Source organism: Ruegeria sp. CDSC085 (assembly GCF_059610465.1).
Genome location: NZ_JBXWNR010000020.1, coordinates 1 through 57,535, shown reverse-complemented (window position 1 = coordinate 57,535; position 57,535 = coordinate 1). Strand labels below are relative to the sequence as shown.

Below are 57,535 nucleotides of genomic sequence, written 5' to 3'. Positions count from 1 at the left end.
GCGTTCCCATTCCGAGGTGAACGTCGCGGTTGTTTCTCAGAGGGCGCGAACTGCAAAATTGTCCGGGCCTTGACCAGTTCATTACTGGAATCGGCTACGGGGCGGCCCCCGGCACCGAGATGACGCGCGTATAGGGGGAGTCGTCCCGAGTGTCAACAGCTGTACACCAACGCCCCCGCGCTCGCGTTGTGTCGGGTGTATCGGATTGCCTTATAACGCGCCACCGTCCCTGTTGCGGCTGAACCGTAGCACGGGCATAGTCGTGTGGAATACCTGCTGATGGATTACAGATGCAAGTGATTGGCCTTTGCCGATTTTCCTATCCCGCAACGGGCGGCTTTCGGTTAAATCGGGATACAATCGAAGAGCAGCGGCAGTTTCTGTATGCCCCTGACCGGCTGGAAGAGCGCTTTCACCTGTTTGAGACCATCACTCTGCCCAGCTTTCACACCCAGACAGATGCGGCGTTTGAGCTGTTGGTGTTAACGGGGACTTGCCTCCCTCAGATTTATGCGGACCGGCTGCGCGATCTGACCGCCGGGATCAAACAGATCCGTGTCATTGAAAAGGAACCTGGCGATCATAAGCAGATTATGCGTGAGGTACTGAACACCGCGCGAGCGAATCCGCATCAGCCTTGCGTGCAGTTTCGACATGACGACGATGACGCCGTTTCCGTTGATTTCATAGAATGCCTCCGCGCCGCTGTTCATGAGAATGCGGGACTGATGCAGCAGAGCGAGTCTGTCGGCATAGATTTCAATCAAGGTTTCATCGCCCGGCGCGAGGCTCGAGGGTTTCAGGCCGCTCGGGTCTATCGGTCGTTGCTGGGTGTTGGCCTGGGTATGTGTGTTCAGGCCAGCAGCAGTCGGACAATCTTTGACCGGTTGCACAACAGGCTGGCCCGGTTCATGCCTGTGGTCAGCTATCCGGACACGCCCATGTGGGTAAGGATGCTTCACGCGTACAACGACTCGGACCACGCACGCAAAGATACCAGTGAGTTATCATCCTTCACGCCACAGCAGGCAGAAGACCTGCGGGCACGGTTCTTGATCGACCCGGACGCGTTCGACGTCAAATATGCAGCGCGCTGAGAAAATGCAGGTTATCGGTCTTTGCAGGTTTTCCTATCCCGCAATTGGCGGTTTTCAGACAACGCACGAGAGTGTCGAAGACAGACGGCGATTTCTGTACCAGCACGACAGGTTGGAAGAGCGGTTTCGCCTGTTTGAGACGGTCGCCCTGCCCGGTTTCAAAAAACAGTCTGACGACGATTTCCAGTTGATAATCGTGGTCGGCGATTGCTTGCCCAAATTGGCATATGACCGCCTCAACGATCTGACAGGGGGTTTTAAGCAGGTGCGCATAGTCGCGAAACCTCCGGGGCGGCACAGGAAAGTCATGCAGGATGTCCTGAATTCGGCGCGGAACAATCCCGATCAACCCTGCCTTCAGTTTCGTCACGACGACGATGATGCAGTGGCCGTGGATTTTGTCGAACGGCTCCGAGGTTGTGTCAGGGACTGCGTCGGCTTGTTTGAAAAGCGCGCTATGGTCGCTATTGATTTCAATTGCGGTTATCTGGCCCGTGCCACTGCTGAGGGTATACAAGCCGCTCGCGTACACCGCCCGTTGATAACAGCCGGACTTGGAATGTACGTGCGGGGTGGGCAGCAGAAATCGATCATGAATTTTGCCCATAACAGGATCAACCGAGCGATGCCCGTTGTGACGCGACCGGATACTCCGATGTGGGTACGGGGATTGAACCGGTTCAATGACTCACCACGAACCAGAAAGATCGATGTCGGGCTTACACCTCTTACCCGGCAGCAGGAGCTCGAGTTTCAAACCCGTTTCGCCATTGATCAGGACATGGTCAGACGGAGTCACGCCAAGCCCTGACGCGCACGTGCCCGGAACAACGTAAACAACCCGGCACCCACGATCAGGGCGGCACCCAGCATCGTCAGATTGTCGGGCCATTCGTCAAACACAACCCAACCCAACCCGAGCGCCCAGATCAGGCTGGAATATCTGAACGGCGCAATAAATCCGACATCCCCCTGACGCATGACCATGACGCTGAACAAATAGCCAAGCAACACAAATACGGCCGCCGCCGCGACCAGGGAACCCGCTGTTGCCGAAACCGGAACCCATCCTTCGAAAACTGAGGCTATTGCTGCGGCCCCTGCAATGGAAACCGAAGTGGCCAACGTAACCAGCATCGATGGCACGTCGGCTGACATACGTCGCGTGACAAGGTCCCGAACTGTAATCGAAGCCACTGCAACCAGCGCATAGATGGAATACACACTGAATCCCTCTGGCCCGGGTCTTACGATCAGAAGCATTCCGACGAAACCCACGGCGATAGCCAGTGAGCGTCGCCAACCAACCTGTTCGGAAAAAACCAAAGCCGCACCCAAGGTTACCGTAAGAGGCAATGCCTGAAGAATGGCCGTAACATTGGCAAGGGGCATGTTCTTCAGCGACGTCAGGAAAAAGAAAGTCGCGGCCAGCTCTGCAAGGCAGCGCAGTGCAACCAGCCACTTGTCATGGCGCGAAAAATTCAGATGCAACGTGCCCAAAGACCGGGCAAGTACATAGATCAGAAAAACCGCCAAGAACCCGCGCAGGGCCACCAACTGAAACAAAGGCAGATCCTGCAAGGTAACCTTCACCAGCGTGTCGTTCAGGGTAAATGCAGCCATGCTGCCCATCATTAGCAAGGCGCCTTTTGTGTTTGGAGTCATGCTGTTTCAAGCTCCGGGGCTATTGATCGCCCCGCATTGGCCAAGGACTTGAGCCGGATGTCAATATCGCACCATGCGACAGCGTGATCATCAACCGAATGGGAGGATGGTCCCAAACAGGTTCAGGCTGGAAGGCTCTGTCGTGTCTTTGACAAAATCCACCCAGTCCTCTCCGTATGCACGTTCGAAAAACACCGGGTATTGCCACACAAGGTTGTGAAAAGTAAATGTCGTCACCAACGCGCCAACCGTCAGCGCCCCGGCAAACTCTCGTAGTTTACCTTTCAGAAAAAGCATCACCATAATACAGGCCCCTCCTGCGAGGCCGAGGCTGACGAAGTCCTGCGTACCAACCTGACCGGGCACCGGAATACCAACCGATTGATATTGAATGAAGCGAGACAGGAAGACCGCAAGAATACCCAGCAAAAAAGCCCCCAGAAACGCCGCGGGATAACTCAGGCGCTGCCAGACACTTTCGGTACCAGGCGAAGGTGACTTGCTTGTGTTTTCTTCCGAGCGCTGTTTGATCCGCGCCACCCGGTCCTCGAAGGAATTGTTTTTGATGTCCATGGGTCAGCTCAAAACTATCTGAAAACACATTACAGCGCTAATCCACTGATTGCAGAACCACAAGCATGGCGCAATTGGGTCAATAGACGTGTTCTGACACTTCGGTTCACATTTCCGTACTTTGGTACGGCAAGAAAAAAAGCCCCGCGATTTCGCGGGGCCTTTTTAGTTCTGAATGGCGCTGCTTACTCGCGGCTTTCCGGTGTTTCGATCAGAACGTCCAGTTCATCCCCGACCATATCATCATCCATGATCGGAGCGGCCAGGGCAGCGGCGGCCTCGGCCTCTTCCCGTCGTGCTTCGATGACTACGTTGTCACGCGACTGCGCGATGTGACGAACGGCCTGAGTTGCACCACCAGTACCGGCAGGGATCAAACGGCCGACGATGACGTTCTCTTTCAGGCCAACCAGCTTGTCTTTCTTGCCCTGCACTGACGCTTCGGTCAGCACGCGGGTGGTTTCCTGGAACGACGCCGCCGAGATGAACGAACGTGTCTGCAGCGAGGCTTTGGTGATCCCCAAGAGGATCGGTTCGCCCTGAGCCGGACGGCCACCACGCGAGAGTGTCTTCTCGTTGGCCGCATCAAACTCCTGCTTGTCGACATGCTCGCCTTTCAGCAGGGTGGTGTCGCCTGAATCCAGGATCTCCCACTTCTGCAGCATCTGACGCACGATGACTTCGATGTGCTTGTCGTTGATCTTCACGCCCTGCAGACGATACACGTCCTGCACCTCGTCAATCATGTAATCCGCCAGCGCTTCGACACCCATGATAGACAGGATGTCATGCGGAGCCGGGTTGCCGTCCATCAGGTATTCACCCTTCTGGATGAAGTCGCCCTCCGCGACCGGGATATGTTTACCCTTGGGTACCATATACTCGATCGTTTCCATCGACTCGTCTGCCGGCTCGATACTGATGCGGCGCTTGTTCTTGTAGTCACGGCCAAAGCGCACGTAACCATCGGCCTCGGCGATGATCGCGTGATCTTTCGGGCGACGGGCTTCGAACAGTTCAGCCACACGCGGCAGACCACCGGTGATGTCCTTGGTCTTGGCACCTTCACGCGGGATACGCGCAACAACGTCACCTGCTTCGATCTGCTGACCATCTTCGATCGACAGGATCGCGTCCACCGACATCGGATAGTGAACCGGGTTGCCCGCATCGTTGCGGACCGGCTCGCCATCTTCGCCAACCAGAATGATCTCAGGCTTCAGCTCGCTGCCTTTCGGGGCCGCGCGCCAGTCGATCACGATCTTCTGGGTCATACCGGTTGCTTCATCGGTCTCGTCGCGGACAGCAAGGCCCGAAACCAGATCGACATATTTCGCGGTACCAGCTTTCTCGGCGATGATCGGCAGGGTGTAGGGATCCCATTCGAACAGCTTGTCACCACGGGCTACCTTGGTGCCATCCTTCACGAACAGCTTCGAGCCGTAGGTCAGCTTGTGGCTGGCACGCTCTTCGCCATGTTCGTCTTTGATCACCAGCTTCATGTTCCGGCCCATGACCAGGCTTTCGCCTGCGGCATTGGCCAGGATCTGCGGGTTCTCGAACGAAACGACACCGTCTTGGCTGGCTTCCTGGAACGACTGCTGGCCACCTTGCGCAACACCACCAATGTGGAAGGTCCGCATCGTCAGCTGCGTACCGGGTTCACCGATAGACTGGGCGGCGATGATGCCGACAGCCTCACCTGTGTTCACCATGGTACCGCGTGCAAGGTCGCGACCGTAGCATGTCGCACAGACGCCTTCCTCGGACTCACAGGTCAGAGGCGACCGGATACGCATCGAAGCAACACCGGCCTCATCGATCATGTCGGCCATACGTTCGTCGATCAACTGACCTGCAGCGACCAGAACCTCATCCGTACCCGGACGCAGAACGTCGTCGGCAGAGACACGGCCCAGAACACGTTCGGCAAGCGAGGCGACAACCTCACCGTCATTCACCGCAGCTTCGGCAGTGATCGCACGCTCGGTGCCGCAGTCGATCTCACGAACGATGCAGTCCTGAGCGACATCCACCAGACGACGGGTCAGGTAACCCGAGTTCGCCGTCTTCAGAGCGGTATCCGAAAGACCCTTACGGGCACCGTGAGTCGAGTTGAAGTACTCGAGAACGGTCAGACCTTCTTTAAAGTTCGAGATGATTGGCGTCTCGATGATGTCGCCGTTCGGCTTGGCCATCAGGCCGCGCATACCGCCCAGCTGTTTCATCTGAGTAACCGAGCCACGCGCACCGGAGTGAGCCATCATGTAGACCGAGTTCGGCTCCATGTCCGACCCGTCTTCGGCCTTGGCAACGTCCGAGATCGTGCTCATCATTGCCTCAGTCACACGGTCGTTACACTTCGACCAGGCATCGACCACTTTGTTGTACTTTTCGCCCTGAGTGATCAGACCATCCATGTACTGCTGTTCAAAGTCTTTCACCTGACTGCGCGTTTCGTCGACGATGCTCCACTTGCCGTTCGGGATGACCATGTCGTCCTTACCAAACGAAATGCCCGCCTTGAACGCTTCTTTGAAGCCCATCGACATGATCTGGTCACAGAAGATAACCGACTCTTTCTGACCGCAATAGCGGTAGACGGTGTCGATCACCTGCTGCACTTCTTTTTTCCGCAGCAGACGGTTGACCAGCTCGAAAGGTGCCTTGTTGTTCATCGGCAGCAGAGCACCCAGACGCAGACGGCCCGGAGTGGTTTCATAACGCTTCTGAATTTCGTTGCCTTCGTCGTCGATCTGCTTGATCCGAGCGGTGATTTTCGAGTGCAAGTGCACCTCACCCGCGTCCAGCGCGTGCTGGACTTCGTCGATCGAGCCAAAGACCTTGCCTTCGCCCGGCATGCCTTCGCGTTCCAGGGTCACATAGTACAGACCCAGGATCATATCCTGTGACGGAACGATGATCGGCGCACCGTTTGCGGGCGACAGAACGTTGTTCGTCGACATCATCAGAACACGCGCTTCCAGCTGCGCCTCAAGGCTCAGCGGGACGTGAACGGCCATCTGGTCACCGTCGAAGTCGGCGTTAAAGGCCGAACAGACCAGCGGGTGCAGCTGGATCGCCTTGCCTTCGATCAGAACCGGCTCGAACGCCTGAATGCCAAGACGGTGCAGCGTCGGCGCACGGTTCAGCATGACAGGGTGTTCGCGGATCACCTCATCGAGGATATCCCATACTTCGGGACGCTCTTTCTCGACCAGTTTCTTCGCCTGTTTGACGGTCGAAGACAGACCTTTGGCTTCAAGACGCGAGTAGATGAACGGCTTGAACAGCTCGAGCGCCATCTTCTTGGGCAGACCACACTGGTGCAGCTTGAGTTCCGGGCCGGTCACAATGACCGAACGGCCCGAGAAGTCGACGCGTTTCCCCAGAAGGTTCTGACGGAAGCGGCCCTGCTTGCCTTTCAGCATGTCCGACAGCGATTTCAGCGGGCGCTTGTTGGCGCCGGTGATCACACGGCCACGACGGCCGTTGTCGAACAGAGCGTCAACGGATTCCTGCAGCATCCGCTTTTCGTTGCGGACGATGATATCAGGCGCGCGCAGTTCGATCAGACGCTTCAGACGGTTGTTCCGGTTGATGACGCGGCGATACAGATCGTTCAGATCCGAAGTCGCGAACCGGCCACCGTCCAGCGGAACCAGCGGACGCAGTTCCGGCGGAATGACCGGAATTACGGTCATCACCATCCACTCGGGCCGGTTGCCCGACTCGAGGAAGCTCTCGACAACCTTCAGACGCTTGATGATCTTCTTGGGCTTCAGTTCGCCGGTTGCTTCGGCCAAATCAGCGCGCAGCTGCTCGGCTTCGGCTTCCAGATCGATCTGGGCCAGCATCTCACGGATGGCTTCGGCACCAATGTTCGCGGTGAACGCGTCCATGCCATAGGCATCCTGAGCGTCCATGAACTCTTCTTCGGTCAGCATCTGGCCGTAAGACAAGTCGGTCAGACCGGGCTCGATAACGACATAGTTTTCAAAGTACAGAACGCGTTCCAGATCGCGCAGCGTCATGTCCAGCATCAGACCGATGCGGGACGGCAGCGACTTCAGGAACCAGATATGTGCTACGGGTGCTGCCAGTTCGATATGGCCCATACGCTCGCGGCGGACTTTCTGCAGGGTGACTTCCACACCGCATTTCTCGCAGACAACGCCGCGATACTTCATCCGCTTATATTTGCCGCACAGACATTCATAATCTTTGATTGGGCCAAAGATACGCGCGCAGAACAGACCGTCACGTTCAGGCTTGAACGTCCGGTAGTTGATGGTTTCGGGTTTCTTGATCTCGCCATAGGACCAAGACAGGATCCGCTCGGGCGACGCCAACGAGACCTTGATCTCGTCAAAGACCTTCGGGGGCGTCAGCGGGTTAAACGGGTTGTTGGTGATTTCCTGGTTCATTTTGCGTCCTTACAAATTGGGATGGGATGAGTGTGGGGCGTTGCCGCCCCTACTCTTCCTCCGCATCCAGGAGTTCCATATTCAGGCCGAGGCCACGGACTTCTTTCACCAGAACGTTGAACGATTCCGGTACGCCCGCTTCAAAGTTATCCTCGCCCTTGACGATCGACTCATAGACCTTGGTCCGGCCGGCGACGTCATCCGATTTCACGGTGAGCATCTCCTGCAGGGTGTAGGCGGCGCCGTAGGCTTCCAGAGCCCAGACTTCCATCTCACCAAAGCGCTGACCACCGAACTGCGCCTTACCACCCAGCGGCTGCTGGGTAACCAGGCTGTACGGCCCGGTCGAACGCGCGTGGATTTTGTCATCCACAAGGTGGTGCAGTTTCAGCAGGTACTTGATGCCCACGGTCACCGGACGTGCGAATTGCTCACCGGTACGACCGTCGAACAGGATTGACTGACCGCTCTGCGAGAAGCCGGCACGCACCAGCGCGTCATTGACGTCAGCCTCTTTGGCACCGTCAAAGACCGGGGTTGCGATCGGAACACCACGGGTTACATTGCCCGCTGCTTCGACAAGCGTTTCCTCGTCCATGCCAGTGATGCCTTCTTCGTAGACATCTTCGCCATAGGCCAGTTTCATCGCTTCGCGCACCGGGGTCAGGTCGCCGGAACGGCGGTATTCACCCAGAGCTTCGTCGATGTTCAGACCCAGACCGCGCGCGGCCCAACCCATGTGGGTTTCAAGGATCTGACCAACGTTCATACGCGAAGGCACACCCAGCGGGTTCAGACAGAAGTCAACCGGAGTACCATCGGCCAAGAACGGCATGTCTTCCATTGGAACAACCTTGGAGATCACACCTTTGTTCCCGTGACGACCGGCCATCTTGTCGCCCGGCTGCAGCTTACGCTTCACGGCGATGAAGACTTTGACCATTTTCATCACACCCGGCGGCAGGTCGTCACCACGACGGACTTTCTCGACCTTGTCTTCGAAACGGGCATCCAGAGCGCGCTTGAGCACTTCGTATTGCTCATTCAGAGCCTCTACGATCTGGGCGTCCTTCTCGTCTTCCAGTGCCAGTTGCCACCACTGACCACGGGTCAGCATGTCCAGCAGTTCCTCGGTGATCACCGATCCTGCCTTGACGCCTTTCGGGCCTTTGACAGCTGTCTTACCCAGGATCAGGCCTTGCAGACGCGCATAGATGTTGCGGTCAAGGATCGCCAGCTCGTCATCCCGGTCACGGGCCAGACGTTCGACTTCCTCACGCTCGATCTGCAGCGCACGCTCGTCTTTCTCGACGCCGTGACGGTTGAAGACGCGGACTTCCACGACAGTCCCGTAATCGCCCGGCTTCACGCGCAGCGAAGTATCGCGCACATCTGATGCTTTTTCACCAAAGATGGCGCGCAGCAGCTTTTCTTCCGGGGTCATCGGGCTTTCGCCCTTCGGAGTGATCTTGCCGACCAGAATATCGCCCGGCTCAACATCCGCACCGATGTAAACGATGCCGGCCTCGTCGAGGTTGCGCAGCGCTTCTTCACCGACGTTCGGGATGTCGCGGGTGATCTCTTCCGGACCCAGCTTGGTGTCACGGGCGGCGACTTCGAATTCCTCGATATGGACCGAGGTAAAGACGTCATCACGCGCGATACGTTCCGAAATCAGGATCGAGTCTTCGTAGTTGTACCCGTTCCACGGCATGAACGCGACAATCACGTTCTTACCCAGAGCCAGTTCACCCATGTCGGTTGACGGACCGTCGGCGATCACCTCGCCTTTCTGGACGGTGTCGCCCACTTTCACCAGCGGGCGCTGGTTGATGCAGGTGTTCTGGTTCGAACGCTGGAATTTCCGCAGGCGATAGATGTCCACACCAGCGTCGCCAAGTTCCAGATCCTCGGTAGCGCGGATAACGATACGCTGGGCATCGACCTGGTCGATGATACCGGCGCGTTTCGCCTGGATCGCAGCGCCCGAGTCGATCGCAACCTTTTCCTCGATACCGGTGCCGACCAGCGGCGCCTCGGCCCGCAGCAGCGGAACCGCCTGACGTTGCATGTTCGAGCCCATCAGAGCGCGGTTGGCGTCGTCATTCTCAAGGAACGGGATCAGCGATGCAGCGACCGAAACCAGCTGTTTCGGCGACACGTCGATCAGGTCCACATTCTCGCGCGGGGCGAGGGTGTAGTCACCGGCCTGACGGGTCGACACCAGATCATTGATGAACTTGCCGTTTTCATCCAGCGTCGCGTTCGCCTGCGCCACGGTGTGACGCATTTCCTCGGTCGCGGACATGTAGTGGACCTCATCAGTCACCTCTGCGTCTTTGACGACACGGTACGGTGTTTCGATGAAGCCATATTTGTTCACACGGGCGAAGGTGGCCAGCGAGTTGATCAGACCGATATTCGGGCCTTCCGGTGTTTCAATCGGGCACATCCGGCCATAGTGGGTCGGGTGAACGTCGCGCACCTCAAAGCCCGCGCGCTCACGTGTCAGACCACCGGGGCCAAGCGCCGAGAGACGGCGTTTGTGGGTGACTTCCGACAACGGGTTGGTCTGGTCCATGAACTGCGACAGCTGCGAGCTGCCGAAGAATTCGCGGACGGCGGCAGCGGCTGGTTTCGCGTTGATCAGGTCCTGCGGCATGACGGTGTCGATCTCGACCGACGACATACGCTCTTTGATCGCGCGCTCCATGCGCAGCAGACCAACACGGTACTGGTTTTCCATCAGTTCGCCGACTGAACGGACACGACGGTTGCCAAGGTGGTCGATATCGTCGATGTCACCTTTGCCGTCACGCAGTTCCACCAGCGCCTTGATACAGGCAACGATGTCTTCGCGGCGCAGGGTACGCAGGGTATCCGGCGCATCAAGTGCCAGACGCATGTTCATCTTCACGCGGCCAACAGCCGACAGATCATAGCGCTCGCTGTCGAAGAACAGCGTGTCGAACAGGGCCGACGCTGCCTCGACGGTGGGCGGCTCGCCTGGGCGCATGACGCGGTAGATGTCCATCAGCGCGCTTTCACGGTTCACGTTCTTGTCCTGAGCCATGGTGTTGCGCATGTAGGGGCCGACATTGACGTTGTCGATGTCCAGAACCGGGATGTCGGTGATGCCTGCGTCGATCAGCTCTTTCACAGTGCCGCCGATCAGGTCACCGTCTTTGTCATATTCCAGTGTCAGTTCATCACCGGCCTCGACATAGATCGCGCCGTTTTCTTCGTTGATGATGTCCTTGGCGACAAATTTGCCGACGATGTGATCAAACGGAACCAGAAGATCGGTAACGGTGCCTTCGTCGATCAGTTTCTTGACCGCGCGAGGCGTGACTTTCTTGCCCGCTTCAGCAATCACTTCACCGGACTTGGCGTCGATCAGATCATAGGTCGGACGGGTGCCGCGCACGCGCTCGGGGAAGAACGGTGTGACCCAGCCCTTCTTCTTGTCCAGCTTGTAGGACACGGTGTTGTAATACGCGTCCATGATCGCTTCCTGATCCAGACCCAGCGCATAAAGCAGGGTTGTCACAGGCAGTTTGCGGCGGCGGTCGATCCGGGCGAACACGATGTCCTTGGCGTCGAACTCAAAGTCCAGCCAGCTGCCGCGATACGGGATGATGCGGCAGGCAAACAGCAGCTTGCCCGAGGAATGGGTCTTGCCCTTGTCGTGGTCAAAGAACACACCGGGCGAACGGTGCATCTGGGATACGATCACACGCTCGGTCCCGTTCACGACAAATGTGCCGTTCGGCGTCATCAAAGGCATATCGCCCATGAAGACATCCTGTTCCTTGATGTCTTTCACCGATTTAGCACCGGTGTCCTCATCGACATCGAACACGATCAGGCGCAGGGTAACCTTCAGCGGCGCGCTGTAGGTCATGTCGCGCTGCATGCATTCTTCGACATCGTATTTTGGTTTTTCCAGATCGTATTTCACGAACTCCAGAACGGAGGTTTCGTTAAAATCCTTGATCGGGAAAACCGATTGGAACACGCCTTTGATGCCTTCGCCATCTGCGGGCTGCTCTGCATCGCCGGAGCGCAGGAAAAGATCATAAGAAGATTTCTGCACCTCAATGAGGTTCGGCATTTCCAGCACTTCGCGGATTTTGCCATAGTATTTCCGAAGACGTTTCTGGCCAAGGAACGATTGAGCCATGTCAGATGTCACCTTTCGATGTTCTCAGCGGGCAAAGACACCGTCGGGCCCCGGCGCCTTGCACATTAGAGAGGACACGTCCGGATCAATTCGTGGCCACCGTCCCGAATGGCAGCCTCCCGATCCGCGAACCGCGTCTTAGAAAACACCCCAAGTTCTGAGGCCCTTTCTGAGACAGGTTCGGCTGGACCCGGATTTCCCCGGATCCAGCCAAATCTTGCGGCGCATCAGTGATGCACCTGTCGAATGGCTTAGGCCAGCTCGACTTCGGCGCCAGCTGCTTCCAGCTTGCCTTTGACTTCTTCGGCTTCGTCTTTCGACACGCCTTCTTTGATCTTGCCGCCAGCTTCGACCAGCTCTTTGGCTTCTTTCAGGCCAAGACCGGTGATGCCGCGAACTTCTTTGATCACGTTGATTTTCGAAGCGCCGGCGTTCTTCAGGACGACGTCGAATTCGGTTTTTTCTTCCTCAGCTGCGCCACCGGCGTCGCCACCGGCTGCCATGACAACTGCGCCGCCTGCTGCGGGCTCGATGCCATATTCGTCTTTGAGGATGGTTTTCAGTTCTTGTGCTTCCAGCAGGGTCAGACCCACGATGCTTTCTGCGAGTGCTTTCAGATCAGCCATTTTATCAGCTCTTTCCGTTTACAGTGTGTGTTCCAACGTCAGGGCATCTGCCCCACGCAGATCATTCAGTGCCAACCGCTTACGCAGCTTCCGCCTTCTCTTCGATGGTGGAAAGGATGCTTGCGATGTTGCTTGCAGGTGCGCCAATCGCGCCGGCGATGTTCGAAGCAGGTGCGCCAATGCAGCCCACGATCGAAGCAATAAGCTCCTCGCGAGACGGCATTTTCGAAACTGTTTCGACGCCTTTGCGGTCCAGAGCGTTCTCACCCATTGCACCACCAAGAATCTCAAAATTCTTGTTATCCTTGGCGAAGTCCTCGGCCACCTTGGCTGCCGCCACGGGGTCTTCGGAATAGGTCAGAACGGTCATCCCTGTCAGCAGGTCGGCCATGCTTTCACACGGCTTACCCTCAAGGGCGATTTTGGCGAGCCTGTTCTTGGCAACACGCACGGCACCACCCGCGTCACGAGCACGTGCGCGAAGGTCCTGCATCTCGGCAACTGTCAGACCGGCGTAGTGGGATACCACTACGACGCCAGAGCTTTCGAAGATTTGGCCGAGTTCCTCGACCACTTTCTCTTTCTGGGCTCTATCCACAGTTCTCTCCAAGTTTGGGGCGATATCTCACCCCGGCTCATATTTGCCGCAGCTTTCGCTCCGGCGTTCAGGTCCGTTGTTACGGGATTGGCCAAAATGCGCCCGAGGGCGGGACCCCCAGAATTCTTTGGTCTTACCCGTCTCAGGCAGGGAATTAAGGGGCCGAATGGACCCACCCACCGTCTTGGACGAAACAAAACAAAGCGCACGACGAATCGCACGCTTTGTTCCGCAGGTCTTATTAGGGCAGATAAAGGGGGTTTCCAAGGGGTAAATTGCACCCAAAGCGGATCAAAAAACCGCCCAAACTCCGACCACGTGGCGTCAGAACTTTCCGTTATCGTTTTTCCATTCTTCGCGCGGAGGGATCTCTTCGATCGTGCTCCAGTGCTCAACAATTCGATCATCGTCCCACCGAAACAAATCATAAAAGCTTGAATGAACCCCATTTCTCTGGCCTTCGCACACACACAGAACGAAATTGCCCTCGGCTAAAACCCTGTGCGACGTCTCGTAAGCAAACACCAGATTGCTTGCGCTTCGACCTTCCAACACGCTCTTGAGTGCCGAGATGCCGTCAGCCATTTCCGGATTGTGCTGTTTCAGGTCTTCGGCCACAAATTCTGCCAACCTATCGAACCGACGCTCGATAAGGACCTCCGTGACAAACACACGGCTGGTTGACCGGTTTTCTTCGGTCTTCTCCAAATCCGCTATTTCAGTGTGGCCATCCTGCATTCCACGCCCCGAGAGGTTTGGACCACGCAAAGGCTGAATGTTGTCCCAATGCTCTACGGCTTTTCCATCTTCGAACCTAAACACCTCGAACGCTGCGCGCAGACTGCTGAAATCGTACTCGATATGCGCAAAGGCAAAATCGCCATCTTCGAAAACCCGTTTGAATGTGACCCTAGGCGAGGTTTTTGACAGTCGCGCGAACAATTCCGCAATACCTTCACTGCCTTCGTGGGTTTGAGGATTGTGCTGAATATACTTGTCTTCATTGACCACCGCTGCCGCCATAGCGTCACCGGTTTCCAGACCCTTGAGAAATTTTTGAATGAGAACGCGCTTGGTTTCCATGGCGAGGGTCCGTTTTTTTGACGAGCAGCGAATTGGATGGCTGGCCACTTTTGCACCGAACCCCGCAAAAGAAAATCCCGGACAGTTCGCACCACCCGGGATCAATTCTTCAAATCGGAAATCTAGGGCTTATTCGCCCGCGGCTTCCGCCACATCAACGGTCACGCCAGGACCCATGGTCGAGCTCAGCGCGATTTTTTTCATGTAGGTGCCCTTGGCGCCCGACGGTTTCGCCTTGGCAACAGCCGTGACAAACGCTCGGACGTTTTCGACCAACTTGGCTTCGTCAAACGACGCTTTGCCAACACCGGCATGAACAACGCCGCCTTTTTCCGCCTTGAACTGAACTTCACCACCTTTGGCTGCTTCCACGGCGGCTTTCACGTCCATGGTCACGGTGCCAACCTTGGGGTTCGGCATCAGGTTGCGGGGGCCCAGAACTTTACCCAGACGGCCGACGATCGGCATCATGTCCGGGGTTGCAATGCAGCGATCGAATTCGATGGTGCCGCCCTGAATGGTTTCCATCAGGTCTTCTGCGCCGACGATATCTGCGCCTGCTTCTTTCGCTTCGTCCGCCTTGGGGCCACGTGCGAATACGGCGACGCGCATCGCTTTACCTGTGCCATTCGGCAGGCCAACGACGCCACGAACCATCTGGTCCGCGTGACGGGTGTCAACGCCCAGGTTCATCGCGATTTCGATGGTCTCGTCGAATTTCGAGGTTGCGTTGCCTTTGACCAGGGCAACCGCTTCTTCAACCGACAGGTTTTCCTTGCCAGCGACAGCTTCGCGCGCAGTGCGGGTACGTTTACCGAGTTTTGCCATCTTACTTCACCTCGATGCCCATAGAGCGGGCCGAGCCCAGGATGATCTGCATTGCGCCTTCGATGTCGGTGGCGTTCAGATCTTTCATTTTGGCTTCGGCGATTTCGCGAACCTGCTTCGAGGTCACGGTTGCCACAGTCTCACGACCTGGGTTTTCCGCACCGCGAGGGCGGTTCCGCTTGCCAACCGGCTTCAGGCCAGCCGCTTTTTTCAGGTAATAAGACGCGGGCGGCGTCTTGATGTCCATGGTGAAGGACTTGTCCTGATAATAGGTAATCACGGTCGGGCAAGGCGCGCCTTGCTCCATGTCTGCGGTCTTGGCGTTGAACGCCTTGCAGAATTCCATGATGTTGATGCCGCGCTGACCCAGCGCCGGACCAACTGGCGGCGACGGGTTCGCCTGTCCTGCAGGAACCTGCAGTTTCATTGTACCAGCAAGCTTCTTGGCCATTTGGTTTTCCTTTCAACTTAGGTGAAACGCGTCCCACCCAGATTATGTTGCGTGGTCCGATCCGGGATCGCGATCCCTGCAACCTCCCACGAGAGAATCTCGCCCGAAGACGATAGAGGCGGCGTTTACAGGGGATCAGTAGAGATGACAAGTGGTTGGCGCCGCAATCTGGATATACCGAATCAAAACCAGGAAGGTTATTCGCCACCTAAAAGATTGTAGGCCACTGGCAGTGCAATTGTGAATGCCACTAACATTTTAAAAAAACGGCGAAAACCACAAATCAGTCGCTCATCAATCGGGATTTTGGTGCTTGCATCACCACAAAGCGCGTGGCCGTGTTATACTTCGAAAAATTAGTGAATTTTGGTGGAGGTTAATTATGATACTTCGTTTAGTTTTAACTCTTGGCATCGCCTTTTCTCTTGCTGCAGCTGCCCCTCAGACAGCGCGGGCGGACGCTGGTGAATTCCTCGGCGGCGCCGTCGTCGGCGGAATCGTTGGCTACGCGATTGGCAAGGACCAACAGAAGAAAAAGTCGCAGAGAACGACCACATCAAATCGAACTTACCGGTCGGGCATCCCATCGACTTCACAGGGCGCGCAAACCCAGACCGCGCTCAATTACTTCGGATACAATGCAGGAAGGGTCGATGGCCAGGTCGGTCGTGGCACCCGGTCCGCAATCGAACGCTATCAGGCCTCGATGGGCTATCCTGTGAACGGCTATGATTTTCAGCCCTATCAGTCCGACTTTTTGATGCAGGCCTACTATTGGGCCACAAGCGGTGGGCAGTCGGCCACTCAGCTTTCGGGCCAACCGCTGTTGATGGCGTATCGCCGTCAGGTGCACACGGGCTCTGCTCTGGCTGCTGCCCCTCAGGCCCCGGCACAAGCCGTGCCGGTACAACCTGTCCCGGTTACGACACCGCAGGAACCCGAACCCGAGACGACTGAAACTGCGTCTGCAAGCCTGCCGAGCCTGTTTTCAGGCGGTACCGGAGGCCCGTCGCTGGCCAATCGCTGCAGCGGAGTCATGCTGCAAACATCGACCAATGGCGGCTATACAACCCTGTCGAACATGTCCGATCCCGACTTTGCGCTCAGCGAGCAGTTCTGCCTTGCCCGCAGTTACGCGATGGCACGCGGTGAAGATCTGATTCAGGATATTCAGGGACTGACGCCGGATCAGGTTAGCGCCCAATGCGACTCTTATGGTGAAATGGTGGCTCCACAAGTTGACGCTCTGTCGATCAACTCGAAAACTGAGGCTGAAACCCAGATGCGCAAGCTGGCGCTGGACTCCGGGCTCAGCCCCCAAGATCTTGCCGCAACAAGCAAGGTCTGCCTGGCGATTGGCTACCGTCAGGACAACATGGATGCCGCTCTTGGGTCTGCTCTGATGCTGGTCGCAATGGGTGAACCCGCCTATGGCGAACTGATTGGCCACCATCTGCGCGAAGGTTTCGGCGTGCAGGAGCGCCGCGACCTTGCGATGCAGTGGTATGACGCGAGCCTTTCGGCGCTGGATGCCGGATCGCAAGCCGTGTTCCTGCCGTCCCAGACCGACCGGCCGCAACTCTTGCGCGCGGCTATGGTTCAAGCGCAATAGGTCGATACGTTTTCAGCGAATACCTAAACAAAAAACGCCGCGTTGCCCTTGGCATCACGGCGTTTCAATTCTCGAGGAGAGTTTCCTCAGCCCTGCTTCGTAACCTGCGTAAAGTCCAGCTCGACCGGGGTTTCCCGACCAAAGATCGAGACCGAGACCTTCAGTTTCTGGTTTTCGTCATCCACGCCTTCGACCATGCCGTCGAAATCCTCGAACGGGCCGTCGTTGACTTTGACCTTTTCACCAACCTCGAAGCTGATCATCAGCTTGGGCGCTTCTTCACCTTCCTGAACACGGTTGAGGATTTGATTGACCTCAGCATCGCGCATCGGCATCGGACGCCCCTGAGGGCCCAGGAAACCGGTGACGCGGTTGATCGAGTTGATCAGGTGATAGCCCTGATCCGACATTTCCATATGTACCAGCACGTAACCGGGCATGAAACGGCGCTCGGTCGTGACTTTCTTGCCCCGGCGCACTTCGATCACCTCTTCGGTGGGCACCAGCACTTCGTCGATATCGTCCTCAAGGCCCTGTTCAGCCACCGACGTGCGGATCTGCTCTGCGATCTTCTTTTCGAAATTCGAAAGAACGCTGACCGAGTACCACCGTTTCGCCATGAACCTGTCGTCCTTGTTTGTCTTCGAGGTATCCCGCGTACCGGACACACCCGTCATTAAAATCTCGTCACGCCATCCGGAATAAAAAGCGGCGCGCAGCCCGAATCGCCACACGCCCATTCCGAATAGTACCGCGTCACCTACTCTGACATTGCGCGCGACGCAAGGGGGCAGAGACGTTTCAACGCGCTGATACTGCTTAGCTGAACGCGCCCAGGATCAGTTGCAGGCCGCCCCGGATACCCAGATCGACCAAAGCGAAAAATACAGCCGTCAGCGCGGCCATGATAAAGACCATTACCGTGGTCAACAGCACCTCGCGCCGGGTCGGCCAGACGACCTTGGAGACTTCGGCTCGGACCTGCTGAATGAACTGGATCGGATTGGTAGTGGCCATTTGGCGTATTCTCTTTGCTAGCGGATGGGCCGGACATATCCGGGCATTGCGACAATTTCAAGGGCAGTTGGTTCATCTCTGCCTCTATGGGGCATTCGTTCAGGGTTTGGGTTTGTCATCCCATTCGTCGCTTAGGATCCGGCGCGCGTCGCCTTCGGGGTCTTCGTACTGGTTCGAACGAACGGTATAGACAAAGGCGGCAAGACCAACGCCCCCCAGGAACAGGGAAATCGGGATCAGATAGGCAAGCACTTCCATTCAGGTTACCTCAGCCGCAGGGCGTTCAGGGACACGGTAATGGACGAGGTCGACATCGCCAAGGCCGCGATCAGCGGTGTCGCCAATCCAATCACGGCCAGAGGAACAGCGATCACGTTGTAAACGGTTGCGATCTGGAAGTTTTCGCGAATGCGCCTGGTGGCTTTGACAGCCGTGTCGCACGCATCCGCAATAGGCGAAAGATCATTGCCCAACAGTACTATATCCGACGCGACCCGTGCCGCATCCAGCGCGGAAGCCGGAGAGATCGACACATGCGCCGCCGTCAAAGCAGCGGTATCATTCAGCCCGTCGCCAACCATCAGAACTTTGTGACCTTCATCGCTGAGATCCTGAATGCGTCTTGCCTTGTCCTGCGGCAAAGCCTCGGCAATCCAATCCCTGACCCCCAGTTTTTCTGCCAATGCGCGCACGGCCCCCTGCGAGTCTCCTGAAATCAGAAGCACCTGCTTGCCCGAAGCGCGCAGCGCATCTACAGCCTCAGCGGCGCCCGGGCGCAAGACGTCCGAGAATCGGAAGGCCACGGGTGCGTCTTCACCGATTGCCAGCCAGGCCGAAGTATTGGTGCCCTGATCCGCGCCGACCCAGGCCGCCCGACCCAGACGAACACGTTGGCCACGGAACTCGCCCTCGGTGCCATAGCCGGGAACCTCGGCTATTCCTCGAACACTTGCTGGTTTGATCCCTGCCGCACGCGCCGCTTTTGCCAATGACACGGACAAGGGATGCGCAGAAGCCTCGGCCAGCGCCAGAGCGACCTCGACCTTGGCGCGGGCATGGTCTGCCAGATTGACCAGTTCCGGTACGCCGGATGTCAGGGTGCCCGTCTTGTCGAATACAACTGTGTCGGCTTCGGACAACCGCTCCAGTGCAGTGGCGTGCTTGATCAGCATTCCCTTGCGGAACAACCGACCCGACGCGGCCGTTGTTACCGCTGGCACGGCCAAACCCAACGCGCAGGGGCAGGTAATAATCAGAACAGCCGCCGCGATGTTCAGTGCCGTGCGCAAGTCACCGGAATAGATGTACCACCCAACAAAGCTGAGCGCCGACAGAATATGAACCCCGGGCGCATAGAGCTTGGCGGCCTTGTCGGCCAACGAGGTATAGCGGGACCGGCCAGACTCGGCGATGGCTACAAGATCAGCCATGCGATGGAGCGACGTGTCTTCCCCGACCGCCGTTGCCCGGATTGTCAACGGACCCGTCAGGTTGACTTCACCCGCGCTCACAACCTGCCCGGCTTCGGCAAAGACTGGCACCGTCTCGCCTGTCAGAAGGGATCGATCCAGTTCGGACTGGCCCGACACGATCTGGCCGTCCACCGGCATGCGCCCACCCGGTCGCACAAGGACCAGATCTCCGACGTGCAACTCGGCAACGGGAACCTCGTCTTCGGCCCCATCGACCACACGAATGGCGCGGGGAACTTCCAACGCTGTCAATTCCTCGGCCGCTGATCGCGCCGCAGCACGGGTACGGTAATCAAGATACCGTCCCGCCAGCAGAAAGAAGGTCAATGTCAGAGCAGCGTCGAAATAGGCATGCTCGCCGCTCAACGCGGTTTCCCACAGCGATGTGATCAGCGCCAACAGGATCGCCAGTACAATCGGTACATCCATATTCAGCCGTCGCACGCGCAGGGCGCTCCAGGCATTGACAAAGAACGGCTGGGCCGAGAACGCAATGGCCGGCAGCGCAATGGCCGCTGAAATCCAGTGGAACATGTCCCGCGTTGCATCCGTCGCACCGGACCAGACCGAAACCGACAGCAACATTACGTTCATGGATGCAAACCCGGCCACGGCCAGGCGCATCAGAAGATCACGACCGGCCTTGTCCGTCTGCGTTGCGGACAAAACCCCCGGATCAAGCTCATGTGCTTCGAATCCCGCCTGTTCAAGCACCGGGATCAGATCGCTTGCGCGCGTTTCCGGCGTGGCTTTTATCATCGCGCGTTTGAGCGTCAGATTCACCCGGGCATCTTCGACGCCGGGGTGCGCGTTCAGTTCACGCTCGACCGTCGCGATACAGGCCGAGCAATGAATGCCCGGCAGCGACAAAGCGATCTGTACATCCTCCGGTACGGGCCGGGCCGGTTCTGCCGGGGCCGCAAGGCAGCCCGGGCAGGCTGCTGTACCGGATGAAAGCTGAGCCGTCATGCTTACCCTTTCACGTACAGCGGAACGCGCTGCGAGAATTCGGCACCGTTTCCGTCACGCGCCACCAATCGGATATTCCAGTTGCCCTTACCCAAAGTGGCAGGCGTGGCATAGGCGGTACCGTCGAACGTAAAGTCGGGTACGAAGTCGTCGCGTACATGGGTTGCCCGGCCAACCACCGCCTGCAATTCACTCACCTGAACCGGTGCACCGCTTTCGTCGGTAATGTGAAGGATCAGAAGACCACCTTTGGTTTCCGCCCGAACGGTCCAGCCCAGCGCTCGCTGTTCTTTCAATCTCTCGTTGAACGCCTGACTGGCGACATAGGAGTTCTTCACCTCGAGCCCGGGAAACGTCTTCACGGCATTGTAGGCCAGCACGAGGTTCACCGCGATGATCACGCCAAAAGCGCCGACAAACACGGCCAAAGCGTGCTTTCCGGTGAATTTACGTTCGGCCATGATCAGTTCCCTCGTCCATTAAACGTGGTGTCCTTGTATGCGCGTTCGCCGCTGCTGAGGTCTTCGACCCAAATCCGCACTGGTGTCGCCTCTGCTGCGGCCGGACCGCTGTTGCGAGGAGCTATGATATATACACGGGTCAATTGTGCCGTATCCGCCGTGACATTCACAGTATCGATCTTGGTTCCCTCAATTTCCAGTCGCATCGCCGGATCGCCCGCCAAAGACAGTTTGAACAGACGGTCTTCACCGTGCTTGTTGCGAAGACGAACGTCATACGTGTTGCGGATTGTTCCGTCCGACAGGGTGACGAAAGTGGGGTTACGCACCGGCGCGACCGTCAGATCGATGTCAGAACGGATGAACAGTGCAAACAGAAGCCCGAATCCGACCAGCGCCCATAATGCGGTGTACATGATCGTACGTGGCCTCAGAATGTGCTTCCAGACATTCTTGGGGGGTTCTCCGGATCGCTCATGGGCTTCATCACTCAACGCCATGTAGTCGATCAGCCCTCGTGGTTTGCCGATCTTGGCCATCATGTCGTCACAAGCGTCGATGCACAGGGCACAGGTGATGCATTCCAACTGCTGACCATCCCGGATATCGATACCGACAGGGCAGACATTCACGCAAGCCATACAGTCGATACAATCCCCCAACTCTGAATCCGCCGTCCGCTTGCCTTTGCCGCGCGGCTCACCCCGCCACTCGCGATAGCCGACAACCAGCGTGTCCTCATCCATCATTGCCGCCTGAATGCGCGGCCATGGGCACGCGTAAATACAGATCTGCTCACGGGCGAACCCGCCGAAGAAGAAAGTTGTACCCGTCAAGATCAGCATCGTCGTGTAGGCGACGGGATGCGCGTTGCCCGTCACAAGATCACGGGCCAGCGTCGGTGCATCCGCGAAGTAGAACACCCAGGCACCGCCCGTCGCCAGACCGATCAGAAACCAGACCGTCCATTTGGTGACCCGCAAACGAGCTTTGCGGAAATCGAGCTTTTCCTGACGGTGCAGGCGCAGGCGGGCGTTTCTGTCACCTTCAATCCAGCGCTCGACCAGAATAAACAGATCCGTCCAGACGGTCTGCGGGCATGCATACCCGCACCACACGCGACCCAGAGCTGACGTGAACAGAAACAGGCCCAAACCCGCCATGATCAGCAGACCGGCGACAAAGTAAAATTCGTGCGGCCAGATTTCGATCCAGAAAAAATAGAAACGCCGATTTGCCAGATCCAACAGAACAGCCTGATCCGGCAGGCTGGGACCACGATCCCATCTGATCCAGGGCGTCACGTAGTAGATGCCCAGCGTCACAATGAGAATAATCCATTTCAGGTTTCGAAACGGCCCCGAAACACGTCTTGGAAAGATCGGTTCACGCGCGGCGTAAAGGCTGGGGGCGGGGTCGGAATCGCTCACTGGCTGGCTCCACAAATGGGTCTTCTGAAGACGTCTTGTTCCAGATCATGCATGGGCAAACTTTGACATGGGTCAAAAAGCGCATCGAGCAAACATCTTTTGAAGATCAACCCATATTGCCCGCGCTGGAAATGGCGTATTTTACCCGATTTTCAGCTGGTTTTGGCGAAAAATCTGCTTGTGGCTTGAACCCAACCGCATCGAGCACGCGCGGCCCTCTGAGTCCCGACCAATTGTCGCAGCCCGAGATTGCGCCCCACCCCAACGCATATGAGCAGACCTCGTTGCGCAGAACTGAATGGCAATACAACAGGAAAGTAGTGTAAAAGAGCACCGGCTGTTCAGGAAACGCGCGAACAGATGGAACAGCCGGTGCTACAGCCTTCGGGCGGCGAACCGCCCGAAGGTTGCCCTCTAGGTCTTACTGACCACCACCCAACTGGTGGACATAGGCGGATACCGCACGGATCTGCGCCTCGGTCAGGCGGGCATCCCAGTTCGGCATGACGCCAAAGCGGCTGTAGGTCACAGTTTCAGTCAGAGTCTCTTCGCTGCCACCATATAGCCAGATAGCGTCGGTCAGGTTCGGTGCCCCCTGGAAGATGTCACCCGTACCATCTTCGCCGTGACAGGACGCGCAGTTGTCTTCGAAGACAACCTTGCCCGCCTCAGCCGCCGCATCGTCGGTCTGTGCGTTGCTCAGCGACATGACATACTGAACCACCTGCGTGATTTCATCATCCTCGAGGATTTCACCGAAGGCAGGCATCTCGGAATAGCGTGCATCGTCGCTTTCTTCGTTCCGGATACCATAGTTGACGGTGTAGACGATGTCTTCCATCGTCCCCCCCCAGAGCCAGGCGTCATCCAGCAGGTTCGGGAAACCAGGCGCGCCCTGTGCACCGGAACCGTGGCACTGTGCGCACCAGGTACGGAACACGGCACCACCGGAGTTCACGGCATATTGCTGAAGTTCAGCGTCCTTCGCGATGTCTTCCAGCGGAGTTTCCACCAGCTTGGCATTCCAGGGTGCGTTAGCCTCTTCGAATGCGACCATCTCCTGCTGGACCAAAGCCCGCGAAGACCATCCCATGACGCCAGCAGTTGCCGACTGCACCAAGGGCCATGCTGGATACATGATCGTGTAGATCACGCCCCAGATAATGGTCACATAGAATGTCCACAGCCACCAGCGCGGCATCGGGTTGTCGAACTCTTCGATCCCGTCCCAACTGTGCCCGGTTGTGTTCGGATCACCCGGCTGTTTTTCAGGTGTCTTGCTCATTTCCGCGCCTCCTTGGATGTGGCGGGTTTGTCTTGATGCCGGAAGGGGATGTTGGCGGTGTCGTTGTATTCCTTACTGGCACCGGGGCGGAAAACCCAGATGACGATGCCAACGAAGAAGGCGAACAACAACAACAGCATCCAGCTATCCGCGAACTGCCTGAGAATTGTGTATTCTTCCATCACGATTCTCCTTTAGCGGCTTGCGTCCGGGGTGAAGGTCGAAAAATCGACCAACGTGCCCAGCATCTGAAGATAGGCAACCAACGCATCAGCTTCGGTCAGCTCGGGCTGGCCGTCAAAGTTGCGTACATTGACCTTGTCACCATAGCGCTCCAACAGCCCGTCATAGTCGCTGTCTGGGTCAGCCTGAGCGAGGAAATCAGCTTGCGCGTTTTCCAGCATCTCTTCGGTGTAAGGAGTCCCGACCAGAGCATTGGTGGCCATTACATCGCCGATGTACTTGCCGTCAATTTTACGATGCTCAAGGAAGCCGTATTTCGGCATCACCGATTCCGGCACCACGGATTGCGGATTCCGCAGGTGATCGATCTGCCATTGGTCCGAATAGCGGCCACCGACACGGGCCAGATCAGGGCCGGTCCGTTTGGACCCCCACTGGAACGGGTGATCGTACATCGATTCCGCCGCCAGCGAGTAGTGACCGTAGCGTTCGACCTCGTCCCGCATCGGGCGAATCATCTGGCTGTGGCAGGTGTAGCAGCCTTCGCGGATATAGATCTCACGCCCCGCCATCTCGAGAGGGGTGTAAGGGCGCATGCCCTCCACCTTCTCAATAGTGTTCTCAAGATAGAACAACGGTGTGATCTGCACCAGGCCACCGATGGTTACGACCAGAAAGCTGAAGATCAGCAGGAGGGTCGCGTTGGTCTCGAGGATCTTGTGTTTGTCGAGAATTGCCATTGCTCCGGCCCTCCTTATTCAGCCGGGACCGCGACGGTCAGGCTGGCCTCTTTGGCCGGCGCTTTCCGCACAGTCATCCACAGGTTGTAGCACATGATCACAGCACCAGCGACGAACATTACGCCACCCAGAGCACGCACCACGTACATCGGGAACTTGGCAGCCACGGTGTCGGCGAACGAGTTCACCAGGAAGCCGTTGGCATCCACTTCGCGCCACATCAGGCCTTCCATGATGCCCGTGACCCACATCGACGCGGCATACAAAACGATGCCGATCGTGGCGAGCCAGAAGTGCCAGCTGACCATCTGCAGCGAGTACAGGCGTTCCCGTTTCCACAGGACGGGCACCAGGAAGTACAACGCACCAAAGGTGATCATACCGTTCCAGCCCAGCGCGCCCGAGTGCACGTGGCCAATGGTCCAGTCGGTGTAGTGCGACAGCGAGTTCACCGCGCGGATCGACATCATCGGGCCTTCGAAGGTGGACATGCCGTAGAAGCCTACCGAAATCACCATCATCCGGATCACCGGGTCGGTGCGCAGTTTGTCCCATGCACCCGACAAGGTCATCAGACCGTTGATCATACCACCCCAGGACGGCATCCACAGGATCACCGAGAACACCATGCCCAGCGTCGAAGCCCAGTCAGGCAGCGCGGTATAGTGAAGGTGGTGCGGACCGGCCCAGATATACAGGAAGATCAGTGCCCAGAAGTGGATGATCGACAGCTTGTACGAGAATACCGGGCGCTCGGCCTGTTTAGGGATGAAATAGTACATCATGCCCAGAAAACCCGCAGTCAGGAAGAAACCCACCGCGTTGTGGCCGTACCACCACTGGATCATGGCGTCTTGTACGCCCGACCAGACGATGACCGATTTCGAACCCCAAATGCTGACAGGAACGGTCATGTTGTTGACCAGGTGCAGCATCGCAACGGTGACGATAAAGGCCAGATAGAACCAGTTGGCTACATAGATATGGGGTTCTTTCCGCTTAATGATCGTGCCCAGGTAGACCGCCAGATAGGCGACCCAGACAATGGTCAGCCAAAGATCGACATACCATTCAGGCTCGGCATATTCCTTCGACTGAGTACCGCCCAGAACATAGCCGGTCGCGGCCAGCACGATGAACAGCTGATAACCCCAGAATACGAACCACGCCAGGTTGCCGCCCCACAAGCGCGCGGCGCTGGTACGTTGCACGACATAGAATGAGGTTGCGATCAACGCATTGCCACCAAAGGCAAAAATCACCGCCGACGTGTGCAGCGGACGCAAACGACCGAAATTCAGATAACCCTGTGCCCATTCAAAGTTCAGCACCGGAAAGGCAAGCTGAAACGCGATGAAGGTCCCGGCCAGGAACCCGACAACGCCCCAGAAGGCGGTTGCGATCACGCCATAACGGATCACGTCATCCATGTATTCGCCCGAGCGGTCGACTAGAATATCTGGCTCGTCAGTGTTTCGAAGCGTCCAGATAAACAAGCCACCGGCGATAAGCATCACCAGCAGCGCATGTACCTGATACGCCAAATCGCGTGCATAATTGGTTCCGATCGCTGCAAACAGCGCGATCAGACCAAGCACGATCAGCTTGATGTAATTCGACATATTGCGTCCCTTTGCCATGCTCCGCGCGCTTTTGGTTCTTATGACGCGCGAAACCCATTTGACTGGCTGCCGTTCTGAAGCACGGCGGCTATTGCTGCTTTGATCTGTATCAAGACAGTTCTGCGTTTTCTGTGACACGCATTGTAGAGGAAATAGGCCAACTGGTCACATGAGACCAAATGCCCGAATCATGAGGTCGCAATGACTTACAAATCTCTACTCACTGTCATGACCGAAACCAAGACAGCACCCGCCGCTCTGGCGCAGATGGTGGCTTTGGCACAATCTCAGGATGCCCATGCCGAAGCCTTGTGCCTTGGAGTCGATCGCAGTCAGACAGGTTATTACTATGCGGGTGCCAATGCGCTCATTGTTCAGGAAACACTGAGCCGAGCCAACGCCGAGGCCAAGGAGTTGTTGTCCTTTGCCAATGATTACCTTGGCAAGTCCGGCGTTCGCTGGTCCGCCGAGCATGGCGTCGCGCAAATTGCTGATATAGGACGCCACGTTGCACATAGGGCACGGTTTTCCGATCTGGTGATCCTGCCGCACCCCTACGGCAAAGACCGTGGGGCCGAAGCCGAGCCCATCGTTGAGGCCGCCATGTTCGAGGGGCATTGCCCGGTTCTGGTCGTACCGGACGACGTCGAACCCCTGACGGTGCCGCGCAATATCATGATAGGTTGGAACGAAAGCGTAGAGGCCATGTGCGCCATTCGTCACGCCCTGCCCTTCCTGAAACAGGCCGAGCTGGTCCGAATCGTGGTCATCGACCCCCCCCGCCATGGGCCCGACAGGTCTGATCCGGGCGGAATGCTGTCACAGATGCTGGCCCGTCACGGGGTCAAATGTGAGATTGATGTGCTGAGCAAAAGCATGACGCGCGTGTCGGATATTCTCAACCGCCACGCATCCGATACAGAATCGGATCTGATCGTGATGGGTGCCTATGGCCATTCCCGTTTCCGCGAGGCCATTCTGGGTGGAGCAACCCGCAACATGCTGGAGCAGTCTACTGTTCCCGTATTCCTTGCCCATTGATCCGCCATTCAAAAGCCGCCTGACTTGGCGGCTTTTGTCATCCTCTGCGGATGAGGCCTATCAGGAACAATAGGATCACGGCGCCTACTGTTGCGAAGAAGATAGACGACAGCAGGCCGCCGCCAACGGCAAATCCAAGTGCCGGAAAAACCAACCCCGCAAGAAACGCGCCGACGATTCCGACAATGATGTTGCCGAAAAGACCGAACCCCCGGCCTTCCATGATCTTGCCAGACAGCCAACCGGCGATTGCGCCGATCAACAGCATTGCCAACAAACTGCTGAATTCCATGCCGTGCTCCTAAGTTGGACAATCCCGCAACAAACGCTGCGCCGGTTGTCACTTTTTATATGTGGTTCACGTTAAACCAGAAAACCGCCATCCGAATCGTCGCCCGCCTCTTCCATCAGGCGACCCAGATCGGGGATGGTCACGTGCCGCTTGCCTTCAAGCGTTATCACCCCGTCTTTTCTCAAAGCCGATATCTGGCGACTGACCGTCTCGAGCGTCAGGCCCAGATAATCCGCCATGGCTTCTCGGGTCAGCGGCAGATCGAAAACGATAGTGCCTGACAGACCTTTTTGACCTACCGATGCGTCCCGGCGAGCAATAATTGACAGCAGGCTGGCAATCTTCTCACGGGCGGTCTTTCGCCCCAGAACCAGCATCCACTCGCGTGCAGCATCAAGCTCGTCCAAAGTCATCTGTAAAAGGCGATGGGCGATATGCGGGGTTTGGTCCATCATCTCTTCGAATGGTTTCTTGCGGAAACAACACATCACGACATCCGTCGTCGCCTGAACATCGTAAGGTGCTGTATCGCGACCCGGGCGGCCAACGAAGTCGCTGGGCAGCAGCAGACCAACCATCTGGGTGCGTCCATCTTCCATCGTCTGAGTCAACGATGCAATTCCGGCCACAACCGAGCCGACAAAACTCATCGGATCCCCAGACCAGATGATCGTCTGACCCGCCTCGAAACTGCGATAATACTTAATGCTTTCAAGCTCTTCCAGCTCGTCAGCATCACAGCGAGCGCAGACGGCACGATGACGTATCGGGCAATCTCCGCAATTTGAATGGTCAAATTGTGCTTTTACTGTCATGCGCGTTCCCACTTGATCTCCATCAAAGCACCTATGTCATCTGTCGCCTAAGGGTATCGCCATGATAGTGAAACCACAATTGGCAAAGCTTGGACTATTTGACGCGAAAGTACCGCGTTACACAAGCTACCCCACCGCCCCCCACTTCAGCAACGACGTGGGAGCAGATATGTTTGGCGACTGGATTTCCGGGATCACACCCGGCAGTGCTGTTTCGCTGTACGTCCATGTCCCATTCTGCCGCAGACTTTGCTGGTTCTGTGCCTGCCGGACGCAAGGGACACAAACCGACAATCCGGTGATCGCCTATGCCGACGTTCTGAAGGCCGAACTGGATCTTCTGGCAGCACGCTTGCCCGAAGGTGTGGTTCTGTCGCGCCTGCATTGGGGCGGCGGCACGCCAACGTTGCTGAACGCCCAACTGATGCGCGAATTAGCACAACACATCCTGGGTATCGTGCCCATGGGGCCTGATGCCGAATTCTCGGTCGAGATCGATCCGAACGAGATTGATGAGGCGCGTCTGGATGCGCTGGCAGACGCGGGCATGAACCGTGCCTCGATCGGAGTGCAGGATTTCGATGACGAAATTCAAAAAACCATCGGCCGCATCCAAAGCTACGACACAACACGCGATGCCATCGACATGATCCGCGAACGTGGCATCACCAGCCTGAATGCGGATATTCTTTACGGTCTGCCGCATCAGACCAAGGCGCGCATGACGGAAAGCGTACAGAAACTCCTGTCGCTCAGCCCGGATCGCGTGGCGCTTTACGGCTATGCCCATGTGCCTTGGATGGCCAAGCGGCAGCAGCTGATTCCTTCGGACGCCCTGCCAACACCGGAACAGCGCCTCGAGTTGTTCGACACGGCCCGGCGTTTGTTCCTTTGGGACAATTATGCCGAGATAGGCATCGACCATTTCGCCACTCAGGATGACGGGCTTACCCACGCTTTGCACGCGGGCCGCCTCAAGCGGAACTTCCAGGGCTATACCGACGATCAGGCCGATATACTGATTGGTGTCGGGGCCAGCTCGATCTCGCGATTTCCGCAAGGTTATGCGCAGAACGCTCCGGCCACCTCTGCCCATACCAAAGCCATTCGCAATGGGCAGTTTTCAACATCCCGAGGGCACCTCTTTAAAGGTCAGGACATTCTGCGTGCCCGCCTGATCGAGGCACTGATGTGCGATTTCAAAATCGACACGTCGGAAATCCTGCGGGATCACGATGTATCAGCCGCTGAACTGGACGAGATGTATCGCGCAGCCAATGCATCCTTCGACGGAATGCTGCAGATCACCGAAGACGGGCTTTTCGTACCGCCCGAAGCGCGTGCGCTGACCCGGATGATCGCCCGTAGCTTTGATGCCTATGACCTCAGCAAAGCCGGGCACAGCTCGGCCATCTGACCCTTTTCTACGGGCAACATTCGGCCCGTGACGCGCAAAACACATCAGGGGCTTGACGCACGCCTGCGGTTTTTCCCACACTCATACTGTAGGGTGGCATCTTGCCCTGCGGCCTGAGGCGGGCAAAATACAGACAATCCTTGTCGGCGCCAATGCGTCGGTCGGTCCCTTTCGTGCAGCCAATCTGCAACCTGAAAGAGGGACAACACTCATGCGCGTTTTTACCGTCCTCGGGCCCAGCCAATCGGGCAAATCTACGCTTGTCGAGGCTATCAGCCGCCTCGACGGGCGCCCCACCACATTCGATGTTTCCGGAACCGTGCATTTGCACGGTTTTTCTTACTTGGACGAGCCCTGGTGCGCGATCGACGTTGACGGGGGCGGCGATGCTCTGGCCTATGTCGGACCCGCAATGGCAATATCGGACGCCGCCGTGGTTGTCGTGCCCCCCGACCCGAATGCCGCAGTATTGTGCGCGCCCTACCTGCGACTGGTAGAAGAGGCCGGCATCCCTTGTTTTCTGTTCATCAACCGGATGGACAATCCCAACGGCCGCATCCGCGATATCATCGCCTCACTGCAAACATATTGCACCCATCACATCGCCCTGCGTCAAGTGCCGATCCGCGAAGGAGATACGATCATCGGGGCGGTCGATCTGATCTCGGAACGGGCCTGGAAGTATCAGGAGGGCCAACCCTCGGCCCTGATCGAACTGCCTAAATCCGTCGAAGACCGTGAGCAGGAGGCCCGAACCGAGCTGCTTGAGACCTTGTCCGATTTCGATGACACCCTTCTGGAGCAATTGATCGAAGACAAACTGCCGCCAAGTGACGAAGTTTATGACCTGGCCGCGCAGGTCCTACAGAATCACCAGTTGATCCCCGCCTGCCTGGGGGCCGCGAGCCACGGCAACGGGCTGACGCGCCTGATGAAAGCGCTACGGCACGAAGCCCCCGAGTTTGATATCGCCGCCGGGCGCGACGAGGCTGCAGACAGCGCCCGCGCAATTGCCGGTTTTGCAGATGTCAAAAAACACATCGGAAAAATCGTCGTTCTGCGCGGCCTTGGGGACGGCGTGCAAGCCCATGAGGCCTTGGGCGGTGAGACCGTCGGCAACCTGACAACGCTGGATGCCAAAACCCAAATCGCGACACTGGAGGCCGGGCAGATTGGTCTGGCAGTGAAGTCCGATCATCTCAACCCTTGTTACATCTATGACAGCAATTCAGCGACGGAGCTGCCGGAATGGGCGTCCTCGCATCCAGTGGCGCATCGCCAGATCGTCTCACCAGTGCATGAGCGGGACGATGTGCGCCTCTCCAACGCCCTGAGCCGTCTGGCCGAAATCGACCCCGGCCTTCACCTGCAACAGGATGAGCTGAGCGGCCACGCCGTTCTTGGTTCTCAAGGTCCGCAGCACATGCGACGCGTGACTACCAAGCTGGCCGAGGATTTCGGGATCGAGATTCAAGCCGATCAGGTCGAAACCGCCTATCGTGAAACCATTCGAAAACCTGTCGAATATCGCCACCGGCATCGCAAACAATCCGGCGGGGCTGGGCAGTTCGCGGATGTGGTGATCTCGGTCGCGCCCCTGCCACGCGGATCGGGGTTCCAGTTCGAAGAGGTGGTCAAAGGCGGAGCGGTTCCCAAGAACTACATCCCGTCAGTGGAACACGGAGCCAAGGACGCGCTGGAGCAAGGCCCCGAAAGCTTTCCCGTAGTCGATGTCAAAGTGACACTGAAAGACGGGAAACACCACAACGTAGATAGTTCCGACTATGCCTTCCGCACCGCAGGCAAGAACGCCGTGCGTGAAGCGCTGCCTCAGGCCAAACCGGTTGTTTTACAGCCGATCCTGAATGCTGAAATCCACCTGCCATCCGATTTTGTGGGCGATCTCGTGCCAACAATCAGCTCTCTGCAAGGGCAAGTTCTGGGATTTGAAGGCAATCCCAACGCATCAGGCTGGGAGATCTTCAACGCTCTGATTCCCGCCGTTGCCGAGGATGAATTGCATCGCACACTCGCAAGCGCCACGCGCGGCACTGGATGGGTTAAGCTGAGCTTTGACCACTATGAGGAACTGCGCGGGCCAACGCCCAAAGCGACGACCAAAGAAAAGGCAAGCGCTTGATACACTGAATTTGGCGGGCTGGTTTCAGCCCGCCGCCGCTATCAGTTCGCGGGTATAGTCAGTCTGGGCATTTTCGAACAAATCCTCTGCCGTGCCCATTTCAACCACATCCCCATTTCGCATGACGATCACCTTGTGCGACATCGCCCGTACAACTTTCAGGTCATGGCTGATGAACAGATAAGCCAGCCCGTATTTCTTTTGCAGATCGCGCAGCAGATCGACGATCTGAACCTGAACCGTCATGTCCAGCGCGCTGGTCGGTTCATCCAGTACCAGCAGCTTCGGTCGCAGAACCATCGCCCGCGCAATCGCGATGCGCTGACGCTGCCCGCCCGAAAACTCGTGCGGATACCGATCCATGGCCTCAGGATCCAGGCCCACCTCGGTCATCACCTCAGCGACCAGTTCGCGCGGCGCGCGATGAGGATCAACGTTGTGAATGGCCAGACCTTCCGCGATGATCTGCTGGCAGGTCATACGTGGGCTGAGGCTGCCGAACGGGTCCTGAAACACGATCTGCATATCCTTGCGCAGCCGGCGCAGCTCTCGCGTGGACCATTTTCGCACATCCTGATCGCGGAAGGTGATGCCGCCTTCGGACGCGATCAACCTCATGAGCGCCAGCGCCAGCGTGGTCTTGCCAGACCCGCTTTCGCCCACAATCCCCAAAGTCTCACCCGCGCGTACACTCAGCGAGGCGTCATTCACCGCCTTCACATAGCCAACCGTCCGTTTCAGAAACCCGCGCTGGATCGGGAACCAGACTTTCAAATGATCGGTACGCGCGACTTCTTCCGCATCTCTTGCAACGGCGTCAGGCTGACCCGACGGTTCGGCCGCCAGAAGTTTGCGGGTATAGGGATGCTGCGGGTTGTCGAAAATCTCCCGCGTCACTCCGGTTTCGACAATCTCGCCATCCTTCATCACGCAGACCCGATCAGCGATCCGGCGCACAATGCCCAGATCATGGGTGATGAACAGCATCCCCATGTTTTCGGATTTCTGCAGATCGGCCAGCAACTCGAGGATCTGTGCCTGAATGGTTACATCCAACGCCGTCGTCGGCTCATCGGCGATCAGGATGTCCGGCTTGTTCGCCAGTGCCATGGCGATCATCACCCGCTGCCGCTGTCCACCCGACAACTGGTGCGGATAGCTGTCCAGCCTGTCTTCGGGGTCGCGGATACCGACCTTGTTCAACAGCTCGAGAATCCGTTCGCGCGCGACATCGCCCGTGACCCCCTGATGCAGGGCCAGCGATTCCGCCATCTGCTTCTGGATCGTGTGCAACGGGTTCAGCGATGTCATCGGCTCCTGGAAAATAAAGCTGATGTCATTGCCCCGCACATCCATCAGGCGTTGCTCCGAGGCGCCGATCATCTCCTGCCCGTCATAGGTGACGGATCCTTCAACGATCGCGCTGTCGCCCAGTAACGATACCGTGCTGAGCGCAGTGACGGATTTACCCGACCCGGATTCGCCCACAAGCGCCACGGTTTCCCCGCGATCGACATGGAACGACACGCCCCGAACCGCAGCACTGATCTGACCGTCCTGCCGGAAAGAGACCTTCAGGTTGTTTACATCCAGCAGGCTCATGAGAAGGTCTTTCTGGGATCGAACGCATCCCGCACGCCTTCAAAAATGAAGACCAGCAGGGACAGCATGATGGCAAAGGTGAAAAAGGTCGTGAAGGCCAGCCATGGGGCCTGCAGGTTCTGTTTCGCCTGCAAGGTAAGCTCTCCCAGCGAAGGGGCCGAAGAGGGAAGGCCAAAACCCAGATAATCCAGCGAAGCCAGACCACCTATGGTGCCCGTGACGATGAAGGGCATAAAGGTCAGCGTGGCCACCATCGCGTTCGGCAGCATGTGGCGGAACATAATGGTCATGTTGCCCACGCCCAGCGCCCGCGCAGCGCGCACATATTCAAGGTTCCGCGCCCGCAGGAATTCGGCACGTACCACGCCAACCAGTCCGGTCCAACTGAACAGGATCATCAACGCGACCAGCAGCCAGAAACTTCGCCCCAACACCGCAAACATGATGATGATGACATAAAGCGACGGTGTCGCTGACCAGATCTCGATGATCCGCTGAAAGATCAGATCAAGCCAACCGCCGAAGAAGCCCTGTATGGCACCGGCAAAAATACCGATCAGACTGGCGGCGCCCGTCACGATCAGCGTGAACAGGATCGACAGGCGGAAACCGTAGATCACGCGGGCAAGAACGTCGCGTTTGGTGTCATCTGTCCCCAGGAGGTTCTGGCTGTTGGGTGGCAATGGCGCAGCCCCGGGGCGATCGACCGATGTGTTGTAGGAATAAGGGATCAACGGCCAAAGCGACCAGCCACGTTCGAATCCTTCCGCCTGGAACGTACCGGCGTCGATCTGTTCGATAATGCCTTCAGGATCGTCAAAACATTCTTCAAGGCCGCCGCTGTCTATCAGACACTGAACCTCGGGGTCGCGATAGATCGCCTCTGTCTGGAAGTCTCCGCCAAAATCGGTTTCCGCGTAGAAGTTAAATACCGGCGTATAGAACTCACCCCGGTATTTCACCAGAATCGGTTTGTCGTTGGCGATGAACTCGGCAAACAGCGACAGGCCGAACAGCACTGAGAAAACGATCAATGACCAGAAAGCGCGCCTGTTGCGGCAGAAATTGCTCCAGCGGCGTTGGTTCAGGGGGGACAATGCCATTTACCCCTCCCGCTTTTCGAAATCGATGCGCGGGTCGACCAGCACATACATCAGGTCGCTGATGATGCCGACGACCAGGCCCATCAGGCCAAAGATGAACAGCGTGCCGAAGATCACTGGATAATCCCGCGCCACGGCAGCCTCAAACCCAAGACGACCCAGACCATCAAGTGAGAAGATCGTTTCAATGATGATCGAGCCTCCGAAGAACACGCCGATGAACACGGCCGGGAATCCTGCGATGACAATCAGCATCGCGTTGCGGAACACATGGCCATACAGCACCTTGCGCTCGCTCAGACCTTTGGCGCGGGCGGTCATGACATATTGCTTTTTGATCTCATCCAGGAACGAGTTCTTGGTCAGCAGCGTCAACGTCGCAAAGGCCGAGATCGTCAGTGCAATAGTCGGTAGCGCGATGTGCCAGAAGTAATCTGCGATCTTACCGAAGAAACTCAGGCTGTCCCAGTTGTCCGAGGTCAGGCCACGCAGTGGGAAGATCTGCCAATAGGATCCACCGGCGAAAAGCACCAGCAGCAGAATGGCAAACAGGAAGCCTGGAATTGCGTAGGCCACGATGATCGCACCGCTGGTCCAGGTATCGAACCGCGAACCATCCTTGATCGCTTTGCGAATGCCCAGCGGAATTGAAACCAGATAAGCAATCAGGGTCGACCACAGGCCCAGCGAGATTGAGACCGGCATTTTTTCATGTACAAGTTCAATCACGCTGATCGAGCGGAAATAGCTCTCGCCGAAGTCCAGCGTCAGATAGTTGCCCATCATGATCAGGAACCGTTCAAGAGGCGGTTTGTCGAAGCCGAATTCCTTTTCAAGTTCAGCAATGAACTCGGGCGGCAGGCCCCTCGCACCGACATATTTGTCGTCGAAAACACCGCCCGCCGGTTCTGAACCCGCGCCGGCATCGCCCGCACCTGCAAATCCGGCGAAAACATCACCCTGTCCTTCGATCTGCGCAATGATCTGCTCGACCGGACCGCCAGGCACGAATTGTACCAGCGTGAAGTTGACGATCATGATGCCCAGAAGGGTCGGAATGATCAGCAACAAGCGTCTTAGAATATAGGCGCCCATGTTATCGCAGCGCGCCTTTCGCTTTCAGTGCAGCCTCTTTTTCCAGATTGATCCACCACAGATCCAGATAGCCCAGCGAATAAGGTGGCAGGTTTTCAGGGTATTCATACATATCGTAATAGGCCGCCCAGTGGTCAGCGATGTATCCTACAGGGATTACGAAGAACTCATACCTGAGGGCGCGATCCAACGCCTTCAATGCCGTATCCTGATCCGCCTGATTGTCGGTTTCGAAGGATGCTTCGATGATAGCATCAACCAAAGGGCTGGCCAATCCGGCAGGGTTGAAAAGGCTGAATGCGGCCTCTTCTGACCCATACATCTGACTCAACCCGCCACCGGTCGAAAGAAACGACCCGTATCGTGTGGAATAGACCATGTCATAGTCCCGCTCGCGACTGCGCAGCGTGTATTGCGCCGGGTCAACCTTTTCTGCAGACGCATCCACGCCCATGGCTTGCAGGTTCTGGACATAGGTTTCAATCATCGTGGCCGTCGATGTCGGCAGGTTTGAAGGATACGGGAAATCCACCCTGAGCGTCTGCCCTTCCGAGTTGCGCCGCACGTTGCCATCGCCGACCGCCCACCCAGCCTCGTCCAGCAGTTTCGCGGCTTTGCGCAGATTTCTCCGGTCGTTCAGGCGCGCGGGGTTTGACTCATGGGCCATCACAGCAGGTTCCGAAAGAAAATCCTCTGGCACAACTTCACCCAGCACCTGAAGAAACGCCAGTTCATCGCCCTCGGGCAGACCATGCGCTTCAAGCGGGGTGCCTTGTGTAAAGGAATTGCGCGGTGAATTCAGACCAAACAGCAAGGATTCATTCGCCCATTCGAAATTGAAGGCCAAGGCAAGGGCCGTTCGGACGTTCTTGTCGGCAAACTGCGGTTTTCCGAGGTTGAAGACGAAGCCTGACGGTGTCGGTGGGCTGCCATCCGGAATCTCATCCTTAACGATCACACCTTCGTTCAGCTTCGGAAAATCATACGCAGTCGCCCAAAGCTTGGGGTCACTTTCAATCCGCAGCGTGTATTCTCCAGCTTTGAAGCCTTCGAACGCCGCTGTCTGATCGCCGAAATACTCGACGCGGATCGTATCGAAATTGTTGCGACCAACATTGAATGGCAGATCTTTACCCCAATAGTCGTCACGTCGCTGGTAAACGATGCGGCGATTGATGTCATAGCTGTCGAGTTTATAGGGGCCTGAGCCGACCGCCACTTCCAGTCGCGGCTCATCCAGACGTCGGGACTCATCCGCCTCGAACCATGCTTTTGAAAATACTGGGGTTGACCCTACTGTCTCGATCAAACTGCGGCGGGTGACTTCGGGGTTGAACGAGAACTTGACCGTGTTGTCATCCAGCGCTTCGGCCCCTGTCACCATGCGGCCTACGGCTTGCGCGTACGAGGGCAGGCCCTGCTCAATGAACAGACGGTGGCTGTAGACAACGTCCTCTGCCGTCACCGGGGTGCCATCCCAAAAGGTTGCTTCGGGTCGCAAATGGAAAATGACGTAATTGCGCCCTTCGTCATATTCCAGACTTTCCGCCAATACGCCGTAATACTGCCCGACGCCGTCATCAGAGCTTTCGAACAGGCGATCATATTGCAGCGTCGTCAAGGCACCTGCGCGCCCCTTGCGGGAATAGGGGTTCAGGGAATCGAACGTCCCTGAAGCCGCCAAGGACAACTCACCACCTTTGGGCGCATCTGGATTCACATATTTCAGATGCGGATAGTCAGCAGGGTAATCCAGATTGCCGAAATACGAATATCCATGACTGCGGGTAACCCCCTCATCCAAAGCCAATGCGGCTTGCGAAGAGAGCAGAACAGCACAAAGCCCGAGTATGCCAGCCAATGGCCTGACCTTAAGATCACGTGCAGCAGGCATTACGGATATCATGTGGCTCATCCTCTGGGTCATTGTCATCTTTAAAGTCGTAACCGCTAGCTAAAGTGCCAAGGCTGACAGTTTCAAGTTTAGAATGCGTGAGCGCTTTGTGAAGTTTCCTTCAAACAAAAAAAGCCGCTGCTCGGGGCAACGGCTTTGAATTTCTCTTTTCTGACGGGCAATCAGTTGCCGATTGTCTGCAGATAGGCAATCAAGTCCGCACGATCCTGCGGCTTTTTCAAGCCGGCAAAGCTCATCGATGTGCCCGAGATATAGGCGCTTGGGCGTTCCAGGAAGGCATCCAGCGCTTCGGGCGTCCAGTTGCCGCCATGCGCCTGCATACTGGCTGAGTAACCGGTAAAACCTTTTGCAGAGGCGACCGGACGATCAACTACGCCAAAAAGGTATGGGCCGGTTCCGTTCGCGCCGTCTTCCAGCTTGTGGCACGCTGTACACTTGCGGAATACTTTCGCGCCCTTCTCGACGTCAGCGGCGGCCAGCAGATCTTCAAAGACCACTTCTTCGCCGTCGGCGCTTTCGCCCGAGCTTTCGGTTTCGATAATGTAGGCGGCCTCAGCCGAGCCATGGCCACCGGAAGCATAGAGGACATCCGCCCCCCATTTGGCCAGAAGCAGCACCAGGAAAGTGCCGAACAGGCCTGCGGCGGCCTTGGTAACTGTCATCGTGTCGAACATTGATCGCGTGTCCATTTCAGCTGTCTGGGCAGGTGTCTAAGGCTTCCACTTGCGAGAGGCAAGGTATAGACACCGCGACGAAACGACCAAATCGCGAACTTGTTGCATGGAATCGACCAAATGACCAATCGCATTGCTTTTCAGGGTGAACCCGGCGCCTACAGTCACGAGGCCTGCCGCAACGCACGACCCGAAATGGAGGCCCTGCCCTGCCGCACATTCGAGGATGTGATCGAATCAGTTCGCTCGGGCGCGGCCGATCTGGCGATGCTGCCAGTCGAAAACACGACCTATGGTCGGGTTGCCGACATTCACCGGCTGCTGCCGCATAGCGGTCTGCACATTATCGATGAGGCCTTTGTACGCGTTCACATCAACCTTCTTGGTGTACCGGGTGCAAAACTGGAAGATATCACCGAAGCGCATTCGCATCTGGTGCTGCTGCCGCAATGTTCCGGCTTCCTGAAAGAACACGGTATTCGCGGCCGAGTCAGTCCCGACAATGCCCGCGCCGCGCGCGAAGTGGCCGAAATCGGGGATTTGCATTCCGCCGCTCTGGCCAGTGAGCTTGCGGCTGAAATCTACGACCTGAACGTCCTGGCCCGCCACATCGAGGACAATGACGACAACACGACCCGTTTCCTTGTCATGTCACAAGAGGCGGATTTGTCCCGTCGGGGTGAGTATGGAATGATCACCAGCTTCGTGTTTCAGGTCCGCAACATCCCGGCTGCGCTGTACAAGGCAATGGGCGGCTTTGCCACGAACGGGATCAACATGACCAAGCTGGAAAGCTATATGGTCGACGGGTCCTTCACTGCAACGCAGTTTTATGCCGACATCGTTGGTCATCCCGAAGACCGTAACGTGCAACTAGCCATGGACGAGCTGGAACACTTCACGACCAACGTCGAGGTTCTTGGCGTCTACCCTGCGGCCCATCCTCGCGGCTGACAGGTCACTCGAAAGGCAGGCTGAATTCCGATTGGCGCAGATCACTGCGCCATGCTTGAAGAATTGTCTGCACGTTTGCCCCGATGCCGTCCATCGAATCAATCTCGATATCGTAAACTCTGCCAGCGTGGATCATGGATTGGTCACGTTGGGCGCTTCCCACCGGACGGTCGCCGCGCAATCGTTCGCGCGCGTTCAACTCGGGAACCGGGCAATGGACAGCTACGAACAGAACATCAAACGGGCGGAAGAGGTCGTGCAAGTCTTTGACCCACCCCGGCGTATCCAGAATATGTTCCAAAATCAGATTGTTGCCCGAGGCCGCATAAGCAGCCAGCGATTGATGAAACCCATCAAAGACAGCTGATCTGTCGTCGGACCAATCGTACTCACCACGGCGATAGCGCTCCAGCGGCAGAACTCCAGAATCGCGCAAGTGGTCGATCGAGATATGCCAGAACGGCTTCTCTATCTTCTGCTGCAAAGCCTGTGCGATCGTCGATTTTCCGCTGCTTGATGCGCCATGCAGAAAAATAATGTGCGACATCCTAGGTTTCTTCCCCAAGCCTTGCCCCGTTCAGCCCAGCGGACGCCGTTCACGCCCCGTGCAGGTGGCGCAGTTCCAACTCACGCGCAAACTCGCTGAACCGCACCTGGAATTGCTTGCGGAACTTTGACTGTCCAAGCTTCATGGATTGCAACAGCAACCGCGCGGGCAAGGATTTTGCGGCCAAGGACATCTCAACGCTCAGGCGTGTCCGGCGCGGGGATAGGGCCAGAAAATCTACTGTCGTCAGGCCGGTTATTCCCTTGCTGGCAGCTTCAAACCGCATTTGCGACGGTTTGTCATAGTCCGTCATCACCACCGACATCTGACGCGGCTTTCCACGCAACCTGAATTCCGTTTTCCATTCGGCGCCAGCAGTCACCATTGCATCCGCGCCCAGGCGCCGCACGTCGATGCCACGACGCATCGCCATACGCTCGAACCTCTCGAAATCCGACACCATGTCGAACACCGAATTGATAGGAGCTTCGATATCTTCCCGCGCTGAAAACTGCATAGTGACCTTTGCTGTTTATGGCTTCACCAGTTTTCCCTCAGTCCAGCGTATCCGCAAGCCAGTTCTGAAGCAGAAAATGAGCGATAGCCCCCTTGCGAGCTGGCAACAACCGGGGATGTTCGCCGGCAAACGCCTGCATCATTTCGGATTTGCTGACCCACATTGCCTCTTCGATCTCGACCGGATCGATCACGATGTCGCGCGACAGGGCCTCGCCTGCGCATCCGAACATCAGGGATGCCGGAAACGGCCAGGGCTGGCTGGACAGGTAAGACACCGCACCTACAGGTACGCCTGCCTCTTCCATCACTTCGCGGCGCACCGCTGCTTCCAGCGTTTCGCCGGGTTCGACAAATCCCGCCAGCAAGGAAAACATCCCCTCGGGCCACCCCGGAGATCGTCCCATAAGCACACTGTCCCCATGCGTAATCAGCATGATCACAACCGGATCCGTGCGCGGGAAATGCTGCCCACCGCAAGACGGACAACTGCGCTGCCACGCACCTTGTGACACATCACTGGCTGCGCCGCAGCGGGCACAGAAGCGATGTGTTTCGTGCCAACCGATAACCGCCTTGGCCGATGCGGCCAGTTCGGCATCACGGGGCGACAATCGTGTCATGATCCGGCGAAGCTCGGCAAAGACATGCCCTTCCGGCAAATCCGGGTGCTGCTGTTCGGAACTGTCCACGAACTCTCCCAAGCCGGTCAGGTCCAGCCCCTCTGCCGCCCAAGCCGAGATATCCGCCGCAAACAAGGGTGCGCCCTCTGCGCTCAGGCCAAGAAAAAACGGTGCTTCGATTACTCCGCCAGGGCCATCTCTGACCAGCGGGTGGGTCATCTCCGTCAGGGCAAGCTGATCCAGCGCTTCACCCACTACCAGAAGTTTGCCTCGCCACAGCAATATGCATCGCGCGGCAGGGCTGCGCGCCATCTCGGACAGCTTCTCCGAATCCCCACGAAGATGCGCTGCCCGATTCAGACCCGAGCCGCCAAAAGTCACCTGCTCTGCGTTTTTCATTGGATTTCCTTCTGGTCTTGCGCCAAGGGCTGCCATGTCTCAGGCCATGTTGCAATGGCAATTCAAAGCGCAAAACGCAGAGACGCGCCGCCGAAAAGCCGCATGGCGGCCTCGGAAAAATCATCTAAATTGCGTTTCGATGATTTTAGCCCATTACCACATTCAAAAGCAGAACAACAAAAGTGAAGCAAAACCCATCGACGCAGGTTCAACCCACGGAAAACCGTGGGCGTATTCGTATTCTTGCCACCTCCGACCTGCATATGCATCTGACCGGTTTTGACTATTACACGGACACACCAGACCCAACACTTGGGTTGACTCGCACCGCCAGCCTGATCCGCAAGGCCCGACACGAGGCCACAGACGCACTGGTGCTGATGTTCGACAACGGGGACTCGCTCCAGGGAACACCGATGGGCGAATGGGCCGTTCGGAACGACACTCGCCATCCGATGATGCAGGCACTCAAGGCACTGGACTATGATGCGATTGGTCTTGGCAACCATGATTTCGGGTTCGGGCTGCCATCATTGGACAAGACCCTTGCACAAGCCCCGTGCCCGGTTCTGTGCGGCAATCTTCATCGGTCCGGAGAAATACAATCATGGCAGCGTTTTGCGATCCTTGACCGCATCATACCGGCAGGAAACAAGGGCGTACCCATTCGCGTTGGCGTGTTTTCGGTTCTTCCACCGCAAACAACACGTTGGGAAGAACATAATCTGAACGAAACCGTAGTGGCGGACGACATTGTTGTCGCGGCACGGTCCCTGACGAATTTCTTGCGCGAAAAAGGGTGCGATCTGATCGTGGCGCTCGCCCATTCCGGGCTTGGAAACCCGGACACAGCGGCCGACACCGAGAATGCCGTTATCCCCCTGGCCGCGATTGAGGGCATCGACGCTGTTGTCGCCGGGCACACTCACCTGACCCTTCCCGCACGCACCAGCGCCCAAACCCCGAATGTGGATTACGCGAAAGGGCTGGTGCATGGTACGCCGGTTGTCATGCCCGGCTCGGCAGGCGCATATCTTGGAGTAATTGATTTAGCCGTTACCCTACAGGCCCAGTCGGGGCTGCGTGTTGTTGACAGCCACGCTGAATTGCGCCCGGTTTCCGTGGGCGGCACCGCTATTGGCGAAGACTTGGAAATCGCGCAACTAGTTGAACCCGCACATCAGCAGACCCGTCAGGACATGGCCGCGCTCGTTGCGCGCGTCTCGGACACATTGCACAGCTATTTCAGTTTCTGTGCACCGGATCGTGGACTGACGCTTGTTGCCGCCGCACAAGCAACCGCGTTGCGCCCCTTTTTACACGGCACCGCGCTTGCAGAGCTGCCACTGTTGTCAGCCGTGTCGCCAGCCAAATGCGGCGGGCGCTCTGGCCCTCGGTATTACACGGACGTTCCGGCCGGTGAAATCTGTCTGCGGCACGTTGCGGATCTGCATGTCTTCCCCAATGAGTTGCGCGCGATCCAGATCACAGGCACGCAGTTGCTGGAATGGTTGGAGATGTCAGCCAGTGCATTCAACCAACAATTCCCCGATGCCGAGGCAGAACTGTTCGACCGGGATCGGGCGGGGTACAATTTCGATATCATCTTTGGCTTGTCCTATCAGATCGACCCGTCGCAACCGCCGCGATACGATGTCGGGGGGCAAAGGATTCATCCCGGTCACAGGCGGGTGCATCATCTGACTTGCGCGGGCCAAGCCGTGCGGCCGGATCAGGTGTTTGTCATTGCTCTCGATAATTACCGCGCAAGCGGTGGTGGACATTTTCCGTATCTATCATCGGCCCTGGCCATCAATCTGCCCCCGCTGGATATCCGGGACATTTTGCGAGACTACATGACGCACCGCCTGCCACCCGACCCGTTGGCCCGGCAGCCTTATCCGTTCTCTCTGATGCCGAAATCAGGGATGACGACCATTCTTCGGACAGGGCCCGGTGCTTTGAAGTATGTCGGCGAATTGAAGAGGTTCGCCCCCAAAATTCTGGAACCTGACGAAAACGGTTTTGCACGCATTCGCCTGACGCTCTGACGGGTTGTCATTTGCCGAAGCCTTCCCTATATCCAGAGTCGAGAGGTTGGCGCGGGCGAGCGCCTCGCCAACCTGGTCAGGTCCGGAAGGAAGCAGCCACAACGAGCCCCGCTTGGGTCGATGTCCAACCTCTCACTTTTCGAACCTTAGCCGCAGGAGGGCTTTATGATTGTAGAAAAGACCCTTCGGGCAGCACGGTTCTGACCTCACGGTATCAACTGACTGCCTGAACACATGACCCGGGGATGAGCGATCGCCATCCGTCGGGAGTACTGTTTCTGACGACAGGCAGACCAATGTTTATTACACTTTCGGACCTGGGATGGTCCTCTCACTTTGCTGCGCAACACGCGGCTTATCCTTCCTGCACACCTTTTCGCATCACTTCCGTTCATCGGGACCGCCTGATCGGGCTGAACCCGTATGGTGAAGTCCCGTTGCTGACCCTCGATCAGTCAACCGGCAGCTATGCCGTTGGCGATTGGGTTCTCACCGACGACGACAAACGCGTGCGCCACTTGCTCGACCGGCGCAGCCTGCTGCACCGACGCGCCGCCGGTACAGGTGCCGCGACGCAACTGATCGCAGCCAATGTCGATGTGCTGTTCATCGTCAGCTCGTGCAATGCCGATTTCAACCTGCCCCGGCTGGAACGATATCTGGCGCTTGCGCATCAGGCCGGGTGTTACCCGGTCGTTGTTCTGACAAAGGCCGACAAATCAGAGGACCCTGATAGTTTCTCGGGGCAGGTGCAATCACTGGACCCGTTCTTGACGGTTCTGGCGATCAACGCGCTGGACCCTGCAGAAGTTGAAAAGGTTCTGTCCTGGTGCTCCAAAAGCCAAACCGGAGCGCTGGTTGGCTCGTCGGGCGTTGGCAAGACGACACTTGCCAATTCCATGACCGGTCAGGATCTCACCACCTCGGGCATTCGCGAGGATGACGCGCGGGGCCGGCACACAACGACCGCACGCGCACTGCACCGGATGCGCAACGGCGGCTGGTTGATCGATACACCCGGAATGCGCGCGTTGCGCCTGCTGGACGCTCAGGACGGGATCGACGAAGTTTTCTCGGACCTTGCCGAGTTGAGCCGGGACTGCCGTTTTGCGGATTGCCAGCACAACTCCGAGCCCGGATGTGCCGTGCAAAAGGCGATCAGTCACGGCACGCTTGATCCGGTGAGACTGGACCGGTGGCGCAAGCTTCGGCGCGAAGATCGGCGCAACTCTGAAACAGTCGCACAGTCCCGCGCGCGGGACAAAGCGTTCGGTAAGATGGTCCGTGGCGTCATGAAGGAAAAGAAACTTCGCAACCGGTGATCGTTGGACGGTGCCCGGCCCGTCCTGCGCCGCGTCTGGTCAAGCGATCAGTCGCGGCCAAACCGCTGCGTTGCGCCGGGCAAATGCTCCGATATGACCAACCTCAGGCAACCCGAAATCGGCGGGGCTCAGCAGGTGACGGTTGGCATCGGGGCCGTAAAGATCCGCAAGCCGCCAAACCGCTTCCGGCGGCACCATCTGGTCGTCCTCGAATGCAAACAAATCCACGGGCACTCCAGTTTCCTCCCAGTGCGCCGCAGGTAAGTCACGCCCGATTTCAGGTACATAGCTTAACGGCGCTGTACACCATTTGCGCCACTGCCAATAGACCGATGCCGGCAGGTCCGAGCCAAACCCGATCGCCTTTCCGGGAAGGTAGCCAAGTGCTCGGGCCAAAAGCGGGGCATGGCCGTACCAGAACAACCCTGCCAAACCCCGATAGGGCCACGGATGGTCGCTTAGGGTCACAAGCCCCGAACACACACAGATCATCCGGTCAATCAGATCGATATCCGGTTGTACTGGCCCCAACATCGCGCCGACGGAATGGCCGATGGTCCAGTGTTTCGCATTCGGGAATCGCCGACGCATTTCCGCCCGTGCCGCGGGCATGTCGATCAAGGCCCAATCCGCCATGGTCGCACGCGAATCTTTCAGGCGGCCCGTTAAAGAATACCCATAATCCCTATAGTCATAGGTCAGGCAGGCCATGCCCTTCTCAGCGGCAAGCCATCGTGCGAAATGGCGGTAATAATCACGCGGCACACCCGTTGCACTGTTCAGCACGACGACGATTTCGGGCGAAGTTACCGGGCTATACAATCGGGCGGACAGCGTTTTCTGCCCGGACGGAAACCGAAACTCCTCGGTCAATACCGTTTGCTCTGTATCCAACATGATCTCTGGCTTTTCGCTTGGTAAATCCGGCTTCCGAACCTCAACACCCTCGACACTATGCATGAACCAACATCGTATCCAGCATGACCAAGCGTCCGGTCAAAAGATCGGCTTGACTCGGTGCGTGCTCAAACGCTAGCGGTTGTGTGATGGTTTCCGGCCTCCACAAAGGGTCGGGATGAAAAGGGAACACGGTGCGGTAATGTCTGGTCATACAGGCAACAACCAAATCCGCGACTGCCCCCGCAACTGTAAGCGGTAAGCGATGCCAAAACACCACTGGCCCAATGGCCGGGAAGGTCGGCAAAGCAATGACCCGCAAGTCAGGAGACCTGCCATCGGAAACGAAACCGAAACTCGGGCGGGGTGTCCGGGCAGGTCCTGACGGCATCACGCTGTCCCACCTGTCCCAAATATCCTGTCCGCCACGCGCGGAGGGCGCAGGATGATCTGGAAGACAAAAACGCGTGAATACAGTGCAACAGTATGTCAGCGGACGGGCAAAACCTGCCCCGCTTTGGCGCGGCTGGCGCGCTCGATATCCGAAGCCGTGACGCAGGCGACCTTGGCCACAAGTGACGATTTGGAGGTTGAGGGCAGCAGTGAGCTGTCGCATTGCGCCGAAGGATGCCATGCAATTTTCCGCGCGCGATCAGAGAGCATTCGTATCTTTTGCGGGACGCAGCCCGAAGCCGCAATTGAGCCCCTGAACGGCTATGCCGACTTGATCTTCGGAAACACGTTCAGTGCGATGCCATCCGGCGTCGTAAAAAACCCACCCTGCGCGATGATCCAGGTTTCCACGATCCGGCCTCGAAAACCCGTTTGCGGGCCCGCGCAGATGTCAATCTGATTCCAGACTGACCCGTGCCTGGGCACGCCGAGAGGCCCAGGCCAGTTGCGCATCCGTTTCGACAGCGCAAGGACGTACCGCCCGCAATCGTTCCAGCGCTGTGTCCGCGCGTTCGCCGCATTCGACCATCAGCCGCAGAACAACCATACCTGACCTGCCACAGCCCCCACGGCAGTGCACCAAAACGCGACCTCCACCTGACAGCGCGTGCCGGGCTGCGGCGCTGACAGACGGCCACGCGTCCTGAATCGCCTGTGTCGGCGCTCCGAAATCTTCGATCGGAAGGTGAACCCATCGGCTGGCGCGGCTTTGAATGTCGCTGCCGAAATCCTTCGCGCCATCCTGAAGCATCTCGACATCCGTTGTCATCGATACAACAAGCCCCGGCTGCCAGGCTGCGATCGTATCCAGATCGCTGAAATAATCCCCGCCACGTCCGGGCATCGAGGTCAGTGCAAGCGTTCCGCCTCCGACTTGCAGGGCGTAGATCACCAGCTGCGACATGAAACGTGTCCTCCCCAAAGAACTCTTTACAACAATGAGTCATTAAATTTGCTAACGCAGTTTAGTGCGAAAGCGACTCGTTTCTAAATCAAAAATCATGACACCACGCTGTGGACGCGGGCAGCGGTGGCCACTACGCTGTGCCCAAGCACCGAATCCCAACGAGAAGACATGACAGACAGCTCCAGCCCCGCCTATCAGGTTCTCGCCCGCAAATACCGCCCGGAAACCTTTGCCGATCTGGTGGGTCAGGATGCCATGGTGCGCACCCTGAAAAACGCGTTCGCGGCCGATCGGATCGCGCAGGCCTTCATCATGACCGGCATTCGCGGCACCGGCAAAACCACGACCGCGAGGATCATCGCCAAGGGCATGAATTGCATCGGTCCGGACGGAACCGGTGGCCCCACAACCGAGCCCTGCGGTCAGTGCGAACACTGTGTCGCCATCATGGAAGGTCGCCATGTCGACGTGATGGAGATGGACGCCGCCAGCCGCACAGGCGTCAACGATATCCGCGAGATCATCGACAGCGTGCGCTATCGCGCCGCCAGCGCACGTTACAAGATTTATATCATCGACGAGGTTCACATGCTCTCGACCAGTGCTTTCAACGCGCTGCTCAAGACGCTGGAAGAACCGCCCGCGCACGTGAAGTTCATCTTCGCGACCACTGAAATCCGCAAAGTGCCTGTCACAGTACTGTCCCGATGCCAGCGCTTCGACCTGCGCCGGATTGAACCCGAAGACATGATTGGCCTTCTGAGCAAGATCGCCGAAGCGGAAAGCGCCCAGATTGCCGAAGACGCGCTGGCACTGATCACCCGAGCAGCGGAAGGATCGGCCCGGGACGCGACCTCGTTGCTGGATCAGGCGATATCGCACGGGGCTGGCGAGACGACCGCCGATCAGGTCCGTGCAATGCTTGGACTGGCGGACCGTGGCCGCGTTCTGGACCTTATGGATATGATCCTGCACGGCGACGCCGCGGGCGCACTTACCGAGTTGAGCGGGCAATACGCCGAAGGCGCGGACCCGCTGGCGGTGCTGCGCGACCTGGCCGAGATCACGCACTGGGTGTCCGTCGTAAAGATCACACCTGACGCGGCCCAGGACCCGACAGTTTCTCCGGACGAACGGACCCGGGGCCAACTCATGGCCGAGGCTCTGCCGATGCGGGTCCTGACCCGGATGTGGCAAATGCTGCTGAAGGCGCTCGAGGAAGTCTCCGCTGCCCCCAACGCGATGATGGCCGCTGAAATGGCCGTTATCCGCCTGACTCATGTGGCTGATTTGCCCAGCCCCGAAGAGCTGATCAAGCGATTGCAGGATAACCCGCCACCGCCGCAGGGCGGGCCCAACGGCGGCGTGCCCATAGCCAGACAGGGTGCGGTTCCAACGCAAGCTGGCGCGGCCCATCCGCCTGCCTACGCGTCGCCCCCTCGCGGTGCCGGTGGTGCGCCGGTTGCAGCTCTGGCGCAGGATGCTCAAACGGCCCTTGCGCGGTACCCGACCTTCGACCACGTGGTCGAACTGATCCGAACCAATCGCGACGTGAAGTTGCTGGTTGAGGTGGAAAACGGCGTGCGCCTCGTGTCCTATCAGCCCGGACGAATCGAATTCACACCCGCCGCTCAAGCACCGGCGGATCTGGCTCCACGGCTGGGCTCTGCCTTGCAACGCTGGACAGGAAACCGGTGGGCGGTCTCGATTGTCTCGGATGGGGATGCACCCACAATTGGGGAAGTACGGGACGAGGCCGAGCTGGCACTGAAATCCGAGGCTGAACAACACCTTTTGGTTCAGGCTGTGCTGGCGCAATTCCCCAAGGCGAGAATCACCAATATCGAGACGCCGGAACAACGCGCCGCCAAGGTCGAGACCGAAGCTCTTCCCGAAGTTGAAGACGAGTGGGACCCGTTCGAGGAAGACTGACCTTGCAACCCGTCATCTCGTGTCACAAGTGATACTCATCGACTCTTCCCGTGATTACACCGTTCCACAACGTGAGCGAGGGATTTCATGCGAGCGTCACCACTGCATCCAATTTTCGAATTGATTGTTCACGACATCGACCTGCGCGAAGTTGCAGGTGATACCTTGTATCCTGACACTCGGCAGGCGTTCGAAACCCACTCAGCGTTGCTGTTTCCCAAACAATCAATCCCGGATACATACCATGTTCGCATCGCCGAACTGTTTGGCCGTTGGAGAATAGAAGAGCCGTGGCGGCGGCACACGACTTTGAATTTCAGATTTCCGAACTGACCTAGAAAACAAAAGACAGCCTTTGCTCAAAGGACGATCTGCGCTTGCTGGATTTGCAGGCAAATTTGTTGTGATATGTTGCGGCACACGGACAGTATGTTCCTGCCGACGCCTGCACTGATCAACATTCTGACGGCCAAGGCCGTGCTCCCGTCGGGTAACCCGACCGAGCTCGCATCGACCCTAGCGGCGCGGGCAGATATGCCGGATCAACTGAAAATACACTGAAGGATGCCATTATCTGGCACCGGTTGTCTCATTCCCGATCAAAGATTTCAGCCGATCTGGCCGAACTGTCAAAAATAACCAGATGGCAGGATTGCCAATGGCGCGCGATCTGGCCAAATCCTGTATTCATCGCTTCGCATGCCTTTGCTATCGAAGGGATAGGGCATCATGAAGGTCAGACCCTGCTGGACAACGCAATCACGTTCTGCACGCAGCCCGAACAAGTCTATTCCCACAAGCGGTCAGTCGGCGACGTTCTCATCTGGGACGAACGCGCCACGATGCATCGCGGCCGTCTCTGGAACTAATACCACCCAGGAACCCTGAAATCCATTTGCTGCTCTGTCAGCGACGCCGAAGGTTCAAACCGCGTTCGAGAAAACTAAGAACCAACCCTCCCGCGCCCGCCACGGTCTATCGGCTGCGCCGATACCCCTGAGCGGCCTTGCCAAAGACCTTGACGACGGGCGGGACAACCCTTGTGCGATGTGGCCGCTGCCCGTATCTAGAGCGCAAACGGAGACACAGGAGAATACTATGCTGAAAGGACTCGGCGGGCTTGGCGGTCTGGGCGACATGGCCAAGATGATGAAATCCGCACAGGACTTGCAATCCAAGATGACCGAGATGCAGGAAGAGCTGAACAACATGATGGTTGTCGGTGAATCCGGTGCTGGCCTGGTCAAGGCAACTGCGACCGCCAAGGGTGAACTCAAAGGTCTGGATATCGATCCGTCCATCTTCAACGGTGACGACAAGGAAGTGGTCGAAGATCTGATCCTGGCCGCCATCAAAGACGCGCAGACCAAGGCCACCGAACGCTCGCAGGCCGAGATGGCAAAACTGACCGAAAGCATGGGCCTGCCCGCAGACATCAAGCTGCCGTTCTGATACACCCTCCTGACGGATCATCGGCCGGGCACCTGGGCCTGGCCCTTTTGCAGGAGCGCCCGGGTTGAGTTCCAACAGCGATATAGACAATCTGATCGACCTGATGGCCAAGCTGCCGGGCCTCGGCCCACGCTCGGCCCGCCGCGCCGTTCTGCATCTGATCCGCAAACGTGCCCTGCTGCTGACACCCCTGTCTGATGCCATGCAGCAGGTCGCGATCACCGCCCGGGAATGCCTGAATTGCGGTAACGTGGGCACTACTGACATCTGCGATATCTGCGACAACGAGGCCCGCGCGACCGGAGAGTTGTGCGTGGTTGAAGACGTCGCCGACCTCTGGGCGATGGAGCGCGCCGGTGTTTTCAAAGGCCGCTATCATGTTCTGGGTGGCACGCTGTCGGCGCTGGACGGGGTCGGCCCGGACGAACTGCGCATTCCCCGACTCAGGGACCGGGTCACGGCCGAAGGGATTACCGAGGTCATTTTGGCGCTCAACGCGACCGTCGATGGCCAGACAACCGCCCACTACATTGCAGACCAACTGGAGGGTCAGGTGCGCCTGACCTCTTTGGCCCAAGGTGTGCCGATCGGCGGAGAGCTGGATTATCTGGATGACGGGACGATTACGGCGGCGCTGCGGGCGCGGAAAGAGATCTAAATCAGCTTTGTCAAACCGCACCCCTATTTTTACGCCAGTAAGAACAACACCCCTCGGGCATTAAATTGAGGTACGCATCTTGAGCAAGTATCCAGAACTTTTTGTCCTGAGACATGGCGAAACCGAGTGGAACAATCAGGGTAAGTTCCAAGGGCGCAAGGATTCTCCGTTGACGGAAAATGGCAAGTCTCAGGCTCGAAAACAAAACGAGATACTCAAACAAGTCCCGGATGCACCATCGCGTGTTTATGCCAGCCCACAGGAACGGGCTAAACACACCGCGCGTTTGGCAACCTCACCTCATCATGAGGTGATACATGACGATCGGCTTATGGAAATCGCGTTTGGACAATGGGAAGGTGCAACGAGGGATTTCATCCGAGAGCAAATCGACTGTTCCTATGAAAGCTATCATTGGTATTTTCGCAGCCCGGGCGGAGAGAACTTGGATGACATCTGCGGTCGCGTAGATTCTTTTCTGAAGGAACAGGTAGAGCCAGCGATCATCGTAACCCATGGCGTTACATCATTGGTGCTGAGAGGGCTTTGGTTGGGCCTGGATTTGGACACTCTGCTACGGCTACCGAGAACACAAGGGTGCGTGTTTCACCTTGCTAACGGCATTGAAACCATATTGAGCTGAGCTCATGGATTGGGCTCGAATTCAGGTTTGCCTCGCTTTCAATACCGGGACAGCCATAGTTCAAAAAAGCAACTTTGGATGATCACTAAACTGCTCTAAGGATAGATAAACTCAGCGAATACTTTGGAGCACTCCTCATGACCCGTCTTCTTGCGCTTGCTTTTGCTACATTTTCTGCCACCGCCGCCCTTTCACAAGAGCTGATCGACAAAGGCTACGTCGAAGGCTGGAACATCATGATGGACCCCGCACTTGGCAACGGGTGCCTGATCCAGACGGTGTATCAGGATCTCTCGGTGGTGCGCCTTGGCTATGACGCACTGGACAATCGCGGGTACTTCGCCGTCTACAACAAGGCTTGGGGCGACATTAAGCAGGGTGAGAGTTACCCGATCCGGTTCGATCTTGACGGCAAAAGCCATGATGCCACGGCCATCGGGTTCAACGAACGCGACGTGCCGGGCGCGACCGTGTTTTTCACCGATCGGAGCTTCGTGAACGCCATCGCTCAGAACAAGACAATGACGGTCTACAATCCGGCAGGTGAGGTGGTGATGGCCATTGACCTCAAAGGGACCGCCAAGGCTTTGGACTATGCGCGGGACTGTCAGAACAAAAAGCTCTAACGAATCGGATCAAAGAGCGCGTCCTTGGCGGTGCAATCACGGATCACGTCCCGACCGCAGGGCACGGAATCCAGATCGCGCGACAGGCACACGCGGACCTCTTCGATATAGCCCTGTTTGCAGGTGATCGTGATCATGTCGCGCTCCAACTCCGGGTTGGCTTTCAGGAATGCCTCCTCGACCACCGAAGCGGGCAGTTTGACGGATGAATCCAGCTTGCGGAACACCTGAGGGCGCTCGACCGCTTCATAAGCCCGCCGGGACAGGGCAAAGTAGTCGGACGCCGACAATCCCGAACATGTGCCGTGTTTCTTCCATTGATGCCAGGCAAGGCCGGAACTGCCCTGAATATCCTCCATTTCCCGCGTCATGCGGCGCGAAGGTGGGCTTGCGGGGGTACGGCAGTAGGACGGCCAGCCCTGATGGAACTGAGGCCACAGCCCGTGCAGAACCCAACCGTGATCATGGCGTGAATCGCATTGATCCGATCCGCGCGCATCTCCTTCGCGGGCGCACCAGTTGGGCGACCAGCTCAGCGACAGAACGTAGTAGTCAAACTCGCCTGCCTTTTCGCCCTCGGCCAGCGCAGCCACCGCGCTGAAGACCCACAAAACTACCCAGCGCATTCGCCTCTTCCCTTCTTGCCTTTGCGCGACTATATACGGGCCAAGTTCCCCGACAACGGAAACCTGCCCCAAGAACCAAGGGGCCGCCGAATTCCGGCGACGGGACAGATGTATGTATAGGAGACGGGCTGATGGCAAAACCGCTTATGGCCAAGGCAACCGCCGTATGGCTGGTGGACAACACCACGATCAGCTTCAAGCAGATCGCGGATTTCGTAGGAATGCACGAGTTGGAAGTGCAGGGTATCGCTGATGGTGACGTCGCCGCCGGCGTAAAAGGCTTTGACCCGATCGCCAACAACCAGCTGACCCAGGACGAGATCGAAGCGGCACAGAACAACCCGCTTCACAAGTTGAAGCTCAAGTTCAACCCGTCAGCCGCTGGCGAAGAAAAGCGTCGCGGTCCGCGATACACGCCACTGTCGAAACGTCAGGACCGTCCGAACTCGATCCTGTGGCTGGTCAAGTTTCACCCGGAACTCAGCGATGGCCAGATTGCCAAGCTGGTAGGCACCACGAAACCGACCATCCAGTCGATCCGCGAACGCACGCACTGGAACATCTCCAACATGCAGCCGATTGATCCGGTTGCTCTGGGTCTGTGCAAGCAGTCCGAGCTGGACACCGCCGTACAGAAAGCGGCAGCCAAGAAAGCGGCTGAAGGCGGCGTGATGAGCGACGACGAACGTCGCAAGCTGGTGTCGACCGAGCAGTCGCTGGAAATGGACGCAGCGCCGAAGATCCCGACCGCAATTGAAGGTCTGGAAACTTTCTCGCTGTCCGACGAACCGTCCAAAGAGAAAGACGACGAGCCGATCATCGACGCAGACAGCTTCTTCAACCTGCCCAAAGGTGGGGCGGATGAAGAAGACGAAGACGATCTTCGCCCGTAACGCGCAAACAGCCTCGGCCAGAACGGCTGGGGCTTTTTTTACGGACTTGCCATGCTGAATGTTCTATCTGCGGTTTTTGGCCCGCATCACGCCGTAACAATCTATGCCTTTCTCAAAACGTGGGGGCTTGGCCTGGCTGCCGGTGTTGTCATGATTGCCATCGTTGCGACATTGTTTCTATTGGGAGATGAAGGCGAACACGAGCATGAGGCGTTCCTGATCGTCCCGGTACTGTCTGCAACTCCGGTGAACGGAGACCTGAAGAATGGCGTCGTGGCTTCGGTTCGCCTGCCGGATGGTTCCGCCACGTCGATTACCTCTACGGATGCGCAGGTTTCGCAGACCGTAGGCACGACGGCCTGTGTCGAAAAACGCGTCTATGTCGAAAGCGGTGAAGCCCGGTACCGGTTCAAACTGCCACGTCTCTGCGAAGGCAGTTGATCGACGGAACCGAAGGGATAAAAGCCGCCCGATGCTGACACCGGGCGGCTTTTGCGTTCATACCATTTGAAAGATGATGCCTGCCACGATCGCGCCACCGACGCCCAGGATCAGATAGGTTGCAAAGACGCGCGGTTTGACCAAAGACCAGACCGCGGCCATCGCCGGAATGGAACTGACGGCTCCGGCAACCATGAACGACATGGCAGCACCTGCTGTCATACCTTGCTCCATCAACCCCGCCAGCAGGGGCGGCGCCACGTAGGAGTTCAGGTAGGCCGGCATACCCACCAGCGCAGCAACGATGATCGGCAGCACGCCTTCTCCGCCGACCACGCCGGCAATCAGGTCGGCAGGCACATAGTTAACCAGCAGAGCCTCAAGCACATAGGCCAGCGCAAGCCATTTCAACAGGAACAAACCGTTGTGCACGAATTCCGAACGGAACCGGATCCGGCGCGCGGGTTCCTGCCAGAATTTCCAGACCGGTTTGTCGTCCGTTTTCGGACCACACCCGCAGCACCCAGCGGGCTTGTATTCTCGCAGGGGCTGGGCAAACGCGCCTTTGCGCATCAGCAGCCGAACCGAGAATCCACCGAACAAACCAAGCGCAACCGCCGCGACGGCTTTACCGATGGCAAAGGGCCATCCCAGCGCACCGGCAGTGATCAAAAGCGTCGGCGGGTCGATCAAGGGTGAACTGAGCCAGAATGCCATGACCGCGGACAACGGAGCACCTAAGGCCAGGAGGCCGGCGATAAAGGGAATGACCTCGCAGGAACAAAATGGTGCAAGACCACCGAACAGAGCGGCCAGAAAGATCATCCGGGTCTCACGCCCCGCAAAGGCGCGCGCCACCATCACCTCTGCGCCGGTCGCCTTGAGGTAGGATAGCAGAAGCACTGCAAACAGAATGTATTGCCCTGTATGTGCCAAGGCTTTGGCTGCAAATGTCACCACCTCGCGCAGATTGCCGGGATCCAGGATTGCCACCGCCGCAAGAATGGCAACGATCAGCGTCCAGGGTGTCTTGATCAGGTCCAATACCCCTTTGGCAGTCTCGCGCGGATTCTGTGTCAACTCAGCCATCGTTCGCAGCCTTTCCAACTTCGTCGGCGCAACACTCGCTGAGAATGAATTGCGCAAGATTTCTCAATTCGTCGTAACTGGCCCGGTTGATCGTGGTTCGACCGACCCTTTCCTGTTCGACCACACCACCGGCCGCAAGAAACCGCAGGTGATGGGCCAGGGTCGACGGGGCGATCCCCGTCCGGTCCTGTATCTCGCCAACGGTCAATCCGGCTTCACCGGCCCTGACCAGGGTCTTGAGGACTTTCAGCCGGGCCTCAGAGCCCATGGCAGAAAATCCGGCAGCAGCAGCTTCCCACATTAGTTATCTCCAATAAACTAGATTTCTAGTTATTTAACCTTAAGGAACTCTCCGGTCAACCTCTCTGTTAAAATATCGTGACTGCGGCGTAAGTCCAGATTGCCCCAGCCTTAAGTCCACCCTATAAGCAGGCATGGGGATTTCGGTCGATACATTCTTTCTTGAACTCAATGGTCAGGGCACGTTGCAGGCCCAGATCCAGCAGATGATTGCCGAAGGCATCTTGTCCGGTCGCTTTCACGTCGGAGAAAAACTACCTTCGTCACGCAAACTGGCCGCACATCTGGGTGTCAGCCGAATTACGGTGACGCTGGCGTATACCGAATTGTTGGCCAATGATTATCTGACGGCCAAGGGGCGATCAGGATATTACGTATCGCATAACGCACCGGTCCCTCCCAAGTATTCGCCTGTCCAGCGCGGCACCGAATCCGTTGATTGGGACAAAGCATTGGCACGCCGCTTTCTGGACAGTGACGTTCTGCCAAAACCCAGCGACTGGCGAGAGTACCGTTACCCGTTCATCTACGGGCAGGCCGACCGGACTTTGTTTGACCACGCCAACTGGAGGTTATGCGCCGTCCGCGCGTTGGGGCATAAAGATTTCGATTCACTGACCGGAGATTACGTGGATCAGGATGATCCGTTGTTGATCGAATTTATTGCCCGACACACTCTACCACGCCGTGGCATCGCAGCCCGCCCTGAAGAGATATTGATTACCCTGGGCGCACAGAACGCGCTCTGGCTGGCATCGCGCATTTTGCTGACCCATAACCGTACCGCCGTCATAGAAGACCCTTGCTACTACGCGCTTCGAAGCCTTCTGAACCATTGGGACTGCGCCGTCACACCCTTGAGTGTCGATCGGGACGGATTGCCGCCCGACACGATTCCTGACGAAGCTGACGTCATCTTTACCACCCCCAGCCATCAAAGCCCGACGACCGCGACGATGCCGATCGACCGCCGCAACCAATTGCTAGATCGAGCACGCGATCTCGACGCGATGGTTGTCGAGGATGACTATGAGTTCGAAATGGCCTTTCGGGGTGCGCCTTCGCCGGCACTGAAATCCATGGATCGGGATGGCCGCGTGATTTACGTCGGCAGCTTTTCCAAGTCGCTGTTTCCAGGGTTGCGACTCGGGTACATGGTCGGCTCAGAACCTTTTATCCGCGAGGCACGTGCGCTTCGCTCATTGGTCCTGCGCCACCCACCAGGCCACATTCAGCGCACGGCGGCGTATTTCCTGTCGTTGGGCCACTACGACGCGCAAATTCGGCGTATGTCGAAAGCTCTGCAAGAGCGGCGCGACGCGATGGACAAAGCCATCGCGGAAAGTGGGCTGACCGTGGCTGGACGGGGTGTGATTGGCGGTTCTTCAATGTGGATGTCAGCCCCTGAGCATGTCGACACAACGCAACTGGCATTAAGACTGCAAAACCAGGGTGTTCACATTGAACCGGGTGCGTCGTTTTTCTCGGGACCGGACAGGCCACGGAATTTCTACCGCCTTGGCTACTCCTCAATTCCAACTGACCGCATCGCGCCCGGTGTGAAACTGATCGCAGACGCAATTCGGGCCGTTTAAGCACCATCTGGACCTAATCCGGCTTTCGATTTGGCCCTAACGCAGGTCGCACCCTTGCGCCAAAACCATATCAAACGCCGGGCACAGTGCCCGGTTTCACTCACTCTTGGTTGGAGAACACCCACATGAAGATGACGACGGAAGAGGCGTTTGTTAAGGTTCTGCAGATGCACGGGATTGAGCATGCGTTTGGGA

General features: G+C 57.4%; 54 protein-coding genes, 1 other RNA gene and 1 riboswitch. Of the genes, 21 read left to right on the top strand and 34 right to left on the bottom strand.

All coding sequences use genetic code 11. The features are described from left to right. Nucleotides 1-290 precede the first annotated feature (290 nt). Nucleotides 291-1,097 (top strand): putative rhamnosyl transferase, encoded by an 807-nt coding sequence (locus AC2FJB_RS19875; RefSeq protein ID WP_496720346.1) that lies wholly within the window; start codon nt 291-293, stop codon nt 1,095-1,097. Next, the gene (locus AC2FJB_RS19870; protein ID WP_496720344.1) at nt 1,084-1,908 is read left to right on the top strand and encodes a glycosyltransferase; all 825 of its coding nucleotides are present in this window, start codon (nt 1,084-1,086) and stop codon (nt 1,906-1,908) included. The genes AC2FJB_RS19875 and AC2FJB_RS19870 overlap by 14 nt, the downstream gene beginning before the upstream one ends. Here the strand turns inward: AC2FJB_RS19870 and AC2FJB_RS19865 are convergent. The 9 genes from AC2FJB_RS19865 to rplK all read right to left on the bottom strand — a co-directional run bounded on the left by AC2FJB_RS19865 (nt 1,893) and on the right by rplK (nt 15,531). Further along, complete coding sequence (locus AC2FJB_RS19865) at nt 1,893-2,762, bottom strand: DMT family transporter (RefSeq protein ID WP_299901793.1); 870 nt, start codon at nt 2,760-2,762, stop codon at nt 1,893-1,895. The genes AC2FJB_RS19870 and AC2FJB_RS19865 overlap by 16 nt on opposite strands. Nucleotides 2,763-2,852: 90 nt before the next feature. Further along, the gene (locus tag AC2FJB_RS19860; protein WP_117872209.1) at nt 2,853-3,335 is read right to left on the bottom strand and encodes a hypothetical protein; all 483 of its coding nucleotides are present in this window, start codon (nt 3,333-3,335) and stop codon (nt 2,853-2,855) included. Nucleotides 3,336-3,520: 185 nt separating this feature from the next. Beyond that, nucleotides 3,521-7,762, bottom strand: coding sequence for a DNA-directed RNA polymerase subunit beta' (gene rpoC, locus AC2FJB_RS19855; RefSeq protein WP_299901790.1), 4,242 nt, complete (start codon nt 7,760-7,762; stop codon nt 3,521-3,523). A 49-nt stretch (nt 7,763-7,811) separates the two neighbouring features. Next, nucleotides 7,812-11,945, bottom strand: coding sequence for a DNA-directed RNA polymerase subunit beta (gene rpoB / locus AC2FJB_RS19850; protein WP_117872205.1), 4,134 nt, complete (start codon nt 11,943-11,945; stop codon nt 7,812-7,814). A gap of 251 nt (nt 11,946-12,196) precedes the next feature. Beyond that, the gene (gene rplL / locus AC2FJB_RS19845; RefSeq protein ID WP_037314964.1) at nt 12,197-12,571 is read right to left on the bottom strand and encodes a 50S ribosomal protein L7/L12; all 375 of its coding nucleotides are present in this window, start codon (nt 12,569-12,571) and stop codon (nt 12,197-12,199) included. Nucleotides 12,572-12,650: 79 nt separating this feature from the next. Beyond that, the gene (gene rplJ, locus AC2FJB_RS19840; RefSeq protein ID WP_010441181.1) at nt 12,651-13,169 is read right to left on the bottom strand and encodes a 50S ribosomal protein L10; all 519 of its coding nucleotides are present in this window, start codon (nt 13,167-13,169) and stop codon (nt 12,651-12,653) included. Nucleotides 13,170-13,493: 324 nt separating this feature from the next. Beyond that, nucleotides 13,494-14,252, bottom strand: a complete 759-nt coding sequence (locus AC2FJB_RS19835; protein ID WP_496720341.1) for a nuclear transport factor 2 family protein — start codon at nt 14,250-14,252, stop codon at nt 13,494-13,496. 129 nt (nt 14,253-14,381) lie between these two features. Next, on the bottom strand, nt 14,382-15,080 hold the full coding sequence (gene rplA / locus AC2FJB_RS19830; protein WP_299901780.1) for a 50S ribosomal protein L1: 699 nt from the start codon (nt 15,078-15,080) through the stop codon (nt 14,382-14,384). 1 nt (nt 15,081) lies between these two features. Further along, the gene (gene rplK / locus AC2FJB_RS19825) at nt 15,082-15,531 is read right to left on the bottom strand and encodes a 50S ribosomal protein L11 (RefSeq protein ID WP_117872199.1); all 450 of its coding nucleotides are present in this window, start codon (nt 15,529-15,531) and stop codon (nt 15,082-15,084) included. Nucleotides 15,532-15,913: 382 nt separating this feature from the next. Here rplK and AC2FJB_RS19820 point away from each other — a divergent pair, with 382 nt between their 5' ends. Beyond that, nucleotides 15,914-17,143, top strand: a complete 1,230-nt coding sequence (locus AC2FJB_RS19820) for a peptidoglycan-binding domain-containing protein (RefSeq protein WP_496720339.1) — start codon at nt 15,914-15,916, stop codon at nt 17,141-17,143. A gap of 86 nt (nt 17,144-17,229) precedes the next feature. Here AC2FJB_RS19820 and nusG read toward each other — a convergent pair whose 3' ends face one another. From nusG to ccoG, 6 genes are all read right to left on the bottom strand, one after another. Next, entirely contained in the window at nt 17,230-17,763 is a 534-nt protein-coding gene (gene nusG, locus AC2FJB_RS19815) for a transcription termination/antitermination protein NusG (RefSeq protein WP_117872965.1), read from the bottom strand. Between the two features lie 199 nt (nt 17,764-17,962). Further along, complete coding sequence (secE, locus tag AC2FJB_RS19810) at nt 17,963-18,160, bottom strand: preprotein translocase subunit SecE (protein WP_050605011.1); 198 nt, start codon at nt 18,158-18,160, stop codon at nt 17,963-17,965. Nucleotides 18,161-18,259: 99 nt separating this feature from the next. Continuing rightward, nucleotides 18,260-18,418 (bottom strand): cbb3-type cytochrome oxidase assembly protein CcoS, encoded by a 159-nt coding sequence (gene ccoS, locus AC2FJB_RS19805; protein WP_117872195.1) that lies wholly within the window; start codon nt 18,416-18,418, stop codon nt 18,260-18,262. A gap of 5 nt (nt 18,419-18,423) precedes the next feature. Then, entirely contained in the window at nt 18,424-20,601 is a 2,178-nt protein-coding gene (locus AC2FJB_RS19800) for a heavy metal translocating P-type ATPase (protein ID WP_496720337.1), read from the bottom strand. A gap of 2 nt (nt 20,602-20,603) precedes the next feature. Beyond that, a complete protein-coding gene (locus AC2FJB_RS19795; RefSeq protein ID WP_496720335.1) occupies nt 20,604-21,062 on the bottom strand; it encodes a FixH family protein in 459 nt (152 codons plus the stop codon). A 2-nt stretch (nt 21,063-21,064) separates the two neighbouring features. Further along, entirely contained in the window at nt 21,065-22,492 is a 1,428-nt protein-coding gene (gene ccoG, locus AC2FJB_RS19790) for a cytochrome c oxidase accessory protein CcoG (RefSeq protein WP_496720333.1), read from the bottom strand. A gap of 35 nt (nt 22,493-22,527) precedes the next feature. Between ccoG and AC2FJB_RS19785 the strand changes: the two genes are divergently transcribed. Next, on the top strand, nt 22,528-22,818 hold the full coding sequence (locus AC2FJB_RS19785) for a hypothetical protein (RefSeq protein WP_496720331.1): 291 nt from the start codon (nt 22,528-22,530) through the stop codon (nt 22,816-22,818). A gap of 95 nt (nt 22,819-22,913) precedes the next feature. On the opposite strand, the gene ccoP is transcribed toward AC2FJB_RS19785, so the two are convergent. The 4 genes from ccoP to ccoN are packed head-to-tail and all read right to left on the bottom strand — an operon-like array spanning nt 22,914 to nt 26,322. Beyond that, complete coding sequence (gene ccoP / locus AC2FJB_RS19780) at nt 22,914-23,777, bottom strand: cytochrome-c oxidase, cbb3-type subunit III (RefSeq protein WP_496720330.1); 864 nt, start codon at nt 23,775-23,777, stop codon at nt 22,914-22,916. Further along, nucleotides 23,774-23,959 carry a cbb3-type cytochrome c oxidase subunit 3 gene (locus AC2FJB_RS19775; protein ID WP_117872183.1) on the bottom strand — a complete coding sequence of 62 codons (186 nt, stop codon included), beginning with the start codon at nt 23,957-23,959 and terminating at the stop codon, nt 23,774-23,776. Before AC2FJB_RS19775 ends, ccoP begins: the two co-directional genes overlap by 4 nt. A gap of 12 nt (nt 23,960-23,971) precedes the next feature. Continuing rightward, nucleotides 23,972-24,700: a cytochrome-c oxidase, cbb3-type subunit II gene (ccoO, locus tag AC2FJB_RS19770; RefSeq protein WP_117872181.1), complete on the bottom strand. Its 729-nt coding sequence runs from the start codon at nt 24,698-24,700 to the stop codon at nt 23,972-23,974. A gap of 14 nt (nt 24,701-24,714) precedes the next feature. Then, nucleotides 24,715-26,322, bottom strand: coding sequence for a cytochrome-c oxidase, cbb3-type subunit I (ccoN, locus tag AC2FJB_RS19765; protein ID WP_117872179.1), 1,608 nt, complete (start codon nt 26,320-26,322; stop codon nt 24,715-24,717). A gap of 201 nt (nt 26,323-26,523) precedes the next feature. Between ccoN and AC2FJB_RS19760 the strand changes: the two genes are divergently transcribed. Beyond that, the gene (locus AC2FJB_RS19760; RefSeq protein ID WP_496685582.1) at nt 26,524-27,363 is read left to right on the top strand and encodes a universal stress protein; all 840 of its coding nucleotides are present in this window, start codon (nt 26,524-26,526) and stop codon (nt 27,361-27,363) included. A gap of 37 nt (nt 27,364-27,400) precedes the next feature. On the opposite strand, the gene AC2FJB_RS19755 is transcribed toward AC2FJB_RS19760, so the two are convergent. Beyond that, nucleotides 27,401-27,655, bottom strand: coding sequence for a GlsB/YeaQ/YmgE family stress response membrane protein (locus AC2FJB_RS19755; RefSeq protein WP_117872174.1), 255 nt, complete (start codon nt 27,653-27,655; stop codon nt 27,401-27,403). Between the two features lie 71 nt (nt 27,656-27,726). Beyond that, nucleotides 27,727-28,470, bottom strand: a complete 744-nt coding sequence (gene fnrL / locus AC2FJB_RS19750; RefSeq protein WP_117872172.1) for a transcriptional regulator FnrL — start codon at nt 28,468-28,470, stop codon at nt 27,727-27,729. Between the two features lie 61 nt (nt 28,471-28,531). On the opposite strand from fnrL, the gene hemN reads away from it, so the two are divergent. Both hemN and AC2FJB_RS19740 read left to right on the top strand, forming a co-directional pair. Continuing rightward, entirely contained in the window at nt 28,532-29,887 is a 1,356-nt protein-coding gene (gene hemN, locus AC2FJB_RS19745) for an oxygen-independent coproporphyrinogen III oxidase (RefSeq protein WP_496720327.1), read from the top strand. Nucleotides 29,888-30,098: 211 nt separating this feature from the next. After that, entirely contained in the window at nt 30,099-32,027 is a 1,929-nt protein-coding gene (locus AC2FJB_RS19740) for an elongation factor G (RefSeq protein ID WP_496720325.1), read from the top strand. A 24-nt stretch (nt 32,028-32,051) separates the two neighbouring features. Here the strand turns inward: AC2FJB_RS19740 and AC2FJB_RS19735 are convergent, their stop codons facing one another. The 5 genes from AC2FJB_RS19735 to AC2FJB_RS19715 form a co-directional block, all read right to left on the bottom strand. Then, nucleotides 32,052-33,629, bottom strand: coding sequence for an ABC transporter ATP-binding protein (locus tag AC2FJB_RS19735; RefSeq protein ID WP_117872166.1), 1,578 nt, complete (start codon nt 33,627-33,629; stop codon nt 32,052-32,054). Continuing rightward, nucleotides 33,626-34,732, bottom strand: coding sequence for an ABC transporter permease (locus tag AC2FJB_RS19730; protein ID WP_117872164.1), 1,107 nt, complete (start codon nt 34,730-34,732; stop codon nt 33,626-33,628). The genes AC2FJB_RS19735 and AC2FJB_RS19730 overlap by 4 nt, the downstream gene beginning before the upstream one ends. Next, on the bottom strand, nt 34,733-35,827 hold the full coding sequence (locus AC2FJB_RS19725) for a microcin C ABC transporter permease YejB (RefSeq protein WP_496720322.1): 1,095 nt from the start codon (nt 35,825-35,827) through the stop codon (nt 34,733-34,735). 1 nt (nt 35,828) lies between these two features. After that, the gene (locus AC2FJB_RS19720) at nt 35,829-37,733 is read right to left on the bottom strand and encodes an extracellular solute-binding protein (protein WP_496720320.1); all 1,905 of its coding nucleotides are present in this window, start codon (nt 37,731-37,733) and stop codon (nt 35,829-35,831) included. Between the two features lie 170 nt (nt 37,734-37,903). Next, complete coding sequence (locus tag AC2FJB_RS19715) at nt 37,904-38,416, bottom strand: c-type cytochrome (protein ID WP_496720349.1); 513 nt, start codon at nt 38,414-38,416, stop codon at nt 37,904-37,906. 120 nt (nt 38,417-38,536) lie between these two features. Here AC2FJB_RS19715 and AC2FJB_RS19710 point away from each other — a divergent pair, with 120 nt between their 5' ends. Beyond that, on the top strand, nt 38,537-39,370 hold the full coding sequence (locus AC2FJB_RS19710) for a prephenate dehydratase (protein WP_117872158.1): 834 nt from the start codon (nt 38,537-38,539) through the stop codon (nt 39,368-39,370). Nucleotides 39,371-39,374: 4 nt separating this feature from the next. Here the strand turns inward: AC2FJB_RS19710 and AC2FJB_RS19705 are convergent, their stop codons facing one another. Genes AC2FJB_RS19705 through nudC form a run of 3 tightly spaced genes read right to left on the bottom strand, consistent with a single transcriptional unit; the run spans nt 39,375 to nt 41,455 of the window. Further along, nucleotides 39,375-39,917, bottom strand: a complete 543-nt coding sequence (locus tag AC2FJB_RS19705; protein WP_496720318.1) for a chloramphenicol phosphotransferase CPT family protein — start codon at nt 39,915-39,917, stop codon at nt 39,375-39,377. A gap of 49 nt (nt 39,918-39,966) precedes the next feature. After that, the gene (locus tag AC2FJB_RS19700) at nt 39,967-40,434 is read right to left on the bottom strand and encodes an SRPBCC family protein (protein ID WP_117872154.1); all 468 of its coding nucleotides are present in this window, start codon (nt 40,432-40,434) and stop codon (nt 39,967-39,969) included. 37 nt (nt 40,435-40,471) lie between these two features. Next, nucleotides 40,472-41,455: an NAD(+) diphosphatase gene (gene nudC / locus AC2FJB_RS19695; RefSeq protein ID WP_496720315.1), complete on the bottom strand. Its 984-nt coding sequence runs from the start codon at nt 41,453-41,455 to the stop codon at nt 40,472-40,474. Nucleotides 41,456-41,637: 182 nt separating this feature from the next. On the opposite strand from nudC, the gene AC2FJB_RS19690 reads away from it, so the two are divergent. The 3 genes from AC2FJB_RS19690 (at nt 41,638) to rsgA (ending at nt 44,828) form a co-directional block, all read left to right on the top strand. After that, entirely contained in the window at nt 41,638-43,506 is a 1,869-nt protein-coding gene (locus AC2FJB_RS19690) for a bifunctional 2',3'-cyclic-nucleotide 2'-phosphodiesterase/3'-nucleotidase (RefSeq protein WP_496720313.1), read from the top strand. Between the two features lie 39 nt (nt 43,507-43,545). Beyond that, nucleotides 43,546-43,644: signal recognition particle sRNA small type (ffs, locus tag AC2FJB_RS19685), an RNA gene on the top strand. A gap of 158 nt (nt 43,645-43,802) precedes the next feature. Then, nucleotides 43,803-44,828 (top strand): ribosome small subunit-dependent GTPase A, encoded by a 1,026-nt coding sequence (rsgA, locus tag AC2FJB_RS19680; protein ID WP_496720311.1) that lies wholly within the window; start codon nt 43,803-43,805, stop codon nt 44,826-44,828. A gap of 39 nt (nt 44,829-44,867) precedes the next feature. On the opposite strand, the gene AC2FJB_RS19675 is transcribed toward rsgA, so the two are convergent. Continuing rightward, nucleotides 44,868-45,788: an alpha/beta hydrolase family protein gene (locus AC2FJB_RS19675; RefSeq protein ID WP_496720309.1), complete on the bottom strand. Its 921-nt coding sequence runs from the start codon at nt 45,786-45,788 to the stop codon at nt 44,868-44,870. Nucleotides 45,789-45,858: 70 nt separating this feature from the next. Then, nucleotides 45,859-46,079, top strand: a riboswitch (cobalamin riboswitch). Nucleotides 46,080-46,170: 91 nt separating this feature from the next. On the opposite strand from AC2FJB_RS19675, the gene AC2FJB_RS19670 reads away from it, so the two are divergent. Next, the gene (locus AC2FJB_RS19670) at nt 46,171-46,578 is read left to right on the top strand and encodes a hypothetical protein (protein ID WP_496720307.1); all 408 of its coding nucleotides are present in this window, start codon (nt 46,171-46,173) and stop codon (nt 46,576-46,578) included. On the opposite strand, the gene AC2FJB_RS19665 is transcribed toward AC2FJB_RS19670, so the two are convergent. After that, complete coding sequence (locus AC2FJB_RS19665; RefSeq protein ID WP_117872146.1) at nt 46,570-47,082, bottom strand: protein-tyrosine phosphatase family protein; 513 nt, start codon at nt 47,080-47,082, stop codon at nt 46,570-46,572. The genes AC2FJB_RS19670 and AC2FJB_RS19665 overlap by 9 nt on opposite strands. 171 nt (nt 47,083-47,253) lie before the next feature. Here AC2FJB_RS19665 and AC2FJB_RS19660 point away from each other — a divergent pair, with 171 nt between their 5' ends. The 6 genes from AC2FJB_RS19660 (at nt 47,254) to AC2FJB_RS19635 (ending at nt 52,396) form a co-directional block, all read left to right on the top strand. Next, the gene (locus tag AC2FJB_RS19660) at nt 47,254-49,017 is read left to right on the top strand and encodes a DNA polymerase III subunit gamma/tau (protein WP_496720305.1); all 1,764 of its coding nucleotides are present in this window, start codon (nt 47,254-47,256) and stop codon (nt 49,015-49,017) included. 584 nt (nt 49,018-49,601) lie between these two features. Then, complete coding sequence (locus AC2FJB_RS19655) at nt 49,602-49,886, top strand: TauD/TfdA family dioxygenase (RefSeq protein ID WP_496720301.1); 285 nt, start codon at nt 49,602-49,604, stop codon at nt 49,884-49,886. A 229-nt stretch (nt 49,887-50,115) separates the two neighbouring features. Beyond that, complete coding sequence (locus AC2FJB_RS19650) at nt 50,116-50,469, top strand: YbaB/EbfC family nucleoid-associated protein (protein WP_496720299.1); 354 nt, start codon at nt 50,116-50,118, stop codon at nt 50,467-50,469. Between the two features lie 64 nt (nt 50,470-50,533). After that, nucleotides 50,534-51,127, top strand: a complete 594-nt coding sequence (gene recR, locus AC2FJB_RS19645) for a recombination mediator RecR (protein WP_496720297.1) — start codon at nt 50,534-50,536, stop codon at nt 51,125-51,127. A 79-nt stretch (nt 51,128-51,206) separates the two neighbouring features. Further along, the gene (locus AC2FJB_RS19640; protein WP_496720295.1) at nt 51,207-51,770 is read left to right on the top strand and encodes a histidine phosphatase family protein; all 564 of its coding nucleotides are present in this window, start codon (nt 51,207-51,209) and stop codon (nt 51,768-51,770) included. A 137-nt stretch (nt 51,771-51,907) separates the two neighbouring features. Beyond that, nucleotides 51,908-52,396, top strand: a complete 489-nt coding sequence (locus tag AC2FJB_RS19635; protein ID WP_117872136.1) for a hypothetical protein — start codon at nt 51,908-51,910, stop codon at nt 52,394-52,396. Here AC2FJB_RS19635 and AC2FJB_RS19630 read toward each other — a convergent pair. Next, the gene (locus tag AC2FJB_RS19630) at nt 52,393-53,022 is read right to left on the bottom strand and encodes a ribonuclease T2 family protein (RefSeq protein WP_299901691.1); all 630 of its coding nucleotides are present in this window, start codon (nt 53,020-53,022) and stop codon (nt 52,393-52,395) included. The genes AC2FJB_RS19635 and AC2FJB_RS19630 overlap by 4 nt on opposite strands. A 131-nt stretch (nt 53,023-53,153) precedes the next feature. Between AC2FJB_RS19630 and AC2FJB_RS19625 the strand changes: the two genes are divergently transcribed. Together AC2FJB_RS19625 and AC2FJB_RS19620 are read left to right on the top strand one after the other, a co-directional pair. Beyond that, complete coding sequence (locus AC2FJB_RS19625) at nt 53,154-53,915, top strand: DUF1013 domain-containing protein (RefSeq protein ID WP_117872134.1); 762 nt, start codon at nt 53,154-53,156, stop codon at nt 53,913-53,915. A gap of 51 nt (nt 53,916-53,966) precedes the next feature. Beyond that, nucleotides 53,967-54,356, top strand: coding sequence for a hypothetical protein (locus AC2FJB_RS19620; protein WP_496685536.1), 390 nt, complete (start codon nt 53,967-53,969; stop codon nt 54,354-54,356). 57 nt (nt 54,357-54,413) lie between these two features. On the opposite strand, the gene AC2FJB_RS19615 is transcribed toward AC2FJB_RS19620, so the two are convergent. After that, nucleotides 54,414-55,445, bottom strand: coding sequence for a permease (locus AC2FJB_RS19615; protein ID WP_496685533.1), 1,032 nt, complete (start codon nt 55,443-55,445; stop codon nt 54,414-54,416). Then, nucleotides 55,438-55,746 (bottom strand): ArsR/SmtB family transcription factor, encoded by a 309-nt coding sequence (locus AC2FJB_RS19610; RefSeq protein WP_117872131.1) that lies wholly within the window; start codon nt 55,744-55,746, stop codon nt 55,438-55,440. Before AC2FJB_RS19610 ends, AC2FJB_RS19615 begins: the two co-directional genes overlap by 8 nt. Before the next feature lie 133 nt (nt 55,747-55,879). On the opposite strand from AC2FJB_RS19610, the gene pdxR reads away from it, so the two are divergent. After that, nucleotides 55,880-57,340: a MocR-like pyridoxine biosynthesis transcription factor PdxR gene (pdxR, locus tag AC2FJB_RS19605; RefSeq protein ID WP_496676604.1), complete on the top strand. Its 1,461-nt coding sequence runs from the start codon at nt 55,880-55,882 to the stop codon at nt 57,338-57,340. Nucleotides 57,341-57,535: the final 195 nt, after the last annotated feature.

Coding starts and splice junctions, on each gene's coding strand:
- hemN (WP_496720327.1), top strand. CDS start 28,532: ATGATAGTGAAACCACAATTGGCAAAGCTTGGACTATTTGACGCGAAA.
- rplK (WP_117872199.1), bottom strand. CDS start 15,531: ATGGCCAAGAAGCTTGCTGGTACAATGAAACTGCAGGTTCCTGCAGGA.
- AC2FJB_RS19730 (WP_117872164.1), bottom strand. CDS start 34,732: ATGGCATTGTCCCCCCTGAACCAACGCCGCTGGAGCAATTTCTGCCGC.
- AC2FJB_RS19870 (WP_496720344.1), top strand. CDS start 1,084: ATGCAGCGCGCTGAGAAAATGCAGGTTATCGGTCTTTGCAGGTTTTCC.
- AC2FJB_RS19800 (WP_496720337.1), bottom strand. CDS start 20,601: ATGACGGCTCAGCTTTCATCCGGTACAGCAGCCTGCCCGGGCTGCCTT.
- nudC (WP_496720315.1), bottom strand. CDS start 41,455: ATGAAAAACGCAGAGCAGGTGACTTTTGGCGGCTCGGGTCTGAATCGG.
- rplA (WP_299901780.1), bottom strand. CDS start 15,080: ATGGCAAAACTCGGTAAACGTACCCGCACTGCGCGCGAAGCTGTCGCT.
- AC2FJB_RS19660 (WP_496720305.1), top strand. CDS start 47,254: ATGACAGACAGCTCCAGCCCCGCCTATCAGGTTCTCGCCCGCAAATAC.
- AC2FJB_RS19725 (WP_496720322.1), bottom strand. CDS start 35,827: ATGGGCGCCTATATTCTAAGACGCTTGTTGCTGATCATTCCGACCCTT.
- AC2FJB_RS19705 (WP_496720318.1), bottom strand. CDS start 39,917: ATGTCGCACATTATTTTTCTGCATGGCGCATCAAGCAGCGGAAAATCG.
- fnrL (WP_117872172.1), bottom strand. CDS start 28,470: ATGACAGTAAAAGCACAATTTGACCATTCAAATTGCGGAGATTGCCCG.
- AC2FJB_RS19650 (WP_496720299.1), top strand. CDS start 50,116: ATGCTGAAAGGACTCGGCGGGCTTGGCGGTCTGGGCGACATGGCCAAG.
- AC2FJB_RS19665 (WP_117872146.1), bottom strand. CDS start 47,082: ATGTCGCAGCTGGTGATCTACGCCCTGCAAGTCGGAGGCGGAACGCTT.
- AC2FJB_RS19875 (WP_496720346.1), top strand. CDS start 291: ATGCAAGTGATTGGCCTTTGCCGATTTTCCTATCCCGCAACGGGCGGC.
- rplL (WP_037314964.1), bottom strand. CDS start 12,571: ATGGCTGATCTGAAAGCACTCGCAGAAAGCATCGTGGGTCTGACCCTG.
- AC2FJB_RS19720 (WP_496720320.1), bottom strand. CDS start 37,733: ATGATATCCGTAATGCCTGCTGCACGTGATCTTAAGGTCAGGCCATTG.
- AC2FJB_RS19615 (WP_496685533.1), bottom strand. CDS start 55,445: ATGGCTGAGTTGACACAGAATCCGCGCGAGACTGCCAAAGGGGTATTG.
- AC2FJB_RS19710 (WP_117872158.1), top strand. CDS start 38,537: ATGACCAATCGCATTGCTTTTCAGGGTGAACCCGGCGCCTACAGTCAC.
- rpoC (WP_299901790.1), bottom strand. CDS start 7,762: ATGAACCAGGAAATCACCAACAACCCGTTTAACCCGCTGACGCCCCCG.
- AC2FJB_RS19620 (WP_496685536.1), top strand. CDS start 53,967: ATGCTGAATGTTCTATCTGCGGTTTTTGGCCCGCATCACGCCGTAACA.
- ccoN (WP_117872179.1), bottom strand. CDS start 26,322: ATGTCGAATTACATCAAGCTGATCGTGCTTGGTCTGATCGCGCTGTTT.
- AC2FJB_RS19820 (WP_496720339.1), top strand. CDS start 15,914: ATGATACTTCGTTTAGTTTTAACTCTTGGCATCGCCTTTTCTCTTGCT.
- AC2FJB_RS19735 (WP_117872166.1), bottom strand. CDS start 33,629: ATGAGCCTGCTGGATGTAAACAACCTGAAGGTCTCTTTCCGGCAGGAC.
- AC2FJB_RS19630 (WP_299901691.1), bottom strand. CDS start 53,022: ATGCGCTGGGTAGTTTTGTGGGTCTTCAGCGCGGTGGCTGCGCTGGCC.
- AC2FJB_RS19755 (WP_117872174.1), bottom strand. CDS start 27,655: ATGGAATTCAGCAGTTTGTTGGCAATGCTGTTGATCGGCGCAATCGCC.
- AC2FJB_RS19740 (WP_496720325.1), top strand. CDS start 30,099: ATGCGCGTTTTTACCGTCCTCGGGCCCAGCCAATCGGGCAAATCTACG.
- rsgA (WP_496720311.1), top strand. CDS start 43,803: ATGTTTATTACACTTTCGGACCTGGGATGGTCCTCTCACTTTGCTGCG.
- AC2FJB_RS19610 (WP_117872131.1), bottom strand. CDS start 55,746: ATGTGGGAAGCTGCTGCTGCCGGATTTTCTGCCATGGGCTCTGAGGCC.
- AC2FJB_RS19715 (WP_496720349.1), bottom strand. CDS start 38,416: ATGTTCGACACGATGACAGTTACCAAGGCCGCCGCAGGCCTGTTCGGC.
- nusG (WP_117872965.1), bottom strand. CDS start 17,763: ATGGCGAAACGGTGGTACTCGGTCAGCGTTCTTTCGAATTTCGAAAAG.
- ccoS (WP_117872195.1), bottom strand. CDS start 18,418: ATGGAAGTGCTTGCCTATCTGATCCCGATTTCCCTGTTCCTGGGGGGC.
- AC2FJB_RS19835 (WP_496720341.1), bottom strand. CDS start 14,252: ATGGAAACCAAGCGCGTTCTCATTCAAAAATTTCTCAAGGGTCTGGAA.
- AC2FJB_RS19675 (WP_496720309.1), bottom strand. CDS start 45,788: ATGCATAGTGTCGAGGGTGTTGAGGTTCGGAAGCCGGATTTACCAAGC.
- AC2FJB_RS19865 (WP_299901793.1), bottom strand. CDS start 2,762: ATGACTCCAAACACAAAAGGCGCCTTGCTAATGATGGGCAGCATGGCT.
- pdxR (WP_496676604.1), top strand. CDS start 55,880: ATGGGGATTTCGGTCGATACATTCTTTCTTGAACTCAATGGTCAGGGC.
- AC2FJB_RS19700 (WP_117872154.1), bottom strand. CDS start 40,434: ATGCAGTTTTCAGCGCGGGAAGATATCGAAGCTCCTATCAATTCGGTG.
- AC2FJB_RS19775 (WP_117872183.1), bottom strand. CDS start 23,959: ATGGAAGAATACACAATTCTCAGGCAGTTCGCGGATAGCTGGATGCTG.
- AC2FJB_RS19625 (WP_117872134.1), top strand. CDS start 53,154: ATGGCAAAACCGCTTATGGCCAAGGCAACCGCCGTATGGCTGGTGGAC.
- AC2FJB_RS19760 (WP_496685582.1), top strand. CDS start 26,524: ATGACTTACAAATCTCTACTCACTGTCATGACCGAAACCAAGACAGCA.
- AC2FJB_RS19670 (WP_496720307.1), top strand. CDS start 46,171: ATGATCTGGAAGACAAAAACGCGTGAATACAGTGCAACAGTATGTCAG.
- ccoO (WP_117872181.1), bottom strand. CDS start 24,700: ATGGCAATTCTCGACAAACACAAGATCCTCGAGACCAACGCGACCCTC.
- ccoP (WP_496720330.1), bottom strand. CDS start 23,777: ATGAGCAAGACACCTGAAAAACAGCCGGGTGATCCGAACACAACCGGG.
- AC2FJB_RS19860 (WP_117872209.1), bottom strand. CDS start 3,335: ATGGACATCAAAAACAATTCCTTCGAGGACCGGGTGGCGCGGATCAAA.
- AC2FJB_RS19795 (WP_496720335.1), bottom strand. CDS start 21,062: ATGGCCGAACGTAAATTCACCGGAAAGCACGCTTTGGCCGTGTTTGTC.
- AC2FJB_RS19635 (WP_117872136.1), top strand. CDS start 51,908: ATGACCCGTCTTCTTGCGCTTGCTTTTGCTACATTTTCTGCCACCGCC.
- secE (WP_050605011.1), bottom strand. CDS start 18,160: ATGGCCACTACCAATCCGATCCAGTTCATTCAGCAGGTCCGAGCCGAA.
- rpoB (WP_117872205.1), bottom strand. CDS start 11,945: ATGGCTCAATCGTTCCTTGGCCAGAAACGTCTTCGGAAATACTATGGC.